This is a genomic window from Vibrio sp. Sgm 5, from assembly GCF_026241575.1.
GTDB classification, from domain to species: domain Bacteria; phylum Pseudomonadota; class Gammaproteobacteria; order Enterobacterales; family Vibrionaceae; genus Vibrio; species Vibrio jasicida.
Window position 1 is genome coordinate 57,672 of the sequence record NZ_JAPHPY010000005.1, and the last position, 57,671, is coordinate 115,342.

Annotated in this window: 49 protein-coding genes, 8 tRNA genes and 1 pseudogene (2 of these 58 cut by a window edge); 18 read left to right on the forward strand and 40 right to left on the reverse strand. The window is 44.9% G+C overall.

What is annotated here, in order from left to right:
* Both OQJ86_RS04300 and OQJ86_RS04305 read left to right on the forward strand, forming a co-directional pair.
* Positions 1–1,353 carry the 3' portion of a DUF1800 domain-containing protein gene (locus OQJ86_RS04300; RefSeq protein WP_265986675.1) on the forward strand. The gene continues 210 nt to the left of window position 1, outside the view, so only the last 1,353 of its 1,563 coding nucleotides appear in the window; its start codon lies beyond the left edge, outside the window; the stop codon is at positions 1,351–1,353.
* Between the two features lie 9 nt (positions 1,354–1,362).
* Positions 1,363–2,688, forward strand: coding sequence for a DUF1501 domain-containing protein (locus OQJ86_RS04305; protein WP_199454972.1), 1,326 nt, complete (start codon positions 1,363–1,365; stop codon positions 2,686–2,688).
* 85 nt (positions 2,689–2,773) lie between these two features.
* Here OQJ86_RS04305 and OQJ86_RS04310 read toward each other — a convergent pair whose 3' ends face one another.
* Positions 2,774–3,871 (reverse strand): ketoacyl-ACP synthase III, encoded by a 1,098-nt coding sequence (locus OQJ86_RS04310; RefSeq protein WP_009705353.1) that lies wholly within the window; start codon positions 3,869–3,871, stop codon positions 2,774–2,776.
* Positions 3,872–4,036: 165 nt separating this feature from the next.
* On the opposite strand from OQJ86_RS04310, the gene trxC reads away from it, so the two are divergent.
* On the forward strand, positions 4,037–4,471 hold the full coding sequence (gene trxC, locus OQJ86_RS04315; RefSeq protein WP_005443913.1) for a thioredoxin TrxC: 435 nt from the start codon (positions 4,037–4,039) through the stop codon (positions 4,469–4,471).
* Between the two features lie 176 nt (positions 4,472–4,647).
* Positions 4,648–5,808: an MFS transporter gene (locus OQJ86_RS04320; protein WP_038870633.1), complete on the forward strand. Its 1,161-nt coding sequence runs from the start codon at positions 4,648–4,650 to the stop codon at positions 5,806–5,808.
* Between the two features lie 111 nt (positions 5,809–5,919).
* Here OQJ86_RS04320 and OQJ86_RS04325 read toward each other — a convergent pair whose 3' ends face one another.
* Positions 5,920–6,819 (reverse strand): AraC family transcriptional regulator, encoded by a 900-nt coding sequence (locus OQJ86_RS04325; RefSeq protein WP_265986682.1) that lies wholly within the window; start codon positions 6,817–6,819, stop codon positions 5,920–5,922.
* Between the two features lie 52 nt (positions 6,820–6,871).
* On the opposite strand from OQJ86_RS04325, the gene OQJ86_RS04330 reads away from it, so the two are divergent.
* A complete protein-coding gene (locus OQJ86_RS04330; protein WP_265986684.1) occupies positions 6,872–8,257 on the forward strand; it encodes an MATE family efflux transporter in 1,386 nt (461 codons plus the stop codon).
* Positions 8,258–8,270: 13 nt separating this feature from the next.
* Here the strand turns inward: OQJ86_RS04330 and OQJ86_RS04335 are convergent, their stop codons facing one another.
* The gene (locus OQJ86_RS04335) at positions 8,271–8,666 is read right to left on the reverse strand and encodes a nitrous oxide-stimulated promoter family protein (RefSeq protein WP_045420280.1); all 396 of its coding nucleotides are present in this window, start codon (positions 8,664–8,666) and stop codon (positions 8,271–8,273) included.
* 14 nt (positions 8,667–8,680) lie between these two features.
* Entirely contained in the window at positions 8,681–9,190 is a 510-nt protein-coding gene (locus tag OQJ86_RS04340; protein ID WP_045420277.1) for a GNAT family N-acetyltransferase, read from the reverse strand.
* A 72-nt stretch (positions 9,191–9,262) separates the two neighbouring features.
* Between OQJ86_RS04340 and OQJ86_RS04345 the strand changes: the two genes are divergently transcribed.
* A complete protein-coding gene (locus OQJ86_RS04345) occupies positions 9,263–9,451 on the forward strand; it encodes a DUF2986 domain-containing protein (protein ID WP_020196844.1) in 189 nt (62 codons plus the stop codon).
* Between the two features lie 349 nt (positions 9,452–9,800).
* Positions 9,801–11,132, forward strand: coding sequence for an anaerobic C4-dicarboxylate transporter (locus tag OQJ86_RS04350; RefSeq protein ID WP_038877310.1), 1,332 nt, complete (start codon positions 9,801–9,803; stop codon positions 11,130–11,132).
* 99 nt (positions 11,133–11,231) lie between these two features.
* Here OQJ86_RS04350 and OQJ86_RS04355 read toward each other — a convergent pair whose 3' ends face one another.
* Complete coding sequence (locus OQJ86_RS04355) at positions 11,232–11,723, reverse strand: NYN domain-containing protein (protein ID WP_039976561.1); 492 nt, start codon at positions 11,721–11,723, stop codon at positions 11,232–11,234.
* A 120-nt stretch (positions 11,724–11,843) separates the two neighbouring features.
* Between OQJ86_RS04355 and OQJ86_RS04360 the strand changes: the two genes are divergently transcribed.
* Positions 11,844–12,284, forward strand: coding sequence for a DUF4174 domain-containing protein (locus OQJ86_RS04360; protein WP_265986692.1), 441 nt, complete (start codon positions 11,844–11,846; stop codon positions 12,282–12,284).
* Between the two features lie 21 nt (positions 12,285–12,305).
* Here OQJ86_RS04360 and cobA read toward each other — a convergent pair whose 3' ends face one another.
* The 11 genes from cobA to OQJ86_RS04415 all read right to left on the reverse strand — a co-directional run bounded on the left by cobA (position 12,306) and on the right by OQJ86_RS04415 (position 21,981).
* Positions 12,306–13,064: a uroporphyrinogen-III C-methyltransferase gene (gene cobA, locus OQJ86_RS04365; RefSeq protein WP_265986694.1), complete on the reverse strand. Its 759-nt coding sequence runs from the start codon at positions 13,062–13,064 to the stop codon at positions 12,306–12,308.
* Between the two features lie 213 nt (positions 13,065–13,277).
* Complete coding sequence (locus OQJ86_RS04370) at positions 13,278–14,126, reverse strand: formate/nitrite transporter family protein (protein WP_265986696.1); 849 nt, start codon at positions 14,124–14,126, stop codon at positions 13,278–13,280.
* A 177-nt stretch (positions 14,127–14,303) separates the two neighbouring features.
* Positions 14,304–14,627: a nitrite reductase small subunit NirD gene (gene nirD / locus OQJ86_RS04375; RefSeq protein WP_005387969.1), complete on the reverse strand. Its 324-nt coding sequence runs from the start codon at positions 14,625–14,627 to the stop codon at positions 14,304–14,306.
* Positions 14,628–14,640: 13 nt separating this feature from the next.
* Positions 14,641–17,205 carry a nitrite reductase large subunit NirB gene (nirB, locus tag OQJ86_RS04380; protein ID WP_265986709.1) on the reverse strand — a complete coding sequence of 855 codons (2,565 nt, stop codon included), beginning with the start codon at positions 17,203–17,205 and terminating at the stop codon, positions 14,641–14,643.
* A gap of 280 nt (positions 17,206–17,485) precedes the next feature.
* Entirely contained in the window at positions 17,486–18,967 is a 1,482-nt protein-coding gene (locus OQJ86_RS04385) for a nucleoside hydrolase (protein WP_265986711.1), read from the reverse strand.
* A gap of 68 nt (positions 18,968–19,035) precedes the next feature.
* On the reverse strand, positions 19,036–20,388 hold the full coding sequence (locus tag OQJ86_RS04390) for a diguanylate cyclase (protein ID WP_323054492.1): 1,353 nt from the start codon (positions 20,386–20,388) through the stop codon (positions 19,036–19,038).
* 126 nt (positions 20,389–20,514) lie between these two features.
* Entirely contained in the window at positions 20,515–20,961 is a 447-nt protein-coding gene (locus tag OQJ86_RS04395; protein WP_005440991.1) for a hypothetical protein, read from the reverse strand.
* A gap of 427 nt (positions 20,962–21,388) precedes the next feature.
* Positions 21,389–21,462: transfer RNA gene (locus OQJ86_RS04400), tRNA-Cys, on the reverse strand.
* A 180-nt stretch (positions 21,463–21,642) separates the two neighbouring features.
* Positions 21,643–21,716: transfer RNA gene (locus OQJ86_RS04405), tRNA-Cys, on the reverse strand.
* Between the two features lie 5 nt (positions 21,717–21,721).
* Positions 21,722–21,797, reverse strand: a tRNA-Gly gene (locus OQJ86_RS04410).
* A 97-nt stretch (positions 21,798–21,894) separates the two neighbouring features.
* A tRNA-Leu gene (locus OQJ86_RS04415) sits at positions 21,895–21,981 on the reverse strand.
* Between the two features lie 490 nt (positions 21,982–22,471).
* Between OQJ86_RS04415 and OQJ86_RS04420 the strand changes: the two genes are divergently transcribed.
* From OQJ86_RS04420 to OQJ86_RS04435, 4 genes are all read left to right on the forward strand, one after another.
* A complete protein-coding gene (locus OQJ86_RS04420) occupies positions 22,472–23,518 on the forward strand; it encodes a hypothetical protein (RefSeq protein ID WP_265986717.1) in 1,047 nt (348 codons plus the stop codon).
* Between the two features lie 79 nt (positions 23,519–23,597).
* Positions 23,598–24,656 (forward strand): hypothetical protein, encoded by a 1,059-nt coding sequence (locus tag OQJ86_RS04425; RefSeq protein ID WP_265986719.1) that lies wholly within the window; start codon positions 23,598–23,600, stop codon positions 24,654–24,656.
* A gap of 81 nt (positions 24,657–24,737) precedes the next feature.
* Positions 24,738–25,685: a CHAD domain-containing protein gene (locus OQJ86_RS04430; protein ID WP_265986721.1), complete on the forward strand. Its 948-nt coding sequence runs from the start codon at positions 24,738–24,740 to the stop codon at positions 25,683–25,685.
* Between the two features lie 126 nt (positions 25,686–25,811).
* Positions 25,812–26,600 carry a lipase family protein gene (locus OQJ86_RS04435; RefSeq protein WP_005440995.1) on the forward strand — a complete coding sequence of 263 codons (789 nt, stop codon included), beginning with the start codon at positions 25,812–25,814 and terminating at the stop codon, positions 26,598–26,600.
* A gap of 82 nt (positions 26,601–26,682) precedes the next feature.
* Here the strand turns inward: OQJ86_RS04435 and OQJ86_RS04440 are convergent, their stop codons facing one another.
* The 11 genes and pseudogenes from OQJ86_RS04440 to OQJ86_RS04490 all read right to left on the reverse strand — a co-directional run bounded on the left by OQJ86_RS04440 (position 26,683) and on the right by OQJ86_RS04490 (position 40,083).
* Positions 26,683–26,928, reverse strand: a complete 246-nt coding sequence (locus OQJ86_RS04440) for a hypothetical protein (RefSeq protein WP_005440998.1) — start codon at positions 26,926–26,928, stop codon at positions 26,683–26,685.
* Between the two features lie 137 nt (positions 26,929–27,065).
* Entirely contained in the window at positions 27,066–28,589 is a 1,524-nt protein-coding gene (gene amyS, locus OQJ86_RS04445) for an alpha-amylase (protein ID WP_265986723.1), read from the reverse strand.
* Between the two features lie 318 nt (positions 28,590–28,907).
* A tRNA-Cys gene (locus tag OQJ86_RS04450) sits at positions 28,908–28,981 on the reverse strand.
* A gap of 5 nt (positions 28,982–28,986) precedes the next feature.
* Positions 28,987–29,062 (reverse strand) — tRNA-Gly (locus OQJ86_RS04455).
* Between the two features lie 97 nt (positions 29,063–29,159).
* Positions 29,160–29,246 (reverse strand) — tRNA-Leu (locus OQJ86_RS04460).
* 249 nt (positions 29,247–29,495) lie between these two features.
* On the reverse strand, positions 29,496–31,202 hold the full coding sequence (gene dld, locus OQJ86_RS04465; protein WP_265986725.1) for a D-lactate dehydrogenase: 1,707 nt from the start codon (positions 31,200–31,202) through the stop codon (positions 29,496–29,498).
* 446 nt (positions 31,203–31,648) lie between these two features.
* Positions 31,649–32,551, reverse strand: coding sequence for a LysR family transcriptional regulator (locus tag OQJ86_RS04470; protein ID WP_042606065.1), 903 nt, complete (start codon positions 32,549–32,551; stop codon positions 31,649–31,651).
* Positions 32,552–32,717: 166 nt separating this feature from the next.
* A pseudogene (locus tag OQJ86_RS04475) lies at positions 32,718–35,985 on the reverse strand (glycoside hydrolase family 3 N-terminal domain-containing protein).
* Positions 35,986–36,639: 654 nt separating this feature from the next.
* Positions 36,640–36,713 (reverse strand) — tRNA-Cys (locus OQJ86_RS04480).
* 244 nt (positions 36,714–36,957) lie between these two features.
* On the reverse strand, positions 36,958–38,412 hold the full coding sequence (viaA, locus tag OQJ86_RS04485) for an ATPase RavA stimulator ViaA (protein WP_265986730.1): 1,455 nt from the start codon (positions 38,410–38,412) through the stop codon (positions 36,958–36,960).
* 9 nt (positions 38,413–38,421) lie between these two features.
* A complete protein-coding gene (locus OQJ86_RS04490) occupies positions 38,422–40,083 on the reverse strand; it encodes an ATPase RavA domain-containing protein (protein WP_045419713.1) in 1,662 nt (553 codons plus the stop codon).
* 271 nt (positions 40,084–40,354) lie between these two features.
* On the opposite strand from OQJ86_RS04490, the gene OQJ86_RS04495 reads away from it, so the two are divergent.
* From OQJ86_RS04495 to OQJ86_RS04515, 5 genes are all read left to right on the forward strand, one after another.
* Entirely contained in the window at positions 40,355–40,870 is a 516-nt protein-coding gene (locus OQJ86_RS04495) for an NUDIX hydrolase (RefSeq protein ID WP_265986731.1), read from the forward strand.
* A gap of 24 nt (positions 40,871–40,894) precedes the next feature.
* A complete protein-coding gene (gene ltaE / locus OQJ86_RS04500; RefSeq protein ID WP_265986732.1) occupies positions 40,895–41,899 on the forward strand; it encodes a low-specificity L-threonine aldolase in 1,005 nt (334 codons plus the stop codon).
* Between the two features lie 78 nt (positions 41,900–41,977).
* Entirely contained in the window at positions 41,978–42,304 is a 327-nt protein-coding gene (locus OQJ86_RS04505; RefSeq protein ID WP_265986733.1) for a c-type cytochrome, read from the forward strand.
* Positions 42,305–42,522: 218 nt separating this feature from the next.
* Positions 42,523–44,055 carry a putative basic amino acid antiporter YfcC gene (gene yfcC, locus OQJ86_RS04510; RefSeq protein WP_005426784.1) on the forward strand — a complete coding sequence of 511 codons (1,533 nt, stop codon included), beginning with the start codon at positions 42,523–42,525 and terminating at the stop codon, positions 44,053–44,055.
* A 145-nt stretch (positions 44,056–44,200) separates the two neighbouring features.
* Positions 44,201–45,196, forward strand: a complete 996-nt coding sequence (locus tag OQJ86_RS04515; RefSeq protein WP_265986736.1) for a succinylglutamate desuccinylase/aspartoacylase family protein — start codon at positions 44,201–44,203, stop codon at positions 45,194–45,196.
* Positions 45,197–45,261: 65 nt separating this feature from the next.
* Here OQJ86_RS04515 and OQJ86_RS04520 read toward each other — a convergent pair whose 3' ends face one another.
* The 8 genes from OQJ86_RS04520 to OQJ86_RS04555 all read right to left on the reverse strand — a co-directional run bounded on the left by OQJ86_RS04520 (position 45,262) and on the right by OQJ86_RS04555 (position 50,871).
* Positions 45,262–45,783: a lipocalin family protein gene (locus OQJ86_RS04520; RefSeq protein WP_042601520.1), complete on the reverse strand. Its 522-nt coding sequence runs from the start codon at positions 45,781–45,783 to the stop codon at positions 45,262–45,264.
* 56 nt (positions 45,784–45,839) lie between these two features.
* Positions 45,840–46,367: a histidine phosphatase family protein gene (locus tag OQJ86_RS04525; protein ID WP_042601521.1), complete on the reverse strand. Its 528-nt coding sequence runs from the start codon at positions 46,365–46,367 to the stop codon at positions 45,840–45,842.
* 27 nt (positions 46,368–46,394) lie between these two features.
* The gene (locus OQJ86_RS04530; protein ID WP_265986737.1) at positions 46,395–46,823 is read right to left on the reverse strand and encodes a hypothetical protein; all 429 of its coding nucleotides are present in this window, start codon (positions 46,821–46,823) and stop codon (positions 46,395–46,397) included.
* Positions 46,810–47,463: an amino-acid racemase gene (locus tag OQJ86_RS04535; RefSeq protein ID WP_265986738.1), complete on the reverse strand. Its 654-nt coding sequence runs from the start codon at positions 47,461–47,463 to the stop codon at positions 46,810–46,812. The genes OQJ86_RS04530 and OQJ86_RS04535 overlap by 14 nt, the downstream gene beginning before the upstream one ends.
* Before the next feature lie 70 nt (positions 47,464–47,533).
* A complete protein-coding gene (locus OQJ86_RS04540; protein WP_005446994.1) occupies positions 47,534–47,779 on the reverse strand; it encodes a hypothetical protein in 246 nt (81 codons plus the stop codon).
* A gap of 397 nt (positions 47,780–48,176) precedes the next feature.
* A complete protein-coding gene (locus OQJ86_RS04545; RefSeq protein ID WP_265986739.1) occupies positions 48,177–48,719 on the reverse strand; it encodes a (d)CMP kinase in 543 nt (180 codons plus the stop codon).
* Positions 48,720–48,888: 169 nt separating this feature from the next.
* Positions 48,889–49,020 (reverse strand): hypothetical protein, encoded by a 132-nt coding sequence (locus OQJ86_RS04550; RefSeq protein WP_265986741.1) that lies wholly within the window; start codon positions 49,018–49,020, stop codon positions 48,889–48,891.
* Positions 49,021–49,185: 165 nt separating this feature from the next.
* The gene (locus OQJ86_RS04555; RefSeq protein ID WP_265986743.1) at positions 49,186–50,871 is read right to left on the reverse strand and encodes an immunoglobulin-like domain-containing protein; all 1,686 of its coding nucleotides are present in this window, start codon (positions 50,869–50,871) and stop codon (positions 49,186–49,188) included.
* A 373-nt stretch (positions 50,872–51,244) separates the two neighbouring features.
* Here OQJ86_RS04555 and OQJ86_RS04560 point away from each other — a divergent pair, with 373 nt between their 5' ends.
* Positions 51,245–51,625, forward strand: coding sequence for a cystatin domain-containing protein (locus OQJ86_RS04560; RefSeq protein ID WP_265986745.1), 381 nt, complete (start codon positions 51,245–51,247; stop codon positions 51,623–51,625).
* A gap of 101 nt (positions 51,626–51,726) precedes the next feature.
* Here the strand turns inward: OQJ86_RS04560 and OQJ86_RS04565 are convergent, their stop codons facing one another.
* The 5 genes from OQJ86_RS04565 to OQJ86_RS04585 all read right to left on the reverse strand — a co-directional run.
* Entirely contained in the window at positions 51,727–54,783 is a 3,057-nt protein-coding gene (locus OQJ86_RS04565) for an AAA family ATPase (RefSeq protein WP_265986747.1), read from the reverse strand.
* 12 nt (positions 54,784–54,795) lie between these two features.
* Positions 54,796–55,932 carry an exonuclease SbcCD subunit D gene (locus OQJ86_RS04570; protein WP_265986749.1) on the reverse strand — a complete coding sequence of 379 codons (1,137 nt, stop codon included), beginning with the start codon at positions 55,930–55,932 and terminating at the stop codon, positions 54,796–54,798.
* Positions 55,933–56,399: 467 nt separating this feature from the next.
* Positions 56,400–56,774: a hypothetical protein gene (locus OQJ86_RS04575; protein WP_265986751.1), complete on the reverse strand. Its 375-nt coding sequence runs from the start codon at positions 56,772–56,774 to the stop codon at positions 56,400–56,402.
* A 103-nt stretch (positions 56,775–56,877) separates the two neighbouring features.
* Positions 56,878–57,549 (reverse strand): GAD-like domain-containing protein, encoded by a 672-nt coding sequence (locus OQJ86_RS04580; RefSeq protein ID WP_038878423.1) that lies wholly within the window; start codon positions 57,547–57,549, stop codon positions 56,878–56,880.
* 1 nt (position 57,550) lies between these two features.
* Positions 57,551–57,671, reverse strand: the end of a protein-coding gene (locus tag OQJ86_RS04585; protein ID WP_265986754.1) for a polymorphic toxin type 15 domain-containing protein. It continues 4,169 nt past the right edge of the window; the window shows 121 of its 4,290 coding nt (coding positions 4,170–4,290); the start codon falls outside the window, past its right edge; it ends in the stop codon at positions 57,551–57,553.

Here is a 57,671-nt window from a genome sequence, read left to right on the forward strand (position 1 = left end):
CTTCTCCCTCCTACTTATCACAGTGATCTTTACTTCACGCCTTTTAGTAAAGGGGCACAAGCAAACCGAGAAAACGCTTGGTATCAAATCGTCCTCACTTCGGAAGATCAACTCAGACAAAGAATGGCCTTTGCTCTTAGCCAAGTGCTCGTCGTATCCCGATATGGCGGTCTACTCGGTAGCAAGCCGGAAAGTCTGGTCAATTATTATGACTTACTGGTCGAAAATGCCTTTGGTAACTATCGTGACTTGTTGCTAAAAACCGCTCTGCACCCTGCCATGGGAAACTATTTGTCGATGATGGGAAGCGCAAAAGCAAACACGGCGACAGGCGCACTTCCAGATGAAAACTTTGCTCGTGAATTGATGCAATTGTTCACCATCGGTTTGTATCAATTGAACTTAGCCGGCAGCGTCAAATACGATTTAGAAACTGGGCATGCGCTCGCGACCTACACACAAACAGACATACAAGAACTCGCACGCGCGCTGACGGGTTGGAACAAATCAGACACCGCGTTTGTGAAGCCTATGCGCGTGATTAAAAACCGCCACGATACTGGCGAAAAACACGTACTCGGTAGCAAGATCCCTGCGGGACTGACCGCCGAAGAGGAACTGGAACTTGTCATTGATATTTTGATGAGTCACGACAATATCGGGCCGTTTGTCTCTAAGTTGCTCATCCAACGCTTTGTGACCTCCAATCCAACACCAGAATACATTGCAAGAGTTGCAACCGTGTTCAATAACAATGGCAATGATGTAAAGGGTGATTTGAATGCCGTCATCCGAGCGATCTTACTTGATGACGAGGCTCGCGGAAAAGCATCCATTCGCCCAATAAAAGTAAAAGAGCCAATCTTGGTGCTCACCAATTTCCATCGCGCTGCTGGCTTTACACTCGACGCTGCACGTTACGATGGCGCGGTATCCTTGATGAACATCGCCAATCAAGGACCATTAAGGTCACCTTCTGTGTTTAACTTCTATTCGCCCGATTATCAGCCTTCAGCCGACTTTGTGTTTACCGGAATGGTTTCACCGGAGTACGAACTATTGGATTGGTCGGTATATACAGAGTTGGTTAATTTCATGCTCTACAGCGTGCGTAAAGGTTCTGGTTCGACTTACTCATTGGATATGACTGAGTTGTACGAGTTGCTTGATGATCATGAGGCATTGGTTGAGGCCATCGATGTGCGTTTCTTTGCGGGCTCGGCTTCTCCGCAGCTAAAACAAATCATGCATAACGCACTCAACAAATACCAAACCAACTATGTTCCCACCACCAAGCTTGCCTTAGTAATTTTCACCGCGATTTCTGGCAGCGAATTCTACATTCAAAATTAGGAGCGAATTATGAAACTTTCACGACGCAATTTTATGAAAAGTACGGCTTCTTTGGGTGCAATGGCTTCCGTGGGTTTACCAGGTTATACAATGGCTTCACCAACCAATGATTTTCGTGCGCTTATCTGTGTGTATTTGTCTGGCGGTAATGATGCTATTAATACATTCCTGCCCTTGTCCGACTTCCATTACGACCAATACGCCAATGTGAGAGGCAAACTCTCTGTTGCCAAAAACAGCATCATACCTATTGGGTTAAATGCCACAGACAACCAAGGCAATACGGTACCCTTGGGTATGCATCCAAAGTTAGCTCGACTGGCTGAAATGTTCGATAACGGCGATGCAACTGTCGTGCTTAACAGTGGTGTCCTTGAGCAACCCATGACGAAACAGATGATTGAATCTGGTGAGGTTGCTTTGCCTGATCAGCTCTTTTCTCACAACTCGCAAAGCAACACCTTAATGCGAGGCGGCATGAATACGTTCACAAACCTAGGCTGGGCAGGAAGAATGCTTGACGTCATGAGCTCACACTCAGAGATTACGCCGCTGTACAGTGTTCATGGTGACTCCTTGTGGCTACGCTCCCTTGAACACCGACAAACCGTGCTTAAGAAAGACCGAGCCGTGCAGCTGAGCGCGATTGGCAATCCACTTTACAAAGAGGTCTATGACCAACTCTTGGCGACTTCTCCTAATAATCCATTCAGTGGGCATTTCAATCTAATGGTTGATGAGTCTATGACCATGAGTGGCGTGTTGGCAGAACAACTGCACAATGTAGAAGATGCACCGCTGTTTTCCTCTACCACGCTCGGGAAGCAAATGCAGACGGTCTACAAATTGATTGCGAGCCAAAGCCACTTGAATCAACAGCAACAAGTGTTCTTCGTTAAACATACTGGTTATGACGTTCATGATTCGCAACTGTCGAAACACCCTGCATTATTAGGAGACTTGGCGACAAACCTGTTTGCCATGTATCGAGCAATCGATGCACTTGGGATGCGTGACAATGTCACTACATTTACCATGTCTGACTTTGGCCGCCGCATGACAAACAACGGTAACGGTACCGACCACGGTTGGGGCGGACATCAGTTTATTATGGGGGGCGCGGTTAACGGGTCGAAGCCAATTGGAACATGGCCTGAATTGGTATTGGATGGCGAAGATGATTACTCGAAAGGACGTTTGATTCCGAAAATCGGTACTGATCAAGTGGGCGCAACACTCGCACAATGGATGGGTATTACCGATGGTGCAGCGTTGGATTACGTGTTCCCCAATATCCGAAACTTCTCTTCATCAAATCTCGGCTTTATGTCTTAACGCTTGCGAGGTAAGCGCAAAAAAAGGGAGCACTGTGCTCCCTTTTGCTTATTACTTGTTTTGACCAGTTAGCCGCTCGCGCTAGTTATGCGTCTTCACCACGTGGGCGTTCATTACAAAGCTTGATAGCACGCTCTAGTAGCTCAAGTGCAGACTTGTCACTCTCAGGTAGCGCAGCGTCACTTTCAGCAATTGGCGTTACGCGGTCACCCCACTTCAACACAGCTGCACCCCATGTTAGGCCAGCACCGAACGCTGCCAATAACATGTTGTCGCCTGGCTTAACACGACCTTGTTCTAGCGCTTCACACAATGCAATTGGCACCGTCGCTGCAGAAGTGTTGCCGTAGTTTTGGATGTTCACAAACGCTTTTTCTTGCGGGATACCAGAAAGGTCACACAGTGTTTGGATGATACGGATGTTTGCTTGGTGCGGGATTACCACGTCGATTTGATCTGTGGTTAGTTCTGAAGCTTTCAGAACCGTTTTCGCCGCTAGACCCATGCCTTTTACGGCGCGTTTGAAGATCTCTTGACCTACAAAGTTGAAGTCCCAGTAACCGTTGTCTTCCGCAAAGCGATCCATGCATGTACCAAACTTAGGTACAGAAAGGATGTCGCGCCCTTTTGCATCACAACCAATTTGCGATTGCAGCAGACCGGTTTCTTGTTCTGTACGAGTCAGAACAACGGCCCCTGCACCATCGCCGAACAGTACAGCAGTATCGCGCATTGCCCAGTCGATGTAGAAAGAAAGACGCTCAGCACCAATAATGATTGCGTTTCGGTAGTTGCCCGATTGAATCAAACGTGTGCCTGTTTCTAGGCCGTATACGAAGCCAGTACATGCCGCGTTTAAATCGAATGCAGCAGCAGAGCGAATACCAAGGTTTTGCTGAACCTTAGAAGCAATGTTTGGGATAAGAGAATCAGGAGAGCATGTCGCAACAATGATTAGGTCGATGTCACTCGCTTCTACACCTGCACGAGCCATCGCGTGTTGCGCGGCTACCGTTGCCATGTCAGACGTGTTTACGTGGCTGATGCGACGGTTTTCAATACCAGTACGGGTGCGAATCCATTCATCTGAAGTTTCAAGGAAAGTGCTAAGGTCATCGTTAGAGAGCGTGGCTGGTGGAAGACATTTTCCCCAACCGGTAATTTCAGCGTAGTAATTTGTCATCGCAGACCTATTTATTGTTGTATTTTAATGAAATTTCTTAGAACCTGTTCGGGTCCAAATACAGACTTGCCGTCTTATAATTCGGCAGGCTAAAAAATAAGTATACAAATTATGAGGCTGACTGGTAAGTCATGTTTTCATCAAGTTGTCATAAAGGAAGAAGTCATGTCATCGTTTAAAACTCGTTGCCCGTCTTGTGGCGGTTTAAATCGTGTCCCTAATGAGCGAGTTGCAGAAGCTGCAAGTTGCGGTAAATGCAAAAACGCCCTGTTTGATGGCGCACCGATAGAAGGCACTGTCGATAACTTCTCGGCGCTGCTAGAAAGTAACACACCAGTTGTGGTGGATTTTTGGGCACCATGGTGCAATCCATGTGTTGGTTTTGCGCCTGTTTTCTCGGATGTGGCACAAGAACAGACCGGAAACGCTCGTTTTGTCAAGATTGATACCGAAGCGCAACAGCAGCTTGCCGCTCAATTTGGTATTCGTAGCATCCCAACCATTATGGTTTTCAAGAATGGCCAGCGCGTGGATATGATCAACGGCGCCCTTCCTAAGACTCAATTCGATCAGTGGTTAAATCAAGCACTTAGCAAATAAATCCTTCCGCCAGCCTCGCTTACAGGCTGGCGTTTTTATGCAGCATTTCCCCATAGAATTTCGATAAATTTCTTTTGTCGAAACGAATCAAATATATCGTTTTACTTGCCTATTAATTAGCCTCATATTCGCGCCGAATAACCCCTGATTTTTACTTAACTTATAGGCGCAAAACATTGGAAAACACAGCCATTCCTGCAGCATCACCACGAGTCACAGTTCCTGTCGTAGCACTGTCTCTTTATGCAGTGGCGTCAGGCTATTTGATGAGCTTGATCCCTCTTATGCTTGGTGAATACAACATCTCTGCTGATTACGCGAGTTGGTTGGCGAGTGTGTTCTATGGCGGTCTATTGATCGGCGCAATGTTCTTTGAGCGTATTGTTCGCAACGTTGGTCACCGTAAAGCGTTTGTAGGTAGCTTAGCTGCATTTTCACTAACGATCATCGTACTGCCTATTATTCCTAACGGCATGGTATGGCTTGTTGCCCGCTTTATCGCAGGTATGGCGGTCGCTGGCGTGTTTGTGATTGTTGAATCATGGCTAATGTCTGGTGATGAATCGTCTCGTGCGAAACGTTTAAGCCTGTACATGCTTTCTTTGTACGGTGGTTCTGCACTTGGTCAGTTCGGTATTGGTATCCTTGGTGTAAGCGGCGGTGTACCTTTTATCGCGATCACAACGTTGATCCTAATGGCAATGCTAGTATTGCTGTTCATCGATTGTGAACAACCAAACAGCCACGAATCAACCGCACTATCGTTTAAACAAATTTCTAAGCTAAGCCATGCTGCAATCATTGGTTGTATTGTTTCTGGCTTAACCTTGGGTGCAATCTACGGTTTAATGCCTGTAGAGCTAGCAAACCGTAAAATTAGTCACCAAGATATTGGTACCCTAATGGCACTTGTCATCCTTGGCGGCATGTTGGTTCAACCTATGGTGACCACATTAAACAAATACATGGCTCGTACAGTCTTGATGGCGTTCTTCTGTATTTTGGGTATTTTCTCTATTGGTCTGACGTTTGTTTCTACCTCAGCGGTGGTTCTAGCAGTAGCGCTGTTCCTATTGGGAATGGCAACATTTGCACTGTATCCAATTGCAATCAACTTGGGTTGTGAAGGTTTAGAAGAGCGTTTCATTGTATCCGCAACACAAGTGATGTTGTTTAGCTACAGCATCGGCTCAGTTGCTGGTCCTGTGGTTGCTGATAAGTTCATGGGCCAAATGCACGGCTTGTTGGGCTATCTATTTGCAGCTTTGCTTGCGACTTGCATCTACATGCTCATCGCTGCAACAAAATCAAAGCATCAAATGGCTGCAGGTTTGTAATTCAAACCTCTGCAAAAAGACAAACAAAAACGAGGGTCAATGCCCTCGTTTTTTTGTTTCTGAATTCTCTACTTTATCGATCATTAGGTGATCATTAGAAATCAAAACGACTCATTGGTTTTGATTCTCCAGTAACCTCTTGCGATAACGTGTTGGCGAAGTGCCGTAGAACTTTTTAAATCGATGAGTGAAGTTGTAAGGATCGCGATAACCCAATCGGTTCGCAATCATAGCGACTGACCAAGCTGGATACTGCAATAAGTCCGCGGCCTTGTGCATACGAAGCTCAATTAACTTGCTTCGTGGACTCATATTGAAAAGCTGTTTAGATAAACGGTTGAACTGTTCTTCACTGATAAAACACTGCTTGGCCATTTCGGCAATGGTCCACGGCAAGTGTAACTGACCTTCAACTTCGTTAAAGAGTGTTTGAACGCGCGATAGCGACGTACTGATTGGGGTTTCAACACTTTTTACCAATCGTTGCACTTCACTGATCAACAACTGACGAAACCCCGTTCGTCCCCCTATTTCGTTGTAGAGTAAGGTCATCAGTGACCATACCTGCTCAGAGCCCCTAAACGGCAACACGGTTTGCCCCAAGTCAGAGAGATGCTGCCAAGCCTCGGTATTTTGTGGCAGAAGCCAAACCATCTTCCAGAGCCCTTTGCTTGGATTCATTTCAAATCGAAAACACGTATCTACAGGCAAAATAGTCAGCGTATAAGGCTCAATTTCTTTAACGAAACCCGGTGTAATCAAAACACCGCCACCTTCAATGGTAAACAGCAAGGTATGAACGCCCACTTTGTCTCGCTCGACATGGTAACCATCGCGCAGTTCAGCCAGCCCCGCCATAAAGATATTAGCTCGTTTCCATTCGGGGATTTCAGTTAGAGTCAGGAATCGTTCTTTACATGCGGGTGCTAAATGCACATCGTCGCGCCACTCTGTTTTGATGGCAAATTGTTCGATGACGGATTTGCACAGGTTTTGTGGTTTTTCGCACATGTATTTCTGTCCCTATTGGCTTTATATTCCTCACAAATTTCGAGGAGTAACTATGACGAACAATATTGGCATCAAAAACAGCGACAACTCTTTATCTAGCGGGCTACTTAAGCAGATCGTCCACTTGGGTTTCCCTGTCGCGATCCAGAGTGCGTTGGTGGCTATTCTCGCCTTGGCTGATGTTCTCATGGTTAGTGACTTTGGTAAAGAAGCAACCGCAGCTGTGGGAATTGCCTCAAAATGGCACTTTGTTGCAATCATGATTATGGCTGGCTTAGCATCGGCAAACGGCACACTCGTTGCTCAATATTGGGGACGTGAAGACGTGGTAAGCGCCAAAACCGTTACTGGTATAGCGATTCGGTTTGGTTTAAAAGTCTTGATTCCTGTTACCCTGATAATCACAGTCGGTAGCGAACTTATCATGCGTCTACAAACCAACGATACGCAAGTCATCGAACTCGGCTCCACTTACCTTTGGTATGCATTTCCTGTTCTGTTACTCACTCATATCATCATTGTTTTAGAAGCGAGCATGCGCTCTTCTGGTGACACCGTCACTCCTTTACTTTTGGGGGCGGTGACGATTGTTCTGAATATCGCACTTAACTTCTGGCTCATCAAAGGTGGTTTCGGTGTACCAGCAATGGGCGTTGCAGGTGCGGCTTTGGCGACAACGATTTCTCGCCTGTTCCAAGTTCTTGCAATGGTTGGTTACATGCGTTGGCGTAAGCATTGGTTATTGGAAGTGAAAGAAGGTTCTGAGCGCCCTTCTTTGTGGCTCTCTTATCGCCGTTTGGCGCTTCCAATGACGTTAGGTGCATTGCTTTGGGCAATTGGCACTATGGTGTATCAAATGATCTTTGGGCATATGGGCACAACAGAACTTGCGGTATTCAGCATGTTAGGCCCGTTTGAGTCGCTATGTTATTCCATCTTCTTTGGTATTTCGGTGGCGTGCTCTGTGATGATTGGCCAGTCGTTAGGGCGTGATGCTTTTGAACAAGCTCAGTACATGGCAAGCTTCTTCATTAAAGCGGTTTTTGTGTTTGGTATTTCGATTGGTGCGTTACTGCTACTAAACCGAGAATTAATCATTGCTGCTTTGAACTTAGACAACCCTGAGCTCTACCCACTTGCAGCACCTGCGGTGGTGATTTTATGCAGCGCGATTTGGCTACGCATGCTTAACATGATTATCATCAACGGTATTATCCGAGCTGGCGGAGACAATGTATTTTGTTTGCGTATGGACTTTATCGCGATGTGGATGACAGGCTTACCTTTGTGTGCGGTTGCTGCGTTTGCACTAGGTTGGGAATTCAAATACGTTTACGCGCTGATGATCACCGAAGAAGTGGTGAAATTAGCATTGTGTTATCGCAGATACACGCAAAAGTACTGGATCAAAAATCTAACCATGGTGACGACTTCTTAACTAAGCACAATGGCTACGACTTCTTGGTTTCGCGTTCTGAGTTCATTCGCTTGTGACGATTGGATGCATTGGGAGCAGGCTTTTCTGGAACCTCACGTTTCTCATGAACCAAGTGGCGAATCGCTAAGATTGGATGTTTGAGTAACATTCGAGGCCCGGAATAGCGCATGATTAACCGCATTTGTTCTTTAGGGGCTGGTTTGTAGCAGTGAATTGGACATTTGTTGCAAGTCGGCTTGTCTTCTCCGTAAGGACAACGATCAAGGCGCACTTCTGCATATTCTAATAATTCACGACATTCTGTACACAACTCACCTTTCGTACCATGGTGATCTTTGCAATAGGCCTCAACCATAGCTTTAACGGTTTTAAATTCAGTGGCGAGTTTGCCCAGTAAAATGTCGCTCATTGTTCACCCTTTGATTACAGCGTCATGGTGTAGAGTTGTAAAGTTCGGCCATTATCGTAAGTCTGCTCAATACGTTCAAACTGAAAGCCCAATTTTTCTAGCAAACTTATACTACGATTATTGTCATTATTGGTGATGGCGACCAAGTTTTCTATTTTCATCTCGTCCCGAGCAAAATCAACCACGACACTCGCCGCTTCTTTTGCGTAACCTTTGCCATAAGCGCTAGGTAGATAACCGTAACCAATATCAAACGCCGTTAATGTGTCGCGTTTGACCAAACCACAAATGCCTATAGGTTGTTTATCATGATTGGTTTCTACCACCAGCAAACTGACGCCCTTGAGTTCTTGCATCCTTAACATGTTGTCTTGAATGTAGCGTTTTGCTTCTTCCAAGGTGCGAATCTGCTTGTCACCGACGAAACGATAAAAGTCAGGTTGATTGTAGAGTTCTAAAATAAAAGACGCATCTTCTACACTAACAAGGCGAAGTGTCAGGCGTTCTGTAATAAGTGTTTTCATAAGGAATCCATTAGGCTTGTAACTTGGTGGAAAAATCACTATCCTGCCCCGCTAAATTAAAGGACCAACACCATGAACCGCAAGAAGAAAATCAACTCGATCTTAAAAGCGAAGTTGAAAAAACAAAATGCAAAGCTTCATAAGAGCAACAAGCCTCGCTATATCTCAAAAGCAGAGCGCGCGAAGATGGAAGCTGAAGAAAAAGCAGCTGAGCAAACTTCGCAAGTGAGTGAAGAAGCTCAAACAACTGACGAAGCATAAAAGAAAAGCCGCATAACGCGGCTTTTTCATTTTAACTAAGGTTAACTTGGCATTAAGTCATCTCAAAATCTAACGCCTATCGTTTAAATTATCATCTAGGCCAAAAAGCGCTCAAAACCACTGAAAATCCTTGCACCAAAATGGTCAGGTTTAACCTTAGACACGGACGATTCAAACATTCCAACAACACCCTTTCAATGCACCATTAACACTGACACGGCTCAGCGTGAGTTATTCCCAATTATTGGACATTGCTGTTTCTTATAAAACGGAATGTGAACAAGGCTAAGTATTTTTTCCTTGAATACCGAAACAATAGAAGTCCCTGTTTCTAATAAGGAAATTAAACATGTTGTATCTTGAGTTTCTATTTTTGCTCGTGATGCTGTATATCGGCTCACGGTATGGCGGCATTGGTCTTGGTGTCGTTTCTGGTATTGGTTTGGTCATTGAGGTTTTCATCTTCAAGATGCCTCCAACCTCTCCGCCTGTGACCGTAATGCTGATCATCCTCGCGGTGGTCACTTGTGCCTCCATTCTTGAAGCCGCAGGTGGCTTAAAATACATGTTGCAAGTGGCCGAGCGCGTATTACGTAAGAACCCTAAACGCGTCACTCTTATTGCGCCGTTCGTGACTTACTTTATGACTTTCCTACTTGGTACTGGTCACGCGGTTTACTCTATCATGCCAATCATTGGCGACGTTGCGCTTAAAAACGGCATTCGTCCTGAGCGCCCTATGGCAGCAGCATCGGTTGCTTCTCAAATCGCCATTACTGCGTCACCGATTTCAGCGGCAGTGGTGTACTACCTTGCACAATTGTCTGATATCCAACACGAGATCACCCTACTTTCTATTTTACTCGTTACTGTGCCTGCCACATTGTTCGGTACTTTGCTGATGTCCCTTTACAGCTTAAAACGCGGTAAAGAACTTGAAGACGATGAAGAATACCAAGAACGTCTAAAAGATCCGGTTTGGAGAGACAAGATCCTGAATACAACCGCAACTTCGCTCGATGAAATATTGCCCGTAAGCGCACGTAATTCAGTATTGCTATTCATTCTGTCGATTCTCGTGATTGTAGTGATTGCTATGTGGCCGGAAGTTCGAACTATTGTCGACGGCGGCAAGCCAATCAGTATGGCGGTGGTTATCCAAATGATGATGCTCTGCTTCGGCGGTATCATTCTGCTTGCGACAAAAACCGATCCACGTGATGTTCCAAACGGCGTGGTCTTCAAATCTGGTATGGTTGCGGCGATTGCTATCTTCGGTATCGCATGGATGTCAGACACCTACTTCCAATACGCAATGCCTCAATTTAAATCTGGCATCGTTGAAATGGTAACTAGCTACCCTTGGACCTTCGCACTTGCACTATTCATCGTATCGGTTGTGGTCAACTCTCAAGCGGCGACAGCACGAATGATGCTACCGGTTGGTTTGGGCCTTGGTTTGGAACCTGCGCTACTTATCGGTTTAATGCCTGCCGTTTACGGTTACTTCTTTATTCCCAACTACCCTTCAGATATCGCGACTGTGAACTTTGATACTTCAGGTACAACGAAGATTGGTAAATGGTACTTCAACCACTCTTTCATGTCGGTAGGTTTAATCGGTGTGATTGGGGCGTGCTGCTTGGGTTACTTATTGGGACAAATGATCATCCCATCATAAATCACGTTTAATATTTTGGGGCGAGTCATTGTACGTTTACGTACAGCCTGAAGTGACTCGCCCTTTCTTTGATTCTCGAAGCTATACAGCTGGCCGAGATTAGAGAAGAAAGTCTTCATCGATGGCGACGAAGTTATCGGCACAATCGATCAAGGTTTGCGACGTAAGCCTAGGTACGCCATACACTGTGACTCTCTTATTGAAGCGCTGCTGAATTCGCTCAACCAGCAAGCAAAAATCACCATCACCAGAGACCAATACGACTTCATCTACGTCTTGTGCTACCTCGATGGCATCCAGTGTAATACCCACATCCCAATCGCCTTTTGCACTGCCGTCACGTCGCTGAATAAACGGTTTAAGCATGACTTCGAAGCCGACACCACGCAGGATATGGTGAAATTGACGCTGCTTCGGGTCATTACTCGCAATCGCATAAGCTTTTGCACTCGCCACTTCTTTCCCTTGTGTCGCAACATACCAAAACTGATTGTAATCAAAATTGCTGCGGTACGCTTCGCGACAGGTGTAGTACACGTTTTGTACATCGACCAAGATTGCGATCTTTTGTTTGTTGCTATCCGAATTCATCTTCTTAATACGCTTTATTTGTTTGTCGCATACCCTATGCCACTTTGGCTCAAAGCACAATGAGCTAATTCCACTAAACTTATCGTATAACTTGATATTCGAGTTTCAAGGAGTGAAGCCATGAACAAGGCGACCATTGCCCTGTTGCTTTCATGCCTCATATCAAGTGCTGTATTTGGATATCCAGCGCACTCTCAGTATTGGCCGCACCGTAGCGTGCTGTATTTCGCCCCTGCCAACGACGATCATGTTAAGCAGTTTTTGCTTGAAGCACTGATGAATGAATGTGAACTAGAAGACCGTGACGTTATTACGCTCGTTATTGCCGAAGACGGTTACACGCAACCATCATGGCTAAAAGAAGAGTTTGATTTGAAAATGTTAGCCAAACTTTACGAAGTGAAACAAGGCCAACACACGGCGATTCTGTTAGGTAAAGATGGTGAAGAGAAGCACCGCTGGGGAGCGAAAACCGATTGGCAATTCATCAACAATCTGATCGATGAAATGCCAATGCGTAAAAGAGAGATGCAGCAGAAACGCAGTCCTTGCGCGATCTAGTGCTTAAGATTAGGTCTTCGGTTACTTGTCGAACCAATCCAATTTGTTGTGCAGCTGTGTAACGCTACCAACTACAATCAATGCTGGACTCACGGCTTGCTCTGCCATGCTGGATAGCTCGTTCAACTTTCCTTGGAACACGCGCTGCTCCGGGCGCGTACCGTTTTCAATAATGGCGCATGACATCTCAGGGTCTAAGCCGTGAGTGATCAGCTTATCCATAATGTGGCCGCTTTGCTTCAAACCCATGTAGAACACAAGCGTGTTGTTGGATTGCGCCAGTGAATGCCACTCAATCTCACGACCATCTTTTTGTACGTGACCAGTGATGAATTGAACGCTTTGCGCATGGTCGCGGTGGGTTAATGGAATACCAGCATAAGCCGTTGCACCCGCTGCTGCTGTGATCCCCGGAACCACTTCGTATTTAATACCAAATTCCGCTAGTTCTTCTAGCTCTTCTCCACCACGGCCAAAGATAAATGAGTCACCGCCCTTCAGACGTACAACACGCTTACCTTCTTGGGCTTTCTGCACCAAGATTTGGTTGATTTGATCTTGAGGCACACAGTGAAAGTCCAATTTTTTGCCTACGTAGATCATCTCTGCTGATGCGTGAGCCAATTCAAGAATGTCTTTCGACACCAATCGGTCGTACACCACAACTTCAGCCGCTTGAATGGCTTTTAAGCCTTTTACTGTGAGCAAATCAGGATCACCTGGACCTGCACCAACAAGAGAAACAAAGCCGCTGTTTAAAGATGAGTGAGCAGTAGTCATATCAACGCCTATCGAAAAATTTAGATATAAAGAGTAACACTCGCGTTATGTACTTAGGGTTAAAACCACTCTAAGGAGTTATTACTTTTTATAGCTAAACCAATAAAATATGTCGTGAAAGTGAAAGTGAAAGTTAAAAATTGAAATCCAAGTTAGAGAACAGTCCCGCCCATCCAGAAGCGGGACCATATTAAGCGAATTACCCGTTAATGGTTATTTAGCCATTGCAGGTTGTGCTTTTACTTCTTCTTCAGCATTGATAGAAGGCGCAGTTTTAGCGTGAGTTAGGTACAGTGGAATACAAGTCATTACTAGACCACCAACAATGTTACCTAGGATGGTTGGGATAAGGTTGAAGTTCAACCAAGTCGCGATACCAAAATCCGCACCTAGAATCATACCAAGTGGGAATAGGAACATGTTTACTACTGTGTGCTCGAATACTAATGCGAAGAAGATGAAGATTGGGAACCACATCATTGCTACGCGACCAGACACTGAACGTGCAGTCATGTTGCCGATAACGCCTAGACATACCATTAGGTTACAGAAGATGCCACGTACGAAACACGTGATCCATCCGTCCATACCCATGTTTTCAAAACCAAGGCTACGCGCGGTAGAAACAGCGACAAATTTCTTCGCTACTGCGTTCAGTTCTAGAGAGAAGTTACCTGTTAGTGAGATAGCCACAAGGTAAGCAACGACTAGAGAACCGATAAGGTTACCCAAGCCTACAAGACCCCAACAACGGAAGATACGACCCCAAGTGATACCAGGACGGTTTGCAAACTTAGCCAGAGGCGCTAGACCAAAAACACCGGTTACTAGGTCGTAACCCATCACACTTAGAATCACGAAACCAACTGGGAAGACAAGCGCACCCACGATGCCAATACCGGTTTGAACCATAGTGGTAATAGCAACAACAACCGCTAGCGATAGGATGATACCCGCCATAGTACCGCGAAGTAGCAAATCGCGAGTACTGGTGTTGGTTTTCGCTTCACCCACGTTGATCATGGTTTGAACGAATTCTGCAGGCTTATAATCAGTAGACATGAATGTGTCCTTATTCAAAAGTGAAAGTTAAAAATTAAAGATTGAATAGAGAAAAGCTTGCCGCTGAGTAACACCTAGCTTCCCTGTCCCCGCAGATGAACCACGGAAAGCCTTTACCTATTAAATCTAGATTTCGGTTCATTCCCTCCCCCTTAGAGGAGGGAATAGAAACCAAGCTTATGCAGAAATTTCTACTTCGCCGTTGGTTACGCGCGTTTTGTACGCTTTCACGCTAAAACGCTCGTCTTCCATGCACGCACCTGTTGTCAGGTTAAAGCGTTGCTTCTTAAGTGGGCTAGCAACCCAAAGCTCACCTTGGTGCTCACAAATCAAACCACGAGAAAGCACGTTTGATTGGAAGAACGGGTCTGTGTTGCTGATCGCCAGCACTTCTTCTGCTTGTGTTGGGCGGAATACCGCAACTTGCTGACCATCAACCAGTGCACAAACACCCGTGCCCGGTACGATGTCGCTGATTTGGCAAATCTTTTCAAATGACATAATCAACCTTCCCTTATGCTTCAGTGATCGCTACGTGTAGGATGTCGCCTTTCGCTTCAGGGTGTTTTTCCGTGAAGGTTGCTGGGCGGTGCTGTTCACGCTCTTGTACAAACACGACGTTGTCATCGCGCTTGTCAGAGTTGATGAAGTGCGCGAAACGAGTCAGTTGTGATTCGTCGTTGATGGTCGCAGTCCACTCACACTCGTACTCGTCTACAAGCTTCGCTACGTCTGCCTCTAGTTGAGCGTTGATGCCAAGTTTGTCGTTAACAATCACTTCGCGTAGGTAGTCAACGCCACCTTCCATGTTTTCCATCCAAACTGATGTGCGTTGTAGTGGCGCAGCAGTACGGATGTAGAACATCATGAAGCGGTCGATGTACTTGATTAGCGTTTCTTTATCTAGGTCACTTGCAAGTAGGTCGGCGTGACGAGGTTTCATGCCGCCGTTACCACATACGTACATGTTCCAACCTGCGTCAGTCGCGATAATGCCAAGGTCTTTACCTTGTGCTTCCGCACACTCACGAGTACAGCCAGAAACACCGAACTTCATCTTATGAGGTGTACGAATGCCTTTGTAACGGTTCTCGATGTAAGAACCTAGACCAACAGAGTCTTGAACACCGTAACGACACCAAGTTGAGCCAACACATGTCTTCGCCATACGAAGTGCTTTTGCGTACGCTTGACCTGTTTCGAAACCAGCGTCGATAAGCTTGCGCCAGATCTCTGGAAGATCGTCTTTTTGAGCACCAAACAGACCAATACGTTGAGCACCAGTTACTTTGGTGTATAGGTTGTATTCTGCAGCAACGTTCGCTAGCGCGCCTAGTGCTTGAGGTGTAACTTCACCACCCGCCATACGTGGGATTACAGAGTAAGTACCGTCTTTTTGGATGTTACCTAGGAAGTTATCGTTGGTGTCGTGCAACTTAACCAGTTGTGGCTTAAGAATGTGCTCACCCCAGCAAGAAGCCAATATAGAACCAGCCAGTGGTTTACAAACTTCACAGCCGTAACCTTTACCGTATTTCTCTAGAAGCTCATCAAACGTTTTGATCTCTTCGATACGGATTAGGTGGAACAACTCTTGGCGTGAGTATGCAAAGTGCTCACACACGTCGTTCTTCACTTCGATACCCGATTTAGCAAGCTCAGCATTTAGAACAGAGGTCACTAGAGGAATACAACCACCACATCCTGTGCCCGCGCCAGTCACTGCTTTGATGTCACCCAATGTGTGGTGACCATCAGCAACCGCCTGTGCGATCTTGCCTTTTGTCACGTCGAAACATGAACAGATCACTGCGCTTTCCGGTAGAGCGTCTGCACCTAGTGCTGGTTTCTCAGCGCCTGCGTGTGCAGGAAGGATCAACGCATCCGGGTGTTCTGGTAGGTCGATTTCGTTCAACATAAGTTGAAGCAGGTCGCCGTAGTCAGACGTATCGCCAACCATAACCGCGCCAAGCAGTTTCTTGTTGTCTTCAGAAACGATTAGACGTTTGTAAACTTCTTGTTCTTCGTTTTGGTAAACGTAACTCTTACAGCCTTCTGTACGACCGTTCGCGTCACCAATTGAACCTACTTTCACGCCCAACAGTTTCAGCTTCGCAGACATGTCTGCGCCTTCGAATTTGCTTTCTGTGTTACCTAGTAGGTGATCAACAGCAACTGTCGCCATCTTGTAGCCAGGAGCAACAAGGCCGTAGAACATTTCGTTCCAAGACGCACATTCACCGATAGCGTAGATGTTCTCATCAGAAGTCTGACAATGGTCGTTGATAGCAACACCGCCACGAGGTGCCACTTCTAGCTCCATTTGGCGTGCTAGTTTGTCTTGTGGACGAATACCTGCAGAGAATACGATGAAGTCTGTTTCTAACTCTGAACCGTCAGCAAAACGCATAACGTTGCGTGCGTTTGTGCCTTCTGCCGCAATCTCAAGCGTGTTTTTGCTGATGTGAACGTTCACACCCATACGCTCGATCTTTTGACGAAGTTGGTTACCACCAGCAAGGTCAAGTTGCTCAGCCATTAGCTTCGGTGCGAACTCAACAACATGCGTTTCTACACCCAGTGCTTTCAATGCGCCTGCTGCTTCAAGACCTAACAGACCACCACCGACAACAACGCCTGATTTGCTCTTCTTCGCACACGCTTCGATCGCTTTAAGATCTTCGATAGTACGGTAAACAAAACAGTCTTTGCTTTCGTGACCTTTGATAGGTGGAACAAATGGGAATGAGCCAGTAGCAAGAATCAGCTTATCGTATTGAACTTCGCGACCAGTGCTTGAGTAAACAATGCGGTTTTCACGGTTAATGTTAATCGCGCGTTCGCCGATCAGCATGTTAATACCGTGTTTCTCGTAGAAGCCTTCTTTCACTAAAGAAAGTTCATCTGCAGTATGGTGAGAAAAGTAAGAGGAAAGGTGCACACGGTCGTATGCGACACGAGGTTCTTCACAGAAAACCGTAATGTCCATATTAGACATATCAGCTTTCTCGACTAAGTCTTCAATGTAACGGTGGCCTACCATACCGTTACCGATGACTACTAGCTTCAACTTGCTCATTGTACTTCCTAAGGGTTAGGTTCTTATCACTGAGCGCATTATTAATTGTGAAAGAAAATTAATACATGATGTAAATCAATTACGGAATTAAACTACCCTAAAGGGGTAGGAGCAGTTTCTAAACAGCGTTTAAACCTTTGCTTTCGTAATTTAAACAAAATTCATGTAATCCAGCCGAAATGAACTCAACATATTTGTCACATTTCTTCATAACAAAGAAAAAGCAAGCGACTAACCGCTTGCTTTTTAATCACATTTGAATGGATTTTATAGGTTCGCGTTAAATAATGCCGCGTGATGTCCCTACTCTGCGCCCCTCTTCCATCTCCCATTGAATGCCGTATTTGTCTATCCAATAGAAAAAGGTGATCGGGAAACCATTCAATTTTTCTGGGTGGTAACTTTTGGACTCATCGATCATAGTGACCCCCTCTTGCTGTTTTAAGTACCGAAATACCTCGCCACAGTTGGAAACTTCGAGTGCAATATGACGAGGACCACCAAGATCATAGGTTCTTGGTTGTGGTGGTATAGCCGTCGCACCAACAGGCGAATGGTATTTCATCAGCTCCAGATAAACCGACGCATAAGGATGCTTCACAAACAGCACATCAACCACGACGTCTTGTCCATCTAAACCCGCATCTTGGTTAAACTCGGCCATACTCACGCCGCGGTAATCCATTTTTTGCCCCTGAGCATCAAGTGCGCGTTCAAAACCGAGTACTCGCTGATAGTAATCAGCCGCCGTATCAACATCGTCGACAATGACGTTTATATGAGATAAACCAAGTACAAATGCGCCAATATCACGCTCTGCTAAACGCTTAAGCATTTCCGGTTCGGCATCTGGTGATACTTCAACCACATAGTCGACCTCTCGTCCCTGCTCTATCGATTCGTTGCAAACCAGATAAGCTTTCTCTTTGTATTTGTCCGTATCACTTGCTGCGATCTCCACCTTGGACTTCCAAGCGTGAGAAACAAACCACTCAGGATTCACCACGTAGGCCGCGGCCACCATATCAAAAGGAATAAACCCATCTTTAGAACCAAACACCACTTCCCACTCGGTACACCATGCAATGGAATGCGACTCTAAGAAGTGACTAAGACTACTGCCATGGCTCATCTTGTGAAGTTCTTTAAAATCGAGCCAAACTTGAGCGCAGGCTTCAAACGGAACTAAAGTCACCGGAACATTGCTATCAAGGATGACTTGAAATGCAGCTTGGTCCACCTCAAAGTTCAGATCACGAAACGGCCTTGGCTGACGCTTTCCAGCAACAAAATGCTGCTCAGTGCTTCGTCTGCCTGCAACACAAACTACCTTTTCTATGTTTTTGGCCTGCTCAGGAAAATGACGAATCAATAAGGCGATGTTGGTAAGTGCACCGATAGCGAGAATAGTCAGAGGTTCTTGCTTTAACTCAGCAGCCAGATCATAGACTGCTTGTGGAATATCTTTGGCAGAATCAAAGTAAGTGGCGCTTCCTTGAGAAACGCTGAGGTAAGTTGGCCCAAACTGGCTAATAAAAGAGCGAGCGATGTCCGTAGTAACGTTAATGTCATCACAATTGCCAAGTGTGGAACTCACGCCAACAATGTCGACTTCTTGGCTTCTGAGCAATAACCCCAGCGCGTAGCCATCGTCAACATCACACAGCTTAAACCCGTCGTGATGGCCTATGGTGATGTCGGTATCAACCCAGACGCGTGTTTGTGGGCGACAGGTATGCTTATCCTCTCCGATGTTGTGCATCGAGACTCCTTTCTCTTCTTTGGTCTTAAATGGCCGAGTGACCGAATTAAATACAATGAAACTAAAATCTACAGCGTGATGGGTTCCGCCATAATGACAACGTTTCGTCCTTTATCTTTTGCTGCGTATAGGTTCTTATCGGCAACTTCAAAGGCCTGCTCAAGTGCCTTCTCGCAGTCGTTCAAGTTAGGATGAGACACGGCGCGGGTTAATGGAACCGCTCCAACCGAAATCGTTACGACTTCAGAAGGAAGGTTTTTGATGTGTGGTATGGCGAGCGTTTCGACCGCTTGTCTTAAGTGTTCAACTTTGGAGTTCAACACCTCTAACGTATTGCCATAAACAAGCAACGCAAACTCTTCGCCGCCTAAACGAAACGACGGCTGGTCTTTACCTAAATGAGAACGGAAGACTTCCGCGACATCACATAAGGCGTTGTCCCCTTCGGTGTGCCCGTAAGTATCATTAAACTTTTTGAAATTATCGATATCACACAAGACGAAACAGGCGTACTTCATGTTGCTCAGGGTTTCATGAACAAAAACAGGCGCACTGCGCTTGTACAAATAGCGAGAACCAATTCCAGTCAAGGTATCGGTATCAGTTTGCTGGCGAAGCACCCTTAATTGGTTCTTAATTTTGGTAATTAAGCTTGAATATGAACGAGCGAGTTCGCCGATTTCATCCGAGCGTTTGATCTCCGGAATGTGTGATTGATCGATCTTCTCAATGTCTTTTTTCATTGATTGAGACAAGCGTTTAAGCGGGCTCACAATCCACATTGTCACCATGTAGATCAGTACCATTGAAATAAGCGCGGCAATCAAGGCTTCGTTGATCAGCTCTTTAATCAAGGTGAGTTTAATAGTGTCGAGGTCACTTGCATCTAGCACTGCCCAAATGTAACCGCCATTAATATTGCGTAGCGGTAAACAGACGTGAAGTACCGACAGTGTCGAATCGTAGTAAAAATCCGTCTGGCGCAGATAGTCCTTATTCCAAGGCAGTTCAGTATTACGATTGAGTAACTGACTCGCTTGCAACGCCTCTAAATCAACGTTGGTCTTGTTTATCAAATATTGCAGCTTATTACGCTTGATCTCGTCTTTTTCTGGCGTCATGGACAACATTCGAACTAAGTTGCCCTTTTGGTCTTTTAAAACATTCACTTCAAGATCGCTCACATCGATACGCCACACCTGATTGGACTCTGCTAAGTAGCGGACAGCAACCGTCTGGGTTTTGTAATCGGAAACGCCGGAAATTTCGATAAAGAGCAGGTCGTCTATCGCACTCAAGTTAGCCTTAGTCGATGGCATCATTAAGTTAGCGTAATTGCGACCTGCTATCGATCCCGAAAGGAAAGTCATTTGAGAAGAAAGATGAGTTTTCGCCATGGTGGCGGCATGCTCAATACGCATGTTCCATTCGCTCTGAAAACGAGTGAAAGACAGACCTAGAATGATGGACAGAACCAACACCAAATGCGAAACAAATAGCATCTGGTTAATCGTCAACCAGCCGAAAACTCGATTACTCACAATAAACTACTGCTTATCTTTATAAACGCCCAAAACTGGCTCAGCACACGTCCCATTAATACAAATGTCTTGATACGTAGTGTGGCAACTTTGGCAAAATGAAGGCTCTAATGAGGGATGTGTGTGGCTAATATCTTTGCCTTGACGATCGTAACTTCCATAAATCGCCATACCACCGATGTGTTCTGTCACCCAAACAATGCCATCGACCTCTGAAATCGCGACTGCCGTAGGACCATCTGTGTATGGACCATGGGTTTTGTACTGTTCAATCTTTTTCGGATTCACACGGATCGTAAGTGGTGATCCTTGTCCGTTATTAATCCAACTGTAAGCACGAACAGATTCTTGAATAAACAATGAGGTGTCTGGAGGCAGAATCGTATCTGCAGGTAGGTTTTGTGACTCTTTAACAACTGGCCATTCCTGCCACCCTTCCGGATAGCTAGCCATAGACGCGGCAAAAGCAGTAAATGACGTAGCACCCAACAATAAGGCTACGAATCGCCTGCTTAAATGACATAACACGTGTACTTCTCCCTAAAACAAAATGGGCTCATCCTGAGCTAAAATCAAAATGTTATATATTAACAAAACGTTATATATGATGTTATCAATTAGATTATAGTAATGCACTCAGTTTATAATTAACAACGTTCTGTTAATAGAGTTGAATGTGCATTTTGGGAACTAACGAGAGTGATGAGAAGTGTAAAATGAGGCTTATGTCGAATTTACGTCGGTAAATAGCGATGAAATGCAATTATTTATGAAATTTGAAGAAGTTAGTTTTGCTGAAGTTCTTGAATGGTCAGAGGTCTGAATTGAAGCTTCTGGTTTGATTTAGGAACAAAGATGTTTGAGTTACGAGGAAAGATAATGGAGGCGCCTCCCGGAATCGAACCGAGGTCCACGGATTTGCAATCCGCTGCATAGCCACTCTGCCAAGGCGCCATTTTGTTGCTTCTAAGATGAAACATTGAGGTTTTCGTAAGGGATTGCCCTTTCGATGGTCGTTGTGAAAGATTCTATTTAAACTTGCCAGAAGCTAAATCAGCTTCAAATCATTTAAATAATCACACTAACCTAATCGCACATTCGATAATGAGATGCGATGGTACTCACTCTATCAAATGGAGGCGCCTCCCGGAGTCGAACCGAGGTCCACGGATTTGCAATCCGCTGCATAGCCACTCTGCCAAGGCGCCTCAACTGGAGCGACACACGAGGTTCGAACTCGTGACCTCAACCTTGGCAAGGTTGCGCTCTACCAACTGAGCTAGTGTCGCATAATTTGAGATGGTGCCCCGAGCCGGAATTGATGGTCCGACACTCGGCCGGTCAACTCGACGGCGGGATATTAAATTCACCCACTCAATTTTCGGATGGTGCCCCGGGCCGGACTTGAACCGGCACAACGCGAACGTCGAGGGATTTTAAATCCCTTGTGTCTACCAATTCCACCACCAGGGCAACGCAATCAATGCGATGGTAACACCACCTGCTCTAACGACCTTCGCCGTGAGAACGAGGCGTACTTTAACGGATTAAGATTCTAGGTCAACAACAAATTTTATCTTTTTTATTCATGCGGTTAAAAAGCAGACTCAGACGAGCACTCTTCAGTCAATTCGATCAATCCCTAAACACATCAAACCATTCCAACCCTGCTCTTCACCTGCTGTTACTCAATCATCGCTTTTCTTTCTAGTTAATGTCAGAAAGATTAAAAAGAGAAATCTATCAACAACTTTATAAATTACTCCCGCAAGCAATCTCATTTATAGGAATTAAAATTATCATTATTGTACTCCGGTAACACTTCACTGATTGGATGTGTTGATCGTTATTATTCATCCCGTTAATCATACCTTTCGAGCAAAAGTGATTTTGATGTTTGTATTTTGCTTATTACCACTTCGCTATTTTTGGCGAAACTAAACATTCAAAGGTTGATAACATCATGAATAAAATGACAAAACTAGCCGCACTCGCAGTAGCAATGGCTTTACCTACCGCTTCCAATGCAGCTATTGGTGATTACAAAGTGGTCCTCATCCACGGATTCCAAGCCGATCAACTGCAAACTAAACCAGCGCCATCGCAAGTTGAAACAGAAGGTGCGGATTATTGGAAAGACTATTGGATGCAGTATGCCGATGCTCGCATTGATTGGCCCTCTCATGAAAGAGTTGAAGGAAAAATAGCCAGTGATTATGTATGGCCGAAGCTGCAAGAGCTCTCAAGAAACGGGACTTGCCAGCCGGGTTGCGTGTTGGTAACCCACTCAACTGGCGACCTAGTTGCAAGACACCTGCTCGATAACCAAGAAAACTGGTTAACTAACGCAGGCCTATCTCCACTCAACATTGTCGCGACTTTCGACTTTGCAGGTGCTGGTGGTGGATCAGAGCTGGGCGATATCGTTATTAACATCACTGAAGGTGGTGGCTGGACAAACAGTGCAATGCGTTATGCGATTTCACTCTGGCTTGGCGATATGCCATCAAAAAACAACACCGGTGTATTGAATGATCTAAAAGTGTCAAACGCTCGCCAAATCGCGATGTTACCAGACCACCGTATCCCTCGAATTCGTTTTGTTGGTAACGGCAGCGACTACCTAAAAGCGACCGCAAGCTTCTTGCCCGGAAAAGACGATGGTGTTGTAGCGGCGCATTCCTCATGTGGCGCTTCTAGTTCAGGCAGTTTCGATAGCTGTTCTACTAGTCTTGCTATGGACGGAAAAATAGCTTCTCAAAGCAAGGGAGTGGCTAGCTTTATGCCAAACCACTACCCGTTCATCATGGGTAACGGTTATAGCCACAGCGAGGTCATTGGGTCGAAACACAAAGGTAAAGTCACCTCCAGTAATACGTCGATTGCCTTAGCGGATGGAAAATCGGTAAGCGTTGACAGCTACCAAGAGAACGGATGGTTTGGAAACAAGTACATTTACGTTCAAGGTTCTCAAAACGACACCATGCCAGAAATCGCTGTCGGCCTGTAAAGCGTCGTAATAAACAAACCAACGAGCCAAGTGTCATGCTTGGCTCTTCTCACCCAAAGCACGAAGCAAGAGACGGACTATGAGTAACAAAAAGCCAATCGCCATTGCGGCTTTCGTTTTGATTGGGGCTACGGCGTTGTTTCTATCGCAACAAAATCAAGAAGATGACTCCGCGAAGCAACAACCAGCCCAGCAGAATCAAACAGCCGCTTTGCCCAAGCCAACACCGAGCGAAACCATCACTATGGAGGGCGCGCCATTACCTCCCAAAGAAGAGAGCGTCGATGTGATTGAAGATATGACTTCTTCCCATGACTTATCTTTGATTGCAGAACGCCACGAAGAGGTCTTACAGTATCCAGCCTACTCTATTCCCATCACAGATAAGAACAGCCCGTATCTCGACTGGAATCATTTTGAAGAGGTCCCTGTTCCAGTGTTGAATGGAGAAGCCAAAGCAGCATTAAGCTTGGACAAATATCGTCATTTTTATCCAGACAAGATTGATGTTCGCTTAAAATCATCGACAAACTACGTGACAGCGTCACTCGACATTATTGACGTAGAAAGTCAGCAAACCCTCACGACTCTTCCTGTTCAAGAGAATGGTTGGCAAATAACACCAGAAGCAAACTGGCCACAAGAATTAAGATTGGTGGCACGCATCAGCTTTGAGCAAGGTGAAGATGTCATCAGTGCGGATTTACGCCTTTACCACTCTGTAGCCAGCATTATCAATGTAGACCAAGCGTCTTCGAATAATTCCGATATGGTGATTCCTATTACAGTTCAAGTGGACAGAGCGGGTATCTATCGAGTTCGTGGCAGTTTATATCAATCAAGCGGCTCGGCAGTTGCCTCTTTAGTACAAAAGAAACAACTGGCTGAAGGAGAACAAACCGTGGAGCTAAAAGCGTTCCACAATGTCTTACCCAATGGAAGAGCCGAGTATGAACTTCGTGACATCATGATAGAACGCATGTCTGGTTTCCCAGGTGAAAAAGCACAGTATGGCCAAAGTAAAGCAGAGTCTTATCCTATTGGGTCATTTGATTCGAATACCCTATCCGATGAACCTTATGAAATGAGTGATAAAGAAAAGCAACAGCTTGAATTTCTTCACCAAGCCGCCAATTAGCCGGAATATTTGTTAGCTGAAATAGGTAGAACTGGTCGTCACCTCCTAAAATTAAACCATGTTTGATGTAGGAGGATGGCGATGAAGCTTCCCAACAAGAAGGTTGCGGACTTTAGATTGAGTGCAGATTCGGATCTGAACTTTCTTTTACCCCGTCATCTAATGCATGAATTCGACTACGCAAGAACGCTTGAACAAGGCGTGATTGCCGAAACGGAACCTGAGTTCAATCATCAGTATCGAGTCACTTTACGACGTATTCGCTCTCTACTACTGCTTCTTAAGGCTAATTTCTGCCCCTTTGAATTCAAACTGCTCAAGCCAAACTTAAAGTTGCTAATGAAGCAGACCAACACATTACGCGACTTAGATGTGTTTCTCATCGATAGAGAGCATTACTTAAATCGATCACCGGAATACCAAGATAAATTGGCGTCGGTTTTTGACGTAATTGAAACGCAACAAATCGAAGCACTCAAATCTGTTAGGCAATGGCTCACCTCTGATAGCTATCTCAAAACCTGCGTCATGATTGAAAACAGCCTTCGCCGAGCATCTCAATATGAGGTGGACAATGTCGAATCCATTGTTGTTTGTTCGAACAAAAGAATCCTCCACCACTACAAGTTGGTAAGCAATGCATGTAAAGGCTTGAACAGAAAAAGCAACGATGGTGAAGTTCATCAATTGAGGATTGAATGTAAGAAGCTCCGTTACTTGCTTGAATACTTTGCTCCTTTGTATGTTCCTCACAAAGGCCACCTTGGAATACAGCACAGAGCGAATGTAAAACAGTTGAAGCAACTTCAAGACCGCCTCGGTGCGTTTAACGATACTTCCAATCAGCTCGACTTCTTTAGTAAGCAACAAAACGATAAGCAATTCACCAAGCCACAGCGTAAGGCGATTGGTCAGCTATTAACATTGGTAGAAAAAGACCATCAAACCGCCAAGCTGGCGATTTTCGCTGACTTAAAATCTTTCAAACGTGAGATAAAGAGAAGCGATGCTCTCGCCATCTATGCTTAATTTATGTCCAAGCCATAAAATAAACGCTATAGGCTGAGCAGTTTATTTTGCCTTTCCATACAGGTTCATGTTCTTTTCATACTTGACGTCTAGAGTTTGAAATTAACTAAGACAAAGAACAACAACGTGAAGCCTCTAAAACGATACCAATACGAACGCTACGCCGTACTCTGCAACCTTGCCTACCCCAGAGTCTTTAAACAGACCCGCTATGGGTTTGACCCTAATGGACAGCGGATCATTAAAAACGAGTTTGGCAAAACCATGATTCGTGTCCTGTGGAGTAAAAAGCGCACCGAAGTCGTTGTTGTCATTAAGGGGTCGCACAGCATTAGCGATTGGCTTTTGAACTTTGCCATGTGGACTCGTAGCTGCAAGCGCCTTGGGCTTAACTATCGCATCCATGCAGGTTTCTATCATTTGTTGTTTCAAGAAAGCCAACCTTCACGAAATGAAGATCGTCTTGGTTTGAGCGTGATTGAGCGACTAGAAGCCACCGTCGTACCGCTGATTCTACAAGGCAAGCGCATCACCATTACTGGGCATTCGTCGGGCGGCGCAATTGGCAGCGTGTTTGCCGACTATATCGAACGTAAGTACCCCAAAAGCATCAAGCGAGTAGTAACGTTTGGTCAGCCAGCAATTGGTGATTGGACATTCAAAAAGCGATACAAGTTAGGGCATAAAACCTATCGAATCTGTTGCGACATCGACATTGTTACCTTTATGCCTCCGGTGCCTTTTCTCTACTGGCATGTAGGTAAAATGCTTTGGCTTTATAACGGTAGGATTTACGAGAACACACCAACGTTGATGCGGCTTGGACGTTCTTTGGTGAGTTGGTTGATCCGCCCTTTTTCTTATCACTTGATGAGTAAGTACATACGAAACAAAGACTTCTTTGACGAGCGGTAATCCATCGCTTCGCGCAATCTGGGAAAAGGAACAGAAACAAAAAGAGCCAGTATTAAACTGGCTCTTTCTTCTTGGTTCAGAATTACAAAGACGCAATTTCTTTATCAAGTTGGTATTTGTTGTCAGTAACGATACGCTCTAATACCTCGACGCGCTGTTTTAGATCTTCTATTTGTTTATTAAGACCATCTCGCTCTTCTTTATTCATCTGCTTACGCTCAGAAATTTCGAGCGCTCTCACTTCTTTTCGATGATTGAGAATCAGCTTAACGATACCACCACCAAATATTGCACCGAATACAATCGCAACAATCAAAACGTCAGCCATAGATTCCTTTCCTTAATCTGCCTACTGATAATGCTCAGGTATAAAGTTACGCATATGTTTCATGAATATCAAACAAGACATTGATTAAATGCGCACTATTTTCGAAATTGGTCACACCTGCAATTCTGCGAGCCTGATTATTTAACGCCGACCCAAACAGAAACTGAACCGCCGTTCACTGGGAACTCTGCCCAACCGTTAGCGTCAGTCCAGACTTCTTCGGTGCGAATACCTAACTTATCGACGTAACGCGTACTCGGCGAACCTGTGTACATCCATTTTGTTCCGCCAGGGCCATCGCTCATGATAACCGCCATTGAGTTCGGGTGTTCCGCATCCCCTTCTCGTGTCCAACCAATCACATCCCAATGATCAAGGTAAGAGTGCTGCTTGCCATAAGCATAATCTTTACGGGCTTTCACCAACTGCTCAATGTACGGCACTTTCACCATATTGATGTCGTGTCCTTTATCGCTGTATTGTGCGCCGTAGTAATCCGCGTAGAACACTGACGGATAACCTTCTTCACGAAGCAAAATGAACGCGTACGCAAGAGGCTTGAACCACCAATCAACCGGAGACTCCAGCGCTTGCAGTGGTTGCGTATCATGGTTCTCGACCAATGTTACCGCTTTCACTGGGTTGTCCTTCATCAAGGTGCCATCCATGATACGGCGCATATCGAAGTTACCACCCGAGCGTGAAGCGTTATAGAAGTTCATGTGTAGCGGTGCATCAAACAATGACATGCTGCCAGAAGTCTTAGTGATAAAGTTGTGCAGATTGTTCACGTCGTAGTTCCAATACTCACCCACAGTAAACAGCTCTTTGCCTGTCTTCCAACGCAAGTAATCGATCCACTCTTGTAGGTACTGGTATTTGATGTGTTTCACTGCATCCATTCGGAAGCCATCCACACCCGTCATGTTTAAGTACCACTCGCCCCAGTCTTTCAGCTCTTCCTTCACTTCTGGGTGGTCCATGTCTAAATCTGCGTACATGAGGTAATCGTAGTTGCCTTTTTCAGAACTGACTTCCCAATCCCATGCTTTACCGTCACCTTTGAATTTGAAGATCGCTTTTTCTTTACCTGCGTCGTCCCAGTCGACCCCATCAAAGTGATACCACGTCCAATGGAAATCTGAGTATTTGTCGTTACGCCCCGGGAAGCTAAATTCGACCCATGCTTCAATCCATTTGTCGCCGAGCTCAATATTTCGGTTGTTCCAATCGACTCGCTTGGTGTCGACCCACGATTTACCATCCGCACCACCACGGTGGTTAAACACTACATCACCATAAATTTGAATGTTATTTGCGTGTGCCGCTTTGATGGCATCGAGGTATTGGTCTTTAGTACCGTATTTGGTTCGCACCGATCCTTTTTGATCAAACTCCCCCAAGTCATACATATCGTAAACGCCATAACCGACGTCGTTGCTGCCACCAGCACCTTTATAGGCAGGCGGTAGCCATAACGCGGTAAAGCCGTTGTCAGATAGTGCTGGCGTGTTGTTTTCAACTTGTGTCCAGAGTGCACCGTCATTTGGCACATACCAATGGAAATACTGCATCATGGTTCCATTTTGAGCCGCCATTACCGGCGAACTGAGCAGCAAAGTTAAAGGTAAAAGTGTGGGTTTAAGGTTGAATATTTTCATTATTTTTCTCTCACGTTTTAGGACGAAGCCCGAACTTAGAGAGCCGCAAGACAGGTAGAAGAAATCCAACTAACCGTCTGTTGTACAACAAAAAGTTCGGACTACAATCGTGGAGAAATTATCACCAATCACCCTCTACAATTATTGAGATGTGTAACATTTATAAAATCAATAACTAATTGAGTGCAATTATTGAATGCCGATCAAATAATCAGGGAGGAGATAATAAGTAAACAGCAGAAAGAGGAAGTAAAGCGCGTCGATTTCATTGCGCTAAAACGAAGAAAGCCCGTCATAATGACGAGCTTTCGAAAAGAATGGAGGCGCCTCCCGGAATCGAACCGAGGTCCACGGATTTGCAATCCGCTGCATAGCCACTCTGCCAAGGCGCCTCAACTGGAGCGACACACGAGGTTCGAACTCGTGACCTCAACCTTGGCAAGGTTGCGCTCTACCAACTGAGCTAGTGTCGCATAATTTGAGAAGGAGTCCCGAGCCGGAATTGATGGTCCGACACTCGGCCGGTCAACTCGACGGCGGGATATTAAATTCACCCACTCAATTTTTGGATGGTGCCCCGGGCCGGACTTGAACCGGCACAACGCGAACGTCGAGGGATTTTAAATCCCTTGTGTCTACCAATTCCACCACCAGGGCAACGCAATTAATGCGATGGTAACACCATCTGTTCTAACGACCTTCGCCGTGAGAACGAGGCGTACTTTAACGGATTAAGATTTCAGGTCAACAATAAATTTATTCTTTTTGATTCAGATGGTTAAAAACACGACTGAACGTATGGGAGTTGAGCAATTCGATTAAAACTCAAACGGCTTATTCCACTATTTCTTGATAAAAAAAGAGCCGCTGTATTAAGCGACTCTCCACATCATATCGGTTTATTGCTTACGCACAGCAGTTACAGTTGCGCTTGTAGCGATCCATTTTACCTATGCCTGGATTAAAGGTATTGGTTGGATCAAGTTGATGGTAGAACTTTTGCAGCGAGTTTTCCGCTTCGTACAGATGCCCTACGTTGTGTTCCGCTGGGTATTTTGCACCGCGACTGTTGAGGTGCTCCAACATTAGCGTCTTCATTAACTTGGTGTCGGTGCCCTTTTTGAAGACATAGTCTTGGTGGAACACATAACACATAAAGTGGCCGTAATAGAGGGACTTAACGAGGTTCTTAGTTACTTCCTCGGGTAATGTTTCTAACCACTCCTCATCGTTACGTCGTAACGCAATATCAAGAGCCACAATGTCTTCCACTTCCTTGCGATGAATGGTTTCGTAACGAATTGCTGCACCTGCTGCTGCAAAACGGTGTAGATACGCTTTCTTGCCCTCTTCTGGTGTACATTCGAAGAAGTCACTATCGTGCTCAGCCGCCCACACCTCTTTTAGGTATTTCTGCGCTTCGGCAATGCCGCCGTCACTCATTTTAAGTACAAGATGGTGCTCGTACTTATCACGGTATTCCAACATGCGCTTAGGAAGATGCTGCGGGAATAACTTGCTCGCATAGTAGAGAATAGTATCTGGCAGATATTTGCTTACCAACGGAACACGCTCTAAGAAGTTTTCAACCTTAGCTTTAAGCGAGAACATCTTAGGCAGATTGTCTGTGCCTAATAAATCGATAGAAAGGAAAACGTCTTTACCGTACTTCTCTGCCATATTGAAGATGTCACGGTGAAGGTACTCACCCATTTCTGGTAAGTTTTCGAATTGAGTAAGGAAGTCTTTTCTCAGCTTGGTCAATTTATCTGGATCGTTAGTACCTAGATAGAACACCTGCTCTTTTTCAGGGATTGGATAGCTATCGACTCGAACAGCGAACACGCCAAGCTTACCCGCACAACCACTCGCCTCGTACAGACGACGCTCATCCGCATTAAAGCGCGATGGGATATCAGAAGTCACATCACGAACACGTTCGTCGTATTCTTTGTCCGACGCCATGCGTTCATCATGAATCACTTTATCTGGGTCGAAGTTACCATCCTGGATATTCTGTAAGATCTCTTCAGGCGTCGAGCCTAATCCTTCAATACCAAGGTGGTTTACAAGATTGAGCTTACCGTCCTTGTCGACCTGAGCGAATATGGCAAGCTCTGTATAAGCAGGACCACGTTTAACCAAAGCGCCACCAGAGTTGTTTGCAATACCGCCCACAACGGTTGCGCCCAGAGAAGAAGAACCAATCACCGAATGCGGCGCGCGATTAACTGCTCGCAACTCTTTTTCTAGTGAATGTAAACTTGCCCCCGGAAGGCAAACCGCTTGCTTACCGCCGTCTAACAGATAGATTTGCTTCATCTTGGTAATATTGATCACCACCACATCGCGGTCGTAATCACTACCACTTGGCGCAGAGCCTTCGGTCAGACCCGTCTTGGCTGCTTGCATGATGATGATGCAATTATTGTCCACACATTGTTGGATGACCTTCCATTGTTCTAACAGAGTCTTAGGAAAAACCACCGCCAACGCCGTGCCGCTTCCTGAGCGAAAACCGCTGCGGTAATACTTGGTTTTGATTTGATCGGTAAGGACATTTTCTTCCCCGACAATGGTGACAAACGCGTCGATGAGCTGCTTCTGTTTCATATCCGTATCTCTAGTTATTATGCTCAGCCAATATAAGTAGTCCGAATCTGAACGTCCATGCCACCAAAGTCCGATAACGACGCCCAGACAAAATTAACTACTTTAATTACCCATAGATTCAATCACTTAAATTTCGAAGAACTGTAAAATCAACAAAGAAACTTATCGTTTCCAAAAAGAAACAATAGCAAAGTGTATTGTTAACAAATGTGCACAACATCCAAGAAAAGCAAAGTCAAAAGAATCACAAGGCTTTATATACCTAACCTTGACAGAATATTGAGTCAAAACAAAACCACAACATGTGAACACCATGACGTTATCGCAGCGTTATATCACTGTGACATTGTCGATCGACAAAGAAAATAGATAGATTGTGGAGTTTTAAATTTAGAGCGAATCCCTTCGAACAAAGGAGAATCACTCCTTTGAGAAAAGTTGAACCACTAGAATTGATGGCTACGACGTTGAAAACACTGATACAGATGCTCAATAAAGATCTTAATCTTTTCTGGTTGCTGACGTGTGTATGGGTACACGGCATAAATGCCCAAGCACTTAGCGGTTTCGTCTTTAAACAACTGAATCAGCTTACCTTGCTGCAAGTCTTCATAAACCAGTACCCGAGGCACATAAATGATACCTTGCCCTAGCAAAGCGACGTTACGTAGCGCAGATGAGTTATTGGTACATAGATTCCCATCCACCTTAACCTGATACACTTCATCATGACGCTTGAAAGCCCACTCACGTGCACCTGTCTCTTGATAGGCATAAACCAAACAGTTGTGCTTAGTGAGATCGTCCGGCGTTTTTGGTTTGCCATGTTTGGCGACGTACTTAGGCGATGCACACACAATCCAGTTTGCATCAACAAGCTTACGTGCGATTAGGCTTGAGTCTGGTAAAACCCCAGTACGAATGGCAAGGTCAAAACCTTCGTTGACGATGTCGGCGAATCGATTGTCCAGTTCCATATCAATGTTGATATCTGGGTAAGCTTGGTTGAATTCAGAAATAACGGTAGGAAGGATAAGTTCACCAGAGATGGTCGGAACGGTAATCTTGATATTACCGGATAGGCTCTTACCTAAACCAACAATGGATTCTTCTGCGGTTGCGACGGCTTGGTAAACGCTGCGAGCATGTTCGAAGAAGGACTGCCCTGCTTCTGTCAGTTTAAGCGTGCGTGTGGTTCGATAAAGCAGTTGAACACCTATCTCCTGCTCTAATTTGGCAATGCGCTTACTGACGACCGACTTAGTGAGTTCCATTTGTCTTGCTGCGGCGCTGAATGAACCCTGTTCAACCAAATGATAGAAAATAATGTAGTCGTCTGTATTTCTCATGTGTCTTCACTGCTTCCTTGTCGAGGTAGACATTCTAAAGAGATTTCACATAGATTGCCGCAAGAAAGTTCACACTTGGCTTTTAAAGGCTTCCTCAACGAGAAAGGCGAGCTATTGAGGCTCGCCTTGTTTCTACTCAATTGAGTAACTTTCCTAGATGGTCTGTTTACTTCGTGAAGTGAATATCACTGATTTCAAACTCTACGCCAGCTTGGGTATTTGCCCATGCGGGGAAGATAGTGAACGTCTTAACAGTTTGCGCCCAATACTTGTTATCGAACTTATCTCCAAATGTGGACATTGGAACCGTAACGGTAACATCAGAGTTTAGTGCAAGATTCGCAGCGGAAAGTTCCGGTACAAAAACATCTCCCGTATCGCCATCCGCATTAGCAAGTTTCAGCACTAAGCCTGTTTGATCATTATCAGGCTTTTGTGAGCCAAAGGTAGTGACATTCACTGTGAAGACTAGTGAACCCGCTTCCGCAAAGTTTTCCAAGTTTTGTGCATCAAAGTTGAAGTGCAATAATCCTTTGTAAGCCTCTGGACTAGCACTGTTATACGTGACTGTTGCCCCATCTGTTACCGGGGTTACTGTCATGTGTGTTTCCCCATCAGGAATTGGCCCCCAACCTTCAGTGGTATATTGGTCTGAAGCATTTATCTGCGCATTGAAGTCAGCGAATAGGTTATAATTGTCACCCGTTAGTGGTGGCAACGCATCTTCTAGCATGTCTTCACAACTTACCGCATCAGAAGGTAATCCTTCAGGGTTTGGAACGTAACGGATCTTACCCAAATCAAACTCCACCGCCTCCGTTGCGTACATCAAGAAAGACGTGTTCAACATTTGGAAACTCATGCCAGTATCTTTCAAGCATTGAAGCGGCACTTTGATCGTCGTCCAAGTGCTTTCTGACGGTTCTGGTAAGACTTTGTTAATGTTAACCTCACCGCGACAAGGATACTCACAGTGAGTCGATAGCACTAAGCTCTCTGGCGCTGCAGTTACCATGCGAATATCAAACTCCAAAGTCGAATCCGCATTCATGTAGCTGTTGTAATCAACACCCTTTTCATCTGGCGTTTGCATGTAAATTTGAGCGGCTGAATTGCCAACAAAATCACCAGTCTCTCCCGAGAACTTCACATTGATTGCTGACTGCTGCATGCCATCGTAGTTGATGCCTTTCGTTGTTACTGAGCCGATTGTGGTGGTGTCTTTGCTGATTTCCAGTCCAGACCAACCATTCGCACTGCCTGACATACGTGCAACAAACTCTCCTTTTGCATCTTTACCGAAGATCTCTAATGGGAACTCAGCGATGCCGTTATCTGGCTCGTCCATTCCACAGCCATAATCACGAGGATCAAGCGGGATATCGTTCAAGTCTTCATATAGAGCAGGAACTTCGGTCTGATTTGCATAGTTCAAACCATATCCATATGGGAACAACGGCTTGTGTTCGCCTTCGATATCTTGCTCAATCAACTCACCATTTATGCCATCAATTGGTGTCGTGTAGTTAGGGATATTGAGTGCCTTGCGGTTGATTGTGGTCGAACACTTCTTAGCGCCCCACGAATAAGAGAGCTTACCTTTGAAATCCGCACCATCTTTTGCGAACAACACATCAGTAATACCTAGACCTTCCGTACCCGGCAACCAAGCTGCAACGAACGCATCTGAGTTGTTGAGCTCTTCATTGACGTAAAGTGGACGACCAGAGAAGAATACCGTGACCACTTTGTATCCCTGCTCTTTTAGCGCTTTGATCGTATCAAGATCCGCTTGATAAGAGGCTTTTAGCTTCGAAAATTCAAGCGTTTGTGCTTTGCTGATGTCACCGAACATTTCTGCATAAGGATCTTCACCGATAACCACAAGCGCAGTAGCTTCTTCTGGTGTTGTTGCTGAAGCATCGGTAAAAACGTTTTCTTCACCAACTTCTTTCTGCATTGCCATAAGCACCGTTTGTGCATTCGGGAAGTCTTTCTCAATGGTATTGCCATCACCCTGCCAAGTAAGCGACCAACCACCTGTTTGTTTGGTGATGTCGTTGGCAGCCGAACCTGTTACCAAGAATTTCGAATCGGATTTCAAAGGTAGGATTTGGTCTTGGTTTTTAAGCAATACTAAGGATTCAGATACCGCTTGGCGTGCAATAGCAACGTGTTCTGGCGCGCTCAATACGGATTGTTCGCCTGCCAATGAACGTTCTGAAGGCTGTGGTTTTTCCCAAAGGTTTGCACGCATTTTCACACGCAAAATACGCGTCACGGCGTCATCGATACGCGACATTGGAATAATGCCTTCGTTTACTTGGTCAATCACATTCTGATAGAACGCTTGCCAATCGTTGCGTGAAGTCACCATAAAGACATCATTACCAGCGATTACAGCTTGAGGACAATCAGCTGCGCTACAGCCGTTGATCTCGCCTTGTCCAGCCGTCAAAGCCTAATTTGCCCTTCAAGACATCAGTAATCAGGTATTGTGAGCCGTGGATTTTCTGGTTTTGCATGTAATCGCCACCATCCTCAGCACCGTCGATACCGACCATAGGATCGTAGTTCGCATCGTTCCACCATGAGTTAAACGACGACATCACCACTTGTGCGCCTGCATTCAAGCCACCGATGTAGCCCATTGCATGAATATTGCGTAGGTACTCTTCTGTGTAACGGTTTTCACCATGGTCAACACCACCCAACGTACCACCGTCACCGACCCAGTGCTTCACGTTAGAGATTACGTTAGTGTCCCCTTTTAAGCCTTCTTCACCACCTTGAATGCCTTCCACCATGCGCTTCGCGTATTCATACACGATTTCTGGATCTTCCGAGTAGCCTTCATATACACGTCCCCAACGATAATCGCGTGGTGTCGCAACGGTCGGTGCGAATGTCCAATCAAGACCTGTCGCAACAACCTCTCTTGCGGTCGCTTTTCCTATTTCTTCAATCAGATCAGGGTTGCGAGCTGCACCTAAGCCAATGTTATGAGGAAATACCGTCGCCATGAAAACGTTGTTGTGGCCATGTACTGCATCTGTCGCCCACATAAAGGGAATTCGGAATCCTCGGTCAGCATAAGCGTCTTCCAATGCTAACCAGTATTTATCCGCTTCGTCCGCCCAATCTTGTGCGGTCGCGTATTTATCATTGTTTGGAAAACCGCCACCACCATTTAGGATTGAGCCAAGCTTATAGGTTTCCGCCTCTTGTGGAGTGACCTCACGAAGGTCCGGTTGTACCATCTGACCGACTTTTTCTTCTAACGTCATTAATGCAAGGATACGTTGGATTTCTGCTTCCATCGCATCATCTTTTTTAATAGCACTGTCGACATCCTTCCATTCCGCAAAGTAAGGAATAGGACTGGTTGAAATGGTGTCACTGTCTGAATCATTGCAGCCTGAGATCATCGCCATTGAAACGAGAATACTGACGATTGTTTTCTTTGTTCGTAGCACGTTATTGCTCCTGAAATATTTTGTTATCCAACGGGACCACACGCCAGAGACGTGCTAGTCACCACTAATTTTTCACTACAGGGGTTTTATTTAGACTACTGAAATAAATGATAAATAATTCTGTGTTAGTCACAGAAATATGCTGATTGGATACACGCATTAGTTCATGAAACAAATAAAGATATCGTTAACAGTTTGATTGTTCGTTAAACGAGAAGGAGTAAGGCTTGTTGCACTTTTGTATGATATGCATGGTATTTCGCAGATTCATAGAAATGTGATTTGATTTCAAATCTTGAAAAAACGTATTAGTGATAGATGTTCCATATTCAACAATTTAAATTAGTGCCAAATTGCATAAGTTTGAAGCATATTCACACTATGTGGCGTTATTAATTCTTCTCGCATCTTAAGTTCACGAAGTAGCAAAGTAATAGCGCTACCACGAAACCGAGAGAACTCAGAAGTGAAGCTCTACTAAGTCGCAAAGCACGACACATGTGAAACAGTAAAGAAAAAACAAAGTAGTGATTGACGGCGGCAAAAGGAATTGATGGAACAGGAATTTTAGATACAAAAAAAGACGCCCTAGGACGTCTCTTTTTATGAATTTGGAGGCGCCTCCCGGAGTCGAACCGAGGTCCACGGATTTGCAATCCGCTGCATAGCCACTCTGCCAAGGCGCCAAATTGTTTACGCTTAAAGGCTCTGCCCCGTTGCGTTGGGTGCTACTTTACGGATTCAGGAAATATAGTCAAACAAAAATCTTTTATTTCCGCTTCGTTTGCTTTGTTTTAAACCAAACAGTCGATAATTCGATCTAATCGGTGCCTTATTACTAATGGCTTTATTGCATATCACCGAACAAAAAACGACAAAAGCGACCGCTTAAGCCGCTTTTGCTTGTCACTTTTATACTGTTCGATGGTGTTAGCCGTTTGCGACGCGTTTAAATAAGCGCCCCACTACGTTTGGATGGTAAGACCAAGTGTGGTCAAACATCAACATTAACGCTGGGTTGCCATACTTCGATAAGCTAATGGCATGAAAGCGGTTCTTTTTCGCTTTTAACGCATCGACTTTTGCAAGCAACTCATCTTGCTGTTTTGGTGCAATGAAGTCTGAGATAACAACCATGTCGGCATTTTTGTATTTGTCGCTGTTCATTAGATCAATAGATTTAATTAACGTTGGCTCCAAATCCGTCCCACCATGGAAGCTGTAAGTTAAAAAGTCAGCGGCTTCACGTAAACCATCCTGACGCGTTAGCTCGTAAGTAATGTGTTCAGTGGAGAAGATGATCACATAGCAATCTCGTTGTTCAGCCAGAGCGATTTGCATAAGTGCGTAAGCCATGGCTTTGGCACATTGCTCCGGGAATCCACTCATCGAACCTGACGCGTCAACACAAACGATAAATGGGCCTTTTTCAACGTCCACCGCTTTATGATCGGGTTTATGCGCTTTCACTTTACGTAGTGTGCGAGACTTACCTTGCGTGCGGTAGTTCATCAAGCGTTTATCAACCAAATGCTTGTAGAACACGACTTCTAGCTCTGGATACGCTAAAAACATGGTTTCGTTAGGTAGCAGTTTGTTGAGGTCGTCACTTTCATGAATACCGACGATATCGTCTGTCGCTTCGTCACTCTTTTCCTCAACCATTTGCAGCTCTTCTGCTGGTGCGTGGTTGAGGTCAGGATCATTCACTTGCCCCGCCATGCGACCAAGTTGCTCTGCGATCTCTTGCAAACCTTTGTGCTTTTTAAGGAACTCTGCGTGGCGCTTCATCACGGTTAAATCAGTTTTACTCAACTTAGCGGACGCCATATCCCACAAACGCCCAACGCTTTCTTCGTCACCAGACTCCGTCACTTTATCCATGTTACGCATAGTTTCCATACGTTGATAAAGATCGTTGAGGACTTTTTCTTTGTTCTCTTCAAGCTCAGAGACTTGCGCTTGTTTGATTGCTTCTGCAAGGCTTTGATACCACTGGTCACAGAAGTAATGAGGGAACATTGGGTTGTTCACCCCCTTGTTCTTCTCCATCATGCGACGCGCTTGCATGTAAAACGCCGAGTGCCATTCAAGGTTTTTGATCACGTCATCAATTCGTTCGAAAAACTCGTTTTCATCCCAATAAATCACTTCTTGATAGAGTGCGAGTTCCTGTTGAAAACGTTCTGTCTCACAGACTTTCGTCATGCGCTTTTTCACGTTGCCACGCCATTTAAGTAGATGGTTTTTCACCGAGGATTTCATACCTCGATTTTCTGCCATCATCATGACTTGTGAGCGCGCCATTAAATCGTTAACCGCACTATCAATGATGCCTGAATCTGCCACCATAAGTGCTAAGCTGAGTCCGTCTGCACCTAACATGTCGTCTCCTTAAGAGAAAAACTGATGTAAGTTTTTAAAGCGCTGAATGATCTTCTCGCTTTCACCTTGGATAGACTCAAGTCTCTGGCTCACCTGTTGCAGACTCGACTCCATTAGACGTGGTAACTCTGGATCCACGAAACTGTGAGGTAATGCGCCATGAAAGTTGGCTTTAACCTTACGCATATGATGTTCAGCTTCACTCAATTGGCTGACTGCTTTTTCGCTTTCTGCCAACCATTTTTGGTAAAGCTCAACGTCTAAACCTTGTTGGGTGACCAAGCTCACCAACACACCACGGTTTGCAATGTCACGGATCACTAGGTTATTGGCGGCATCGACATCAAACCGCAGACGACACATATTGGTGTTTTGGTTCACGTAGCCATACACATCGCCATGACCTTCTTTGATCACTCGGTCAAGCTCGTCTTTTGGTACGTATACCCAGCGGCTGTCACCCTTCTCTGATTCAGATACCGACATGTTGCTTTGCAGAATAACCAGCTTAACCAGATTCACCGCCGCGCCTACTTTGTAAGTTTTCGCTTTGGATGTATCGAAGCTCATGGTTTCTTTGCGAAGCAGGCCCGTTGCCACTTCAGCGTTTAGCGTCATGCGATATTTGTCTTCAAGTTCATGCTGCACATCAACCAAAGATTCACGACAGTATTCGATCTCTTGCTCTGCTTCTTGCTGATCAAAGGCATGTTTTAGTGCGAACTCTTGAATCACACTGCGAACGACATCGCGTGACTCAGGGCTATTCCATAAACAATCTTGCAGTAGCAGAAGATCAAGTGGGTTGATTTCATCACGACCATTGAAAAACGCGCTCGCTTTAAGCAATTTGACCGCTTTTTTCCAACGGCGGTCAGACACGTACATGTCTGTTAATGATGCGTCGCCAAACTCAGATTCAACTTTGGTTTCCAACATAGACTTAAGTTGGTATAGCTTTTCGAATGTATTGTCGGTGAGAGTCAGCTTATCGAGCTGTTGCTGCCAGCGGTGGTATTCTTCGTCTGTGATCGCCAAACCCTCTGGAACCTGCGCTTCTTGAGACGTACCCACTGTCAGCATGGATTTGAAGTTTTGCTTATCCTGAATGCGGTTTACAAACACGCGCACCAACATGCGGTCGTAAAGTGCGTCTAAACCACTATCTTCGTCTGGTAGTTCGTTTGATGCAGAAACCAAAAGGCGCATCGGTACACGTTCAATTTCACTGCCGTTTTTGAACGTCTTTTCGTTCACAACAGTCAAAAGCGTATTCAGAATCGCAGGACCTGCTTTCCAAATCTCATCAAGGAAAACCACCTGTGCCGTTGGTAAGTAGCCTTGAGTAAGACGGACATAACGACCGTTGTCTTTTAGCTCTTGAATGCTCAATGGACCAAACACTTCCTCTGGTGTTGAGAAGCGAGTCATTAAGTACTCAAAGTAACTACTGTTATCAAATGCTTGGATAAGACGTTTGGCGATTAAGCTTTTTGCAATACCCGGAGGACCAAGAAGGAAGACGCTCTCACCCGCTAGAGCGGCAAGAAGACAAAGTTTGATGGTGTGTTCGCGTTCGTAAACGCCGTCGGTCAGTGCTTTAGCCAGCTTGTTGATACGCTCTGAAAGAAGCGCCTTTTCTGCATTTGATGCGAAAGATGGTTGAATCATAAAAGCTCCGGCTGTTGAACTGAGGCTGTATATTTAATTTTATACATTTGTTATCACTTTGTTACAAGTGTATTTTTTAGTGAACCTCGGTTATACCAGATGCTCTTCGCGCGCGTGCGCGGGTAACCATAGTTTTCATTTATGAGACATAACTCACTGAATGTGCTGATTTCATAAGAGTATGAAACCATTTTCTACTTTTGTTTCACGCGGTTTGTGGTTAATGTGCAAAACACGTCAACACGCGGTTACCGCTAGGATCCACAACTGCATGAGCAATACAATTCATAAATGGAAGCAGATTTCTCTGGTCGAAGAGGAAGTTAAACTACCAACTGGTCGGATGATCACACATACCACTATCCAACACCCCGGTGCTGCCGTTATCTTACCTATTACTTCAAATGGCAACATCGTTCTTGTTAATCAATTCCGTCCCTCTCTTAACAAATGGCTGCTTGAATTGCCTGCTGGCACACGTGAAGGCGATGAAGATCCGTTGCACTGTGCTCAAAGAGAGTTGGAAGAAGAAACAGGATATAGCGCCGAAAAGTTCACATCGCTTGGTCAAGTTACCCCTCTTGCTGGTTTTTGTGATGAAATCCAGTACTTGTTTGTTGCTGAGCAACTGAACAGGACTAATCGATACGAGTGTGACGACGATGAAGTGATTGAAGTGGTGACATTGTCACGAGAAGAACTCGAACAACAAATTATTCAAGGCATTATTACGGATGCCAAAACTATCGCTTGCCTAAGCAAAGCTCGTCTTTGCGGTTATATTTAGGTCTTTTCGACCGAGGAGAGAATTATGGACTTTCGATCAGATACCGTTACGCAACCTACCCAAGCAATGCGTGAAGCAATGTTTACCGCTCCGGTAGGTGATGATGTGTACGGTGATGACCCAACCGTTAACGAGTTAGAGCAATTTGCTGCTGAGCTTGCGGGCTTTGAAGCGGCAATGTTCACGACCTCTGGTACACAAGCAAACTTACTTGGCTTAATGGCACATTGTGAGCGCGGTGACGAATACCTATGTGGTCAGCAAGCGCATAACTACAAGTACGAAGCTGGCGGCGCGGCGGTACTGGGGTCTATTCAACCTCAACCGATTGAAAACAACCCAGACGGTACTTTGCCATTCGATAAACTAGAAGCCGCTATCAAGCCAGATGACGCGCACTTTGCACGTACTCGCCTACTTAGTCTAGAAAACACCATCAACGGTAAAGTGATTCCTCTTTCTTACCTTGCAGAGGCTCGTGAGTTCGTGAACAAACATAACTTGCAGATGCACCTAGATGGCGCTCGCGTATTTAACGCAGCTGTTGCGCTTGATGTTCCAGTGAAAGAGATTGGTCAGTACTTTGATTCAATGACTATCTGTTTATCTAAAGGTTTGGCTGCCCCTGTTGGTTCACTGCTGCTTGGTAGCAAAGAGTACATCGCAAAAGCTCGTCGCCTAAGAAAAATGGTCGGCGGTGGTATGCGCCAAGCAGGTATCCTTGCAGCAGCAGGCAAACTTGCTCTTACCGAACAAGTGGAACAGCTAAAACAAGACCACATCAATGCAAAGACCTTAGCGGAAGGTTTAGCGGAATTGCCTGGTTTCTCTGTTAATCCAGAATTTGTTCAAACCAACATCGTCTTTGCCAAGCTTGATCCACAAGTGGAAATCGCTGGTATCGCAGAAAAGATGAAGGAGCAAGGCATCACGATTACCCCAGGAAACCCAATCCGCTTCGTGACGCACAAAGATATTTCGGCACAAGACATCGATACCTTCCTAGCAAGCCTTAAATCTCTGCTTTAACTTGATTTTGATCATTGAGCTTCCCCTAAGGGGAAGCTTTATTCTATGCGCTTTCAAGAACTACAATGAGTGCATTTCATGCTTAGATACGTGCTTCTAACGTCTCTTCTTCTCTCTTCCTCTGTTGTGGCGAAACCTTTTGGTGACGTTGATAAAGGCAAACTCAAATCGCCAAGCTGTGTTTACTGTCATGGTTCGAACGGCATGACGACAAACGACGCTTACCCTAACCTAGCCGGTCAGAATGCTCAGTACTTGTATGATTCTATGAAAGCCTATCAAGATGGGCTTCGCTTAGGTCCTTTGGCTGAGATGATGGCAGCCCAATTACGCATGCTAAATGATGAAGATTTGCACGATGTTGCCGCGTTTTATTCAGAACAAACACCTCATGCAGAAAAGTGAATAATTATGGGACTTGTGAATCACCACAAGTCCTAACTCCGTTTTCATTCGCACAACATCTAACCAAAACAATTAACCATTAAATCATTGATAAGCAACTCAACCCTCTTCAGATCAAATTATTGATGAATTTATAGTTCATCAACCCAGTTAATATTGACTTTTTATTCTATTTTATCGATATTTCATGCTTTCTATAATTCGACGTGAAATAGGTTATGTCTCACACACACGCTCAGCCATCGGAATCGGCGGCAACCCCTAAATCATGGCAGATGCCTGATACCCTCATTTTGATCTTCATTGTTGGTATTCTTGCTGCGATTCTTACCTACTTAATCCCTGCTGGTCATTTCGATAGCCAACAGGTGACCTACATGGTCGACGGTGCAGAAAAAACTCGCACAGTTATCGATCCATCTTCTTTCTCTTATGCAACCGACGAAAACGGTGAATTGGTTTACAACAAGGTTGGACTGTTCGCTTCAGGCGGTGGCATTGGTCTGATGAACTTCCCATTCGAAGGTCTGGTTTCAGGCTCTAAATGGGGCAGCGCGATTGGCGTTATCATGTTCATGCTGGTTATCGGTGGTGCATTTGGTGTGGTAATGCGCACAGGCACAATCGACAACGGTATCCTTCGCCTTATCGATAAGACCAAAGGCAACGAAGCGCTATTCATTCCCGTTCTGTTCTTGCTGTTCTCTTTGGGCGGCGCAGTATTTGGTATGGGTGAAGAAGCCGTTGCATTTGCGATTATTATCGCACCGCTTATGGTTCGTCTTGGCTACGATGGTATTACTACAGTAATGGTGACCTACGTTGCGACTCAGATTGGTTTTGCAACGTCTTGGATGAACCCATTCTCGGTAGCAATTGCACAAGGTATTGCCGGCATTCCTGTTCTATCCGGTATGACTGTACGTATGGGTCTTTGGGCGGCTTTCACCGCGATTGGTATTGCTTTCACTATGATTTACGCAGCGCGTATCAAAGCAAACCCTGAGCTTTCTTACAGCCGTCGCACTGACAAATACTTCCGTCAGCAAGAGCTAGGTGACCACGATTCTCGTTGGAACCTAGGTGATACCCTAGTAATCCTTACGGTTATCGCAACGACAGTATGGGTTGTTTGGGGCGTAGTGGCTAACGCATGGTACATTCCAGAAATCGCGTCTCAATTCTTCACTATGGGCTTTGTCGTTGCGATCATCGGTACGATCTTCCGTCTGAACGGCATGACGCTAAACTGCGCGGCTGACGCATTTAAAGAAGGTGCAGCAATCATGCTTGCCCCTGCTCTATTGGTTGGTTGTGCGAAAGGTGTATTGCTTATCCTAGGTGGCGGTACTACTGACGAAGCGAGCGTACTGAACTCGATCCTGAATAGCGCTGGTGGTGTGATCAGCGGTCTTCCTGACGTTGCCGCTGCTTGGTTGATGTATGTTTTCCAATCTATTTTCAACTTCTTCGTGACTTCAGGTTCTGGTCAAGCAGCGCTGACAATGCCTCTATTGTCTCCTCTTGCAGACATCGCTGGCGTTACACGTCAGGTAGCCGTTCTAGCATTCCAACTTGGTGACGGTTTCACTAACGTTATCGTTCCTACTTCAGCGTCGCTAATGGCAACACTGGGGGTATGTCGTATCGACTGGGGTGACTGGGCGAAATTCTGCTGGCGCTTTATGTTATTACTCTTTACCTTATCGAGCATTGTCGTCGTCGCAGCTCACGTGATGGGTTTTGCGTAAACTGATTACCAATATCCCCAAGCAACTTAAACGCGAAAGCGGAGTTTGGGTATAAAGAATAAGGCGAGACAAGTTCTCGCCTTTTTTAATTCAAGCCGTATGGCAAACAAGCATCGAAGTAAGATGTTTTGGAGTGACAACTTTAATGGCAACACAATTTCTGGATGACGTAATTCAAGGTCATCAAGTCATTCAATCTCTTGACGTAAAAGACTTGCCTGCAGGCGAGCACAAGTTTTGGTTCCGTATCGCAACCAACGCCCTATCTCAATGGCAACATTTGCCTGTGTTGGTTTTCAAAGGCGAAAAACCGGGTAAGAAAATCATGATCACAGCAGGTGTTCATGGTGATGAATACAACGGTGTTTTAGCGGCGCAAAAGACCGCTCGTGAACTGATTGGTAAAGACATCGCAGGTACTGTAACTGTCGTTCCGACCATCAACCTAACGGGTATGCTGAACCACAGCCGCGACTTCTTCTCTGCGGATCCTGATGCATCTCCTGCAAACTTAAACCGTTTCTTCCCTGGCGATGCAAACGGCAACGAAGCAAACCGCTTCCTATTTGCTTTGTGGAATAACCTTCTAAAGCCAAACGCAGAACTGGCGATTGATTTGCACACTCAAACCACTGGTGCTGCTTACCCGCTGTACGTGTTTGCCGATTTCCGTATTGAGCAATCTCTGGAAATGGCTCGCCTCATTAACCCAGATGCGATTCTTAACGATCCGGGTGACGCTGGAGTACTTGAAACCGTCTGGAACAACAGCGGCATTCCAAGCATCACCATTGAAGTGGGTATGGGTCGTTACACAGAACAGGACCTGATTGACCGTACCGTGACTGGCATCTTCAATATCCTTGCTCGTCATGACGTAGTAACTAGTGAAGTTGCAGAAATCACTCCTTGCTTAGAAGGCAAAGACATCATCAGCATTCGCGCTGAATTGGGTGGTTTTGTACTACCACAAGTGAAGATGATGGATAAGGTAGAACAAGGTCAATTGGTTGCAATTCAATACGACAGCTTTGGTGATGAGATTCAGCGTTACACAGCGCCGACGGAAGGTACAGTGCTGAGCCACAACATTGAATCGATCCGAGCACCAGGTTCATTAGTTGTTCGATTAATTAAGTAATCCAGAACTCAGTTAAATACATGCCCCACTTTTTGTGGGGCATGTTTCATTTGTCGCTGTAAGTATTACTTTGTTTGCTCTACGAGAATTAATTCGTCCGACGCAAAGCCTTTCTCTTTTGCTACTTGTTTGAAACGCTCGACCGTTGCTTTATCGACAGTTGGTGTGCGTGACAATAGCCATAGGTAGTCGTGATTGAAACCAGAGATAAACGCGTAGTCGTAGTTCTCACCTAGCTCAAATACGATGTAAGACGAATAAAACGGACCGAAGAAAGACACTTTTAGATGCCCTGTATTTTCACCATCAACGAAATACGCTTTGCCATCAGCTTGCGTCCATTCTTTATCTTCTTCTGAATAGCCTCGGTTGATAACCGTTACGCCACCATCCTCACGTAACTCGTATTCAGCCGTCACATTCGATAAACCACGCTCAAAAGAGTGATCAAGACGCGCAATTTCATACCACTTACCTAGATATGGTTGAAGTTCAAAGTTGTTGACGGGCTCCACGCCGTCCGGTTTAGACGTACAGCCAAACAACGTTGCAAGAGACAAAAGTAAAAGTGTTTTGAGAGATTTCATACAGCAACCTGAAGTTAAATTAGTGACTGATTTTACTATAGAAGATAAAAATTCGATCAGAAATTAATGTATCGAAATTCTCCACAGGACAGTCCTACGTCTTGGAAACCTTGTAGTGCTTCAAACACATTAAAGTGGCTCACGATAACAACCTTTCGATATTGGCGGTAACGCTCCAGCACCAACTCAGCCCGTGCTTTTAGCTCATCAACATGTTCATAGCGACTATCAGTCATTGGAATACCCGCTTTTAACAACGCGCGGTATTCGTGCCAGCGTCGGTCTCTTTCATTCAATGTAATGTAGCCACCTTCTTTGTCAGCACGCCACTCTCTCAAGTCATGCTCAACAAACAAAGGCAAACCGCGATGACGATTGAGGATTTCTGCAGTTTGAAGGGCTCTTGTATAAGGAGAGCTGATGATGATTTCAGCATCATTGAAGACTGCATGATTGAGTTTTTCTTGCAGCACGGGCAAGTGCTCTCGGCAAAGCGGCGCATAGTCCTTCTCAAGTTGGGTCATCTGCCGCTCATCCGCTAACGTAAAATCCGGCACGCCATGCCTTACAAATACAATGTCCATATTGTGGTGCTCGTCCTTGTTAAATTGCTATTGAGAAATTGGAGTCAGTTTTAGATAGGAGTGTACTTCTCCATTTTTGTCTTCAATCGCCGAGTGGATGGAAGGTTCACGGTTTCCCACAACAGAAAGTTCATAAGTGTTTTCACCTTTGTAGATCGTGATATGAAGTACACGAGCCTCTAGCTCCCAATGTCCTTTGGTATGAAGGCGTCCAAACAAGGTGTATTCATCAAGTGAACCATCTGCATGCAAATGTACCTCTGTGATGTAGCCACCCGTGCAGCTCTTGATCCAGCAACGATCACTGACTTCTTCGAGGCGTATTTCTCTTTTGCTTGCCTTCCATTTTGAGAAACGTTCCGACTCCGCAAACGACGCTTCGATATCGGAATGTTCTTTTATGGGCGCCCCTTCAAGCTCGCGTAAGCATAGCTGAATCCAACTAGTTATTTGCATGGAATGTCCTTAAGGTTTCAATTGCCCTTTTTACACCTAAACGTGGGCTGCTTAATACTGGAATGTCAACATCAACTAATGATGCAGCACCTGACATCGAAGCTTGTGCCAATACAATTACGTCATAATCACGAGCCTTTTGTTCTATTACCGCTTTAATCTTGTCGTAATAGACTTGGTTATCTTGGTCGAGAAAGCGTTCCCAAGCACCTTCAACCACAAACGTATCTAACTGAAGGATACAATTGCCCTCACTTGTCTCAAGTAACGCCAAGCTAGGTTCAATGGTTGTCGATAATGCCGCGAGTAACAACACTCGCTCATGAGTGACAGCTTGGTCACCCATCGCGCGGTCGATACGCTGAACATTGGTTCCCTGCTCCGTAAGTGATTCAGCAAAGCGACCAATTGAGGAGCAGGTACAAACCACCAAGTTTGCTTGTTCAGAAAGCTCGCGTACTTTGCCTTGTACGGATTGTTCCACCTTAGATTCGTCCTCTCCCGCAACCAGACGCTCTAACAAGCCAGCATCGGCAAAGTGTGCGACTTTTAAATCAGGTGCGAGCTCTGTCATCAGTTCGGAGAAAGGTGGAATGTGTACGGGTGAAGTATGAAGAAAATATAGGTCGTATGGCTTCATGCTAAGTTGTCGATTTTTAGTTCAATTTCGACAACTTAGCACAAGGCGATGGGAATTAATGCGATCAGAGTTACTGTTGTGCTTCCCAAAGACCAAGAAAGTACTTGCCGTAAACCACTTCGGTTTGTAGATGCATAATCAGTAAAAATGCAATTAAAGCTAATATAAAGCGATTGAAATAACGACTGACTTTGGTACGGATTTTTATATCGAATACACCGATATGGATACCAACATAGGCAAAGGGGTAAACCAACAAAACAGCGAGTAACCAACCTAGGTAGCCTGATATCGCCATTTCTTCGTAGCCGATCATAATACCTCCACAATGAATACGACAGGAACGTTATTAGGGTCTGTTAATCTTTCGAGCTGATTTTTGCAGCGAATTGTTGGACATTTATACAAGGCAGAGACTTTGCTGTGTAGCCAGCCTACATGAGAAGTCGATAACGCAGTAGAAATGTCCAACAAACGCTGCCCAAAGGGTTCGGTTAAAATCGTTTTATGTTTTGTTAAGGAGTATTTGCTTAGAATGACTAGGCGACACACTCCTTGCCTCACCTAAAACGATTTTGACTAGGCGTCCCCATCCGAACAAAAATTTAACCGCGAAAGGTCAACAGACCCTAGTATTCATCATCTAACGGAGGCGGAATGTCAGGATTTACACAGCTGCGAGCCGTTGCCAAAAAGTCACTTAAATAAGTTACTTATCTATTTATAAAATCTTGAGAACCAAGAAAATCTTGTGCCATTTTGGGCGAAGTGATGTGGATGAACTCGATAGGCGAACCTTTTAAGTCCTCTTTCAGTTTTAGATAACGCTTCCGATTCTTTCGGTAATTCTTAACCGACCACCAAATAATCGAATTCTTGCTCAAAAACGCTTTTCTAAAACTTTCTCTATTTCCAGTTCCTTCCCAGAACTCTTCTTGAGTCCATGCCCTTTTGATAGCACGAGTGAAGGAGCGATAAGTGGTGATAGAACGTGAATAATCGAGCCAGATGATGGTATCGACTCTTTGCCATTTGTATGGTTGTGTTCGGCTGTAGTTCCCGTCGAGTACCCAAGCGTCTTGTTGAGTTACGTCCACGACTTTATCGAAGAACGTCTCATCATCGAGTTCTTTCCAATCGGGAAGCCAGAATAACCTGTCCATTTCTATGTACGTGACACCTAATTTCATTGCGAGCTGCTTTGAAAACGTCGATTTACCGCTTCCGCTGCTGCCTACTACATTGATCCTTTTCATTAAATCCTCCTAGGTGACCGTACCAAATTGACAAAGAGCGACGCATTCCAACTATAGGTAAGTCTGGAAAATGCGGAGGCGGGATACTAATGATTACGCTTTAAAGTTCTAGCTTTGATTCAATGAGATGTGAAGTCACGCGCATAAAAAAGCCTCCAGTGAAGCAGGCCTATACCCAAGTGACTTCAAGGTGCTGATTCAGAGCGTTGTCATTGATTCCCTGTTTACCGAAAGTAAGCAAGGAAAACAACTTGGGAATAGCAAGCTCTTCCCAAGTTGTTTGACGCAGTAATCGGGTCAATGACACACTCCCTGAGGGCGAGTTGACTTGGCTTGTATACTTTGTTGTCGATTCTTGATTTAGACCCACTAGACCTTTAAATCACAGCCGCGTCTACAAACCAAGTCATTCTCGCTGAACCTAGCACCTCGAGGTTACTTGGGTATACCTAAATTCATGAGCTAATTACAACTTATCCCATGCGTCTGACCAATAAACGGTTTCACCAGGCGCATAAGAAGGGTTTGAACACCACCCTGTGTATGGCCACGGTTTACATTGATACAAGTTGCCATCTGAACCTGTGACAATGTCACCTGTCTCATACGTTTTTCCAGATTCATACGGAGGGTAACTGCTGCCATCAGAAACAATCACAGAGCGTTGAGCTGTCGTAGTCTGATTTGCACTATCCGTTACTCGGTAAACCAAGTCGTAGACACCTAGCACGTTAATATCTACGCTGCCCTCAACACGAACTTGATCAGTCAAATCACCGTCTTCTGCATCCGTCGCTTTTACGCCTGCCATTGGGTCAAATGCGTCACCAAGCTGTATGGTCGTATCCGTTACACCTTCAAACTCAGGCACTAGGCTGTAAACAACAACTGTTCTGCTTTGCTTGGTTTCATTGTTGTCGCTGTCTTTTACACTGTAAACCAAAACATATGTGCCAACGGTGTTCACATCAACTGAACCTTCAACAGTAATGCTGTTAGTTAGGTCTCCATCTTCTTTGTCAGACGCGGTAACACCTGCATACGGATCAAATGAACTACCGTGATGCACGCGAACATCACTGATGCCACTGAACACCGGTTCGCCTTCACTCGGCGGTGGTGGAGTCTGGCCATGGATAAACGGACCGTAATCCTTCACAAACTTTTCACCGTACGCCTGACCATTCTTGTCTGTGCCCATATCCCAGTTCACCGACCATGTCATTACGCCACGAAGTGCCTGCCCTTGCGCTTTAAGTTGGTCAAACGCATCATAAAGATCTTGAGGGTCTTGCACAAAGCCCGTTGCCGCTGCATCAATGTTAGATGGAATACCAAACACCAATTTGTCATGCGGAATTTTGTGGAAACCACGTGTACCGTTCGATAGAGAGTCTGAAATGTAGTAAATGAATTCTTGTTTTAGCGCATCATTGTTTTGTGCAATCCAACCCACACCTTCAACCCAAATACCATCACCACCTTGGTTGTAAAACTGAGGGTTGATCCAATCGTAGTACCCTTCTAATCCAGTAATATAAGGAACGTATTTGCCACCTTCTGTTAAGTATGGGAACTCAGGCGCCATCGTAATTAGGAAGTTTTTCCCCTGCTGTTGGTAGTGTTCTTTTACAAGGCGAAGTGCAGCCGGGATTACCGTTTGGTTGTCTGACGCGGTTACTGCGGATTGCTCTAAGTCGATATCCAGACCATCAAAGCCGAACTTATCAGTAAGACGGATGATCTCTTGAGCGAATGCTTGCTCATCGCCAGTTTTCAGCTCAACGTGTGCATCTGCACCACCAAGCGCAATAAGAACGGCGCGTCCTTGTTGATTTAGTGCACCAATTTGATCAATAAATTGTTGTTCTGAAAGACCAATATTTGGATCGAGCTTGAAGGTTGGAATACGGCCTTCGTTGGTATTGAACACCTTCATAAAGGAGACGTTAACCACATTGTACATTGGGTCAACTTCATCCAGTGTCACACACGGTGCATTACCGCCTTTGTAGCCCGCCCCATCGCACCAGTTATGCCAATAACCGACTACGACACCACCATCTGGGTTCACCATCTCATTAGCGGATGCGACGTTCGCAAGACCACTCAAACCCATTGCTACTGCTAGATATAGCGCTTTTTGCTTCATCGTGTTACCTCTCATCCATTTTGTTTCATCACAACAATCATTCAGTACTTTGTATTGGCACTTAATGAATTTCGTTTGGATTATATGGCTGAACTAAGAAAACAGATACACTTACAAAGTTATGTTTTTAATGTCTATTTTATAATTGTGATCTTAATTCACGACGCGAAATGAACCGTAAAGCTGCGCTCGCAATTAAGCGTGACGTTCTATCAAAATCCCACAAAAACTTAACCAATCTTCTTTTTTTGGAGCTCGCTCGCAACGATTTCATCAGGATTTAACCCTCTGCATATCAAAAGTTTGCACAACGTAGACATTGTGCTTTAACACCGAGCTTTATAATGCGTGCTTGCAAACAGAGGTTAATTTTATGAAATTAAAAACCGTGTCAGCTTGCGCAATCTTGATTCTTCTTGCTGGATGTCAGCAAAATACTCAAGATGAAGCGGCACAACCAACAACCTCGGCAGATGTATGTAATACACAAGGAAATATGCCAGGTGGGTGGAACAAATTTGATGCTACCCCAGACGCTCAAAAGGCAATGGCCTTTGTCCTAAATAAAATGGAAACTCTCTCTTCGTTTAAACAGATCTTGTCCGTTCATGCACAAATTGTGAGTGGTGTGAACTACGCGATAGAGTTTGAATTGAATGACGGTTCAGTTTGGAACGCGGTTGTTTACCGCAATCTTGATGGTGAATATGCGATTACGCAATCACCGAAAGAAGGTCGTTTCTGCGAACAATAAATGCTTCGAAACTGAAAACTCAAAAGCCCCGCTATTTTACACCGTAATCTAGCTGGGCTTTTTGTTTATCAATGTTTATCGGTACCGTTTACCTTTACCGATTAAGAATCAAATGCCATCTGAGACTTCACAGAAACTGTAGAACCAAGTCGCGACGGTTCGACATCAATGCGTTGCGCCATTTGCTCTTTCAGCTCAGATACATGAGAAATCACGCCAATCATGCGACCCGTTTGTTGTAAGTCGACCAAGGTTTGAATCGCAAGATCCAAAGATTCCGGATCTAAGCTGCCAAAACCTTCATCAATAAACAGCGTATCCAAGCGAATACCGCCACTGTAAGACTGCACAACATCAGATAGACCGAGCGCTAATGCCAACGCTGCCATGAAAGATTCACCACCTGATAACGTCGCGACATCGCGCGTTTTACCTGTGTAGCTATCCTCAACCACCAAATCTAAGCCTCGCCCTGCAGCACCTTTAAAGCCTTCAGTTTTACGAGCCAAGATATAACGACCTTTACTCATCAGACTTAAACGCTGTGAGGCTTGAATCAATACATCGTCTAATAACACACCAAGGACAAATCGGTGCAGACTGATACGGCTACCCGTTTTACCGCTTGCAACGTCATACAAGGTGCCAAACACTTTGTATTCGTCTTCTAACTTAGTGTTCTTGTCATGTAACGTCGCGATGTCATTACGGACTTTCTTTAGACGTTCAAACAGAGAGCGCGTGCTATCAAGCTGATTACGCGCTTCAACATAACTTTGCTGAATGCTGTTTAACTTAACGTTAAGGTCATCTAAATCAGGCAATGCCAAGTCTTTCAATGTTGAACTCAAGTCTGCCAATGTTTGTTCTAGCTTGATTTGGGTCTGTTTGAACACATCAATTTCTTGCTGCCAAATCTGCATCTCGGCTTCATCAACTTTACATGCTATGAATTGCGCCTCATCCTCGAATGCGCTCGCCTGCAAAGCCTGGTTCCAATCAGCTTTGGCTGTGTTCAAACGATCGAGTGCCTCATTCAACCACTGTTGATTGGTTGTCAGTTGGCTTTCAATATTGGTCTTCGCCAGCACGGCTTGTTGCAAATGGTTTTGTGCAGACTCGAATGCGGTATTTAACTCGGTAATCTGTTTTTGAATCGCAACAATCTCTTGCTCAAGAACGTCAAGTGACGAGTACTTAGCATCTAACGAAGCTGAGAGTTTAGCCAATTGCTCTTGATTCACTTTTATCGTCGATTCATTCGCTGCCATCTGGTTTTGCAGATCATTGATCTTACTTTCACCAGTGATGCAACGCTGGTTTAACTCATTGACGCTTTGTTCCAACTGAACCAAGTTAATCGATGACAATTGCTGTAGACGTTCATTGAGCTGCTGCATGGACGCTTGTAACGCGCTTAAATCCATTGATGCGTTTTGACCAAGTTCAGCGGATAGTTGCTCAATCTGCTGCTTGTATTGTCCGATTGCGATATTGTGCTGCTCCAACTGATTGTTCAATTGGTTAAGCGCAACTTGCCCTTCTCGCTCGGTGTTTCGAGCACGCTGAACTTGCTCTTTTGTTACCTCTTCACCAACAAATTGAGCGGGTTGAGGGTGTTCTACACTACCGCACACCGGACACATTTCACCGGCTTGTAAGCGCTGAGCCAATACAGCGGCTTGAGCATTATGCCAGTTCAATTCAAGTGTATCTGCTGAGCGTTGAAGTTCTACGTATCGCGCTTTAGCTTGGTCAACCGAAGCTTGTTTGCTAAGCGTCAACGCATCCAATTTCGCCAGCTCTTGGTTTAAGCCCGTAAGCTTTTGTAGGTCTTGCATCAAACGTTGTTGCTGTTTTATCTCAGCCTCTACACTGCCAATACTTGCAACATCGACTCGAGCTTGATCCAGTGACTTCTGACCTTGTTGCGCCTCTAGCGTTAACTTCTCTTTCAGAGCGATATATTTCTTAAGCGTTGCCTCAAACTCCGACTTTTGCGCCAAACCTACGTTAATGGCTTTCTCTAGCTCTGACTTTTCAACCAACTTTCCTTTCATGCCTTCAAGTTGGTATTGCTGCTCTGTCAGTTTTGGCAATTGTGCAGCTTGTTCTTTCACGGTTTGCAATGCGCCTTCTTTGGATTTTACCGCGTCATTTGCCACAGTAAGATCTTGAGATAGCTTAGCCACCTTTTGCTCAAGCTCTTGCGTTTGCTTTGAGGCATTTTGTAACGTGACATAAGGCAACTCAACCTTGCTTGCCTTCTTCGCATTGTCTAACTGCAATTGACGTGATAAGACAGCATCGCTCTGTTCCAAATGTTGCTTCAATGCAACTTCGGCTTGCTCGCGCTTTTTAAACTCATTGCTCAGCGCTTCTGCTTTTTGCAGTTCCGTTTTTACCGCATTTAATTGCGCCAGAGATTCTTGCTCTTGCTTTTGTACAGATTCAAATTGAACAGATAAGATTTCACGCTGCTCTGTCAACTCCGCTTCGGAAGAAACACCAGCCACCTGCAGTGCGCCTCGAATTTGGTTATCAAACTCGTCTTTAGCTTTGCTAATGGCACTCGCTTTGTCTTTCAGTGCGTATTCAATCTTCTTGTAGATATCCGTTTGGAATAGCTGACCAAAGATCTCTTCCCGCTCTTTGGATGTCGCAAGTAACAACTCTCGAAACTTACCTTGTGGCAACACCATCACTTGACGGAACTGAGTTTCGTTCAAGCCAATAATATTGGTCACCTCTGTCTTTACTTGCGTTGTTTTGCTAGTGATCAGCTTTTCTTCGTCCGTAATCTCATACAAAGCTGCGGTATGCTTACGTACAGTCATGCCCTCACCACGCGCCTTTGGTGCTTCTTGTTCTGGTGAGCGAATCACTCGATAAGACTTGCCGTGTAAAGAGAATTCTAACGTCACTTCGGTCAATAACGTTGGCGCTGCCATATCGCAACGCATTTGAATACCTTGGCGCTCGTTACCCGTCGTTTCACCATAAAGTGCAAAACAAATCGCATCGAGAATCGAGGTTTTACCCGAACCAGTAGGACCGTTGATGAGAAACAAAGGGTTAGTTCCCAGTTTGTCGAACTCAATCGTTTCTGTTTGAGCAAACGGACCAAAAGCCTGCATTGTCAGTTTAATGGGTTTCATGTTTGGTCCTTACTAAGCCTGCTGAGAAAGTTGTTTGATGATGTCACTTATCGCTTGATCTTGTTCTTGCGATAGTTGGCTGTCTTGCGCTTCCGAAAAGAAGTCTCGGAACATGTCTATCTCACTTCTCGCCAACTTTGCTTGCGCCATTTCCTGTTCGACACCAATTAACATTCCCGGTTTTTCTAGGTGCAAAACATTTGGGTAAACAGTACGTAGCTTTTCCATTGGGTTTAAGATTGCGTGCTTATCCATCAAACGTACCAACAAGTAGTCTTCGTTTTTCGGATCGGTTTTGCCCTGCTCTATCACTTGTTCAAGCTCACCTTCAACGATTCGCATCTCATGAGGTGCAGCAAGGTCAAGATGCTCGGCCGAGACAAACCCGTTTTGGTCGATTTCCACCAGCGTGAAACCTTTCTTCTGGTTTTGTTCACCAAAGCTGTATTTCATCAGTGAACCAGAATAACGAATGTATTCTTCGCCTTTTTTCTGTGGCTGATGCAAATGCCCCAACGCTACATAGTCAAAGTTGAGGAAATGCTCGTGACTGACGCGGTCAGAACCACCAATCGAAAGTGGACGCTCAGATTCAGACTCAATGGCACCATCGACAAAGCAGTGGCTGACTAACACGTTGCGTTGCTCTGGTTGGAACTGCTCAGTGATTTTTCCTGCGAGTAGCTTGTGCGCTTGATCGTGGGTCGAAACGGGTTCTTGGTAGGCAAAACGGACTTGCTCAGGATCGTTATAAGGCATGCCATAAAAAGCCACTTGCCCTGCGCTTTCGGTTTCAATAACAACAGGGGTAAGCATGTCTTCGAAGTTACTGATAATGTGAAGACCCGCATTTTTCATCTGCTCAGAGCCAAATCCCAAGCGCTCTGCACCATCATGGTTGCCAGAAATCAAAATCATCGGCGTGTTTAGCTCACCACAGATTCGCTTCACTACTTTGTTAAGTAGCTCAATCGCAATGGTTGGTGGGACAGAACGGTCATAAATATCACCAGCAACTACCACTGCATCAACAGGGTTGTTTTCAATGTATTGGATTAACTGGTCAAGAACGGCTTGCTGATCGTCAAGTAAAGAGACGTTATGAAACTGTCGGCCAAGATGCCAATCTGAGGTATGGATAAACTTCATTCGAATTCACTTTCTGCCATCTACATGGCGCTACCTTATTATCCCCCTAGGATATCGTGAGTTCGTAAGCTTTTCATGTGGTTTGTGGCGTATGCTGGAGTTAAAGTAAAAACGAGCTAATTGTGTGCACTTAAAATCTACCAACCATAAGCATCTGAGATTTGGCGATATAGTTCCTCATACGCATCTTCTTCATTTTGACATTCAGTTACAGACGTAATTCTTCCTTGACTGTTGTATACAACTTTCCAAGAATCATCTTGATTGACCACACACAAACACTCACCATTTTTCAGTCCATCTAGGCTATAGGATTGATGGGGTACTTTTTTCAATTTACAACATTCATAACAAAGCGAACTAGTGTAGAGTTTTCATTATTCATTTGCGTTTATATCCTTTGCCTAATTTATTTGCACAAACCCGATCATTATTTGGGAGCAAAGAACATGCCCTAAGCACTCGGTTTACCTATCTAAAAATTCTACGTCCAACCGCTCGACACGGAGACAAATAAACTGACCATCCAAATATACATAATCAGACTCTAAAAAATCATCACAAATCTTAAGTCCAGCGTCTATGGTCCCACCGTTTAGTCTACCTAATAGCTTATAAGCATAGGTACTATCGACCCTTGTCATACTAGTTTCGTCTGCACTTTCCTGCTCTGTTAATTCAAAATCCAACATTTCAAATGTAACGGGATATTCTTGCCCAATATACAATTCATAGGGGCACACCCCGGCAAAACAGGTTAATTCGACACCATTAACTTCAAGCGTAACTTCTTCTTCAATATCTGAGTTTAAGCTAAGAACTCTTGCCTTGTGTGTGATCACTATTCAGCCAAACTGATTGTTTAAAAGATATCTATCTAGATCGATACTGGGTAAACAAAAGAGCCCACAAAGCGTGAGCTTGAGTTTTGCTATGCAGGACGGGTTACTCTCTGTGACTTTTAAGGACATTGCCGACCATTGACGCCATATCGATAATTTCGGCTCCCCCTAAATCCGCCATAACCTGTAAAAATACATGTAGATCTTCTTTGGTCATAGCATCTGCGGACTTCTTGCCCCCCATAAATAGGTAAGGGGTAAACACCATCACTTCTTCTTTACCCACTGGACCATGTTTTTTAATCGCAGACGGAAAGAGAGGTTTTGAACTAACTTCTACGTCTATATATTCTTTATCTTGAAAACCGAAAAAGCTTTGAATTGCAATATTAGCATCGCCTTTAGAAATGTCTTTTGCGTGTCCTTGATTTGTCATTATCCAATTTAAGTGTGTCGCTATATCGAGTGACGCACCTGTTCGCTCTCCCCACAAATAGAGTTGACCATAGGCGCTTCGAGCGATCACATGGTAATTGTCAAAGTGTGCGAACTCTGTATCGTCAAGAAAAGATTCAAGCACATCTTCAAATTCTGCGGGATTGGTGATCCAGAATAGACCATCGTTAAAGCCAGAGAAACCGACCATTTGCCAGTATTTAAGTAGCTGATCTGGAAGTATGCCTCGATATGCTTCAACTTGTTGGTCAGTTGCCTGAATATGTTCGGTCGGCTCGCCAAACTCTTCTATAAACATTTCAAAATATTCGTCATTCATCTTATTTAATTCCACGTAATGGGCAGCGCTCCAGCGAAACATTCATTTTGGCATCTGGTCCTAGGTTTTCAAATGCACGTTGTGCTTGCTCATCCATCTGAGTTAAGCGCGACTTTGTGCGC

Excerpts from the sequence above, each read along its gene's own strand:
- OQJ86_RS04305 (WP_199454972.1), top strand. The coding sequence starts at position 1,363 with ATGAAACTTTCACGACGCAATTTTATGAAAAGTACGGCTTCTTTGGGT.
- OQJ86_RS04310 (WP_009705353.1), bottom strand. The coding sequence starts at position 3,871 with ATGACAAATTACTACGCTGAAATTACCGGTTGGGGAAAATGTCTTCCA.
- trxC (WP_005443913.1), top strand. The coding sequence starts at position 4,037 with ATGTCATCGTTTAAAACTCGTTGCCCGTCTTGTGGCGGTTTAAATCGT.
- OQJ86_RS04325 (WP_265986682.1), bottom strand. The coding sequence starts at position 6,819 with ATGTGCGAAAAACCACAAAACCTGTGCAAATCCGTCATCGAACAATTT.
- OQJ86_RS04330 (WP_265986684.1), top strand. The coding sequence starts at position 6,872 with ATGACGAACAATATTGGCATCAAAAACAGCGACAACTCTTTATCTAGC.
- OQJ86_RS04335 (WP_045420280.1), bottom strand. The coding sequence starts at position 8,666 with ATGAGCGACATTTTACTGGGCAAACTCGCCACTGAATTTAAAACCGTT.
- OQJ86_RS04340 (WP_045420277.1), bottom strand. The coding sequence starts at position 9,190 with ATGAAAACACTTATTACAGAACGCCTGACACTTCGCCTTGTTAGTGTA.
- OQJ86_RS04345 (WP_020196844.1), top strand. The coding sequence starts at position 9,263 with ATGAACCGCAAGAAGAAAATCAACTCGATCTTAAAAGCGAAGTTGAAA.
- OQJ86_RS04350 (WP_038877310.1), top strand. The coding sequence starts at position 9,801 with ATGTTGTATCTTGAGTTTCTATTTTTGCTCGTGATGCTGTATATCGGC.
- OQJ86_RS04355 (WP_039976561.1), bottom strand. The coding sequence starts at position 11,723 with ATGAATTCGGATAGCAACAAACAAAAGATCGCAATCTTGGTCGATGTA.
- OQJ86_RS04360 (WP_265986692.1), top strand. The coding sequence starts at position 11,844 with ATGAACAAGGCGACCATTGCCCTGTTGCTTTCATGCCTCATATCAAGT.
- cobA (WP_265986694.1), bottom strand. The coding sequence starts at position 13,064 with ATGACTACTGCTCACTCATCTTTAAACAGCGGCTTTGTTTCTCTTGTT.
- OQJ86_RS04370 (WP_265986696.1), bottom strand. The coding sequence starts at position 14,126 with ATGTCTACTGATTATAAGCCTGCAGAATTCGTTCAAACCATGATCAAC.
- nirD (WP_005387969.1), bottom strand. The coding sequence starts at position 14,627 with ATGTCATTTGAAAAGATTTGCCAAATCAGCGACATCGTACCGGGCACG.
- nirB (WP_265986709.1), bottom strand. The coding sequence starts at position 17,205 with ATGAGCAAGTTGAAGCTAGTAGTCATCGGTAACGGTATGGTAGGCCAC.
- OQJ86_RS04385 (WP_265986711.1), bottom strand. The coding sequence starts at position 18,967 with ATGCACAACATCGGAGAGGATAAGCATACCTGTCGCCCACAAACACGC.
- OQJ86_RS04390 (WP_323054492.1), bottom strand. The coding sequence starts at position 20,388 with ATGCGTATTGAGCATGCCGCCACCATGGCGAAAACTCATCTTTCTTCT.
- OQJ86_RS04395 (WP_005440991.1), bottom strand. The coding sequence starts at position 20,961 with ATGGCTAGCTATCCGGAAGGGTGGCAGGAATGGCCAGTTGTTAAAGAG.
- OQJ86_RS04420 (WP_265986717.1), top strand. The coding sequence starts at position 22,472 with ATGAATAAAATGACAAAACTAGCCGCACTCGCAGTAGCAATGGCTTTA.
- OQJ86_RS04425 (WP_265986719.1), top strand. The coding sequence starts at position 23,598 with ATGAGTAACAAAAAGCCAATCGCCATTGCGGCTTTCGTTTTGATTGGG.
- OQJ86_RS04430 (WP_265986721.1), top strand. The coding sequence starts at position 24,738 with ATGAAGCTTCCCAACAAGAAGGTTGCGGACTTTAGATTGAGTGCAGAT.
- OQJ86_RS04440 (WP_005440998.1), bottom strand. The coding sequence starts at position 26,928 with ATGGCTGACGTTTTGATTGTTGCGATTGTATTCGGTGCAATATTTGGT.
- amyS (WP_265986723.1), bottom strand. The coding sequence starts at position 28,589 with ATGAAAATATTCAACCTTAAACCCACACTTTTACCTTTAACTTTGCTG.
- dld (WP_265986725.1), bottom strand. The coding sequence starts at position 31,202 with ATGAAACAGAAGCAGCTCATCGACGCGTTTGTCACCATTGTCGGGGAA.
- OQJ86_RS04470 (WP_042606065.1), bottom strand. The coding sequence starts at position 32,551 with ATGAGAAATACAGACGACTACATTATTTTCTATCATTTGGTTGAACAG.
- viaA (WP_265986730.1), bottom strand. The coding sequence starts at position 38,412 with ATGTTAGGTGCAGACGGACTCAGCTTAGCACTTATGGTGGCAGATTCA.
- OQJ86_RS04490 (WP_045419713.1), bottom strand. The coding sequence starts at position 40,083 with ATGATTCAACCATCTTTCGCATCAAATGCAGAAAAGGCGCTTCTTTCA.
- OQJ86_RS04495 (WP_265986731.1), top strand. The coding sequence starts at position 40,355 with ATGAGCAATACAATTCATAAATGGAAGCAGATTTCTCTGGTCGAAGAG.
- ltaE (WP_265986732.1), top strand. The coding sequence starts at position 40,895 with ATGGACTTTCGATCAGATACCGTTACGCAACCTACCCAAGCAATGCGT.
- OQJ86_RS04505 (WP_265986733.1), top strand. The coding sequence starts at position 41,978 with ATGCTTAGATACGTGCTTCTAACGTCTCTTCTTCTCTCTTCCTCTGTT.
- yfcC (WP_005426784.1), top strand. The coding sequence starts at position 42,523 with ATGTCTCACACACACGCTCAGCCATCGGAATCGGCGGCAACCCCTAAA.
- OQJ86_RS04515 (WP_265986736.1), top strand. The coding sequence starts at position 44,201 with ATGGCAACACAATTTCTGGATGACGTAATTCAAGGTCATCAAGTCATT.
- OQJ86_RS04520 (WP_042601520.1), bottom strand. The coding sequence starts at position 45,783 with ATGAAATCTCTCAAAACACTTTTACTTTTGTCTCTTGCAACGTTGTTT.
- OQJ86_RS04525 (WP_042601521.1), bottom strand. The coding sequence starts at position 46,367 with ATGGACATTGTATTTGTAAGGCATGGCGTGCCGGATTTTACGTTAGCG.
- OQJ86_RS04530 (WP_265986737.1), bottom strand. The coding sequence starts at position 46,823 with ATGCAAATAACTAGTTGGATTCAGCTATGCTTACGCGAGCTTGAAGGG.
- OQJ86_RS04535 (WP_265986738.1), bottom strand. The coding sequence starts at position 47,463 with ATGAAGCCATACGACCTATATTTTCTTCATACTTCACCCGTACACATT.
- OQJ86_RS04540 (WP_005446994.1), bottom strand. The coding sequence starts at position 47,779 with ATGATCGGCTACGAAGAAATGGCGATATCAGGCTACCTAGGTTGGTTA.
- OQJ86_RS04545 (WP_265986739.1), bottom strand. The coding sequence starts at position 48,719 with ATGAAAAGGATCAATGTAGTAGGCAGCAGCGGAAGCGGTAAATCGACG.
- OQJ86_RS04555 (WP_265986743.1), bottom strand. The coding sequence starts at position 50,871 with ATGAAGCAAAAAGCGCTATATCTAGCAGTAGCAATGGGTTTGAGTGGT.
- OQJ86_RS04560 (WP_265986745.1), top strand. The coding sequence starts at position 51,245 with ATGAAATTAAAAACCGTGTCAGCTTGCGCAATCTTGATTCTTCTTGCT.
- OQJ86_RS04565 (WP_265986747.1), bottom strand. The coding sequence starts at position 54,783 with ATGAAACCCATTAAACTGACAATGCAGGCTTTTGGTCCGTTTGCTCAA.
- OQJ86_RS04570 (WP_265986749.1), bottom strand. The coding sequence starts at position 55,932 with ATGAAGTTTATCCATACCTCAGATTGGCATCTTGGCCGACAGTTTCAT.
- OQJ86_RS04580 (WP_038878423.1), bottom strand. The coding sequence starts at position 57,549 with ATGAATGACGAATATTTTGAAATGTTTATAGAAGAGTTTGGCGAGCCG.